Annotated in this window: 62 protein-coding genes, 4 pseudogenes and 1 other annotated feature (1 of these 67 running past the window's edge); of the genes and pseudogenes, 9 read left to right on the top strand and 57 right to left on the bottom strand. The window is 37.3% G+C overall.

Annotated features, from left to right (window positions below):
* Positions 1 to 220 precede the first annotated feature (220 nt).
* The 7 genes from ACPLVF_RS00660 to ACPLVF_RS00690 all read right to left on the bottom strand — a co-directional run bounded on the left by ACPLVF_RS00660 (position 221) and on the right by ACPLVF_RS00690 (position 8656).
* Entirely contained in the window at positions 221 to 796 is a 576-nt protein-coding gene (locus ACPLVF_RS00660; protein WP_424905897.1) for an indolepyruvate oxidoreductase subunit beta, read from the bottom strand.
* On the bottom strand, positions 793 to 2556 hold the full coding sequence (iorA, locus tag ACPLVF_RS00665; protein ID WP_424905898.1) for an indolepyruvate ferredoxin oxidoreductase subunit alpha: 1764 nt from the start codon (positions 2554 to 2556) through the stop codon (positions 793 to 795). The genes ACPLVF_RS00660 and iorA overlap by 4 nt, the downstream gene beginning before the upstream one ends.
* Complete coding sequence (locus ACPLVF_RS00670) at positions 2553 to 3464, bottom strand: bifunctional enoyl-CoA hydratase/phosphate acetyltransferase (RefSeq protein ID WP_424905899.1); 912 nt, start codon at positions 3462 to 3464, stop codon at positions 2553 to 2555. The genes iorA and ACPLVF_RS00670 overlap by 4 nt, the downstream gene beginning before the upstream one ends.
* Positions 3454 to 4533, bottom strand: coding sequence for a butyrate kinase (gene buk, locus ACPLVF_RS00675; protein WP_424905900.1), 1080 nt, complete (start codon positions 4531 to 4533; stop codon positions 3454 to 3456). Before buk ends, ACPLVF_RS00670 begins: the two co-directional genes overlap by 11 nt.
* 65 nt (positions 4534 to 4598) lie before the next feature.
* Positions 4599 to 5693: a Glu/Leu/Phe/Val dehydrogenase dimerization domain-containing protein gene (locus tag ACPLVF_RS00680; protein WP_424905901.1), complete on the bottom strand. Its 1095-nt coding sequence runs from the start codon at positions 5691 to 5693 to the stop codon at positions 4599 to 4601.
* Positions 5694 to 5915: 222 nt separating this feature from the next.
* On the bottom strand, positions 5916 to 7307 hold the full coding sequence (locus tag ACPLVF_RS00685; RefSeq protein ID WP_424905902.1) for a sigma-54 interaction domain-containing protein: 1392 nt from the start codon (positions 7305 to 7307) through the stop codon (positions 5916 to 5918).
* Positions 7308 to 7360: 53 nt separating this feature from the next.
* A complete protein-coding gene (locus ACPLVF_RS00690; protein WP_424905903.1) occupies positions 7361 to 8656 on the bottom strand; it encodes a phenylacetate--CoA ligase family protein in 1296 nt (431 codons plus the stop codon).
* 68 nt (positions 8657 to 8724) lie between these two features.
* Positions 8725 to 8949 (bottom strand) — a binding site (T-box leader).
* Positions 8950 to 9198: 249 nt separating this feature from the next.
* Between ACPLVF_RS00690 and ACPLVF_RS00695 the strand changes: the two genes are divergently transcribed.
* The gene (locus ACPLVF_RS00695) at positions 9199 to 9906 is read left to right on the top strand and encodes a hypothetical protein (protein WP_424905904.1); all 708 of its coding nucleotides are present in this window, start codon (positions 9199 to 9201) and stop codon (positions 9904 to 9906) included.
* 87 nt (positions 9907 to 9993) lie between these two features.
* Here the strand turns inward: ACPLVF_RS00695 and ACPLVF_RS00700 are convergent, their stop codons facing one another.
* The 14 genes from ACPLVF_RS00700 to ACPLVF_RS00765 form a co-directional block, all read right to left on the bottom strand.
* A complete protein-coding gene (locus ACPLVF_RS00700; protein ID WP_424905905.1) occupies positions 9994 to 10716 on the bottom strand; it encodes an amino acid ABC transporter ATP-binding protein in 723 nt (240 codons plus the stop codon).
* Entirely contained in the window at positions 10709 to 11371 is a 663-nt protein-coding gene (locus tag ACPLVF_RS00705; RefSeq protein WP_424905906.1) for an amino acid ABC transporter permease, read from the bottom strand. The genes ACPLVF_RS00700 and ACPLVF_RS00705 overlap by 8 nt, the downstream gene beginning before the upstream one ends.
* A 53-nt stretch (positions 11372 to 11424) precedes the next feature.
* Positions 11425 to 12288 (bottom strand): basic amino acid ABC transporter substrate-binding protein, encoded by an 864-nt coding sequence (locus ACPLVF_RS00710; RefSeq protein ID WP_424905907.1) that lies wholly within the window; start codon positions 12286 to 12288, stop codon positions 11425 to 11427.
* 232 nt (positions 12289 to 12520) lie between these two features.
* Positions 12521 to 12835, bottom strand: a complete 315-nt coding sequence (locus ACPLVF_RS00715) for a zinc-ribbon domain containing protein (protein WP_424905908.1) — start codon at positions 12833 to 12835, stop codon at positions 12521 to 12523.
* Positions 12836 to 12997: 162 nt separating this feature from the next.
* Positions 12998 to 13588 carry a lytic transglycosylase domain-containing protein gene (locus ACPLVF_RS00720; protein ID WP_424905909.1) on the bottom strand — a complete coding sequence of 197 codons (591 nt, stop codon included), beginning with the start codon at positions 13586 to 13588 and terminating at the stop codon, positions 12998 to 13000.
* A gap of 27 nt (positions 13589 to 13615) precedes the next feature.
* Entirely contained in the window at positions 13616 to 14038 is a 423-nt protein-coding gene (locus tag ACPLVF_RS00725; RefSeq protein WP_424905910.1) for a hypothetical protein, read from the bottom strand.
* A gap of 79 nt (positions 14039 to 14117) precedes the next feature.
* Positions 14118 to 14504, bottom strand: a complete 387-nt coding sequence (gene fliS / locus ACPLVF_RS00730; RefSeq protein ID WP_424905911.1) for a flagellar export chaperone FliS — start codon at positions 14502 to 14504, stop codon at positions 14118 to 14120.
* A 14-nt stretch (positions 14505 to 14518) separates the two neighbouring features.
* Positions 14519 to 16408, bottom strand: coding sequence for a flagellar filament capping protein FliD (gene fliD / locus ACPLVF_RS00735; protein WP_424905912.1), 1890 nt, complete (start codon positions 16406 to 16408; stop codon positions 14519 to 14521).
* 21 nt (positions 16409 to 16429) lie between these two features.
* On the bottom strand, positions 16430 to 16822 hold the full coding sequence (locus ACPLVF_RS00740) for a flagellar protein FlaG (RefSeq protein WP_424905913.1): 393 nt from the start codon (positions 16820 to 16822) through the stop codon (positions 16430 to 16432).
* Positions 16823 to 17081: 259 nt separating this feature from the next.
* Positions 17082 to 17351: a MoaD/ThiS family protein gene (locus ACPLVF_RS00745; RefSeq protein WP_424905914.1), complete on the bottom strand. Its 270-nt coding sequence runs from the start codon at positions 17349 to 17351 to the stop codon at positions 17082 to 17084.
* 4 nt (positions 17352 to 17355) lie between these two features.
* A complete protein-coding gene (locus ACPLVF_RS00750) occupies positions 17356 to 19179 on the bottom strand; it encodes an aldehyde ferredoxin oxidoreductase family protein (protein ID WP_424905915.1) in 1824 nt (607 codons plus the stop codon).
* Positions 19180 to 19374: 195 nt separating this feature from the next.
* The gene (locus tag ACPLVF_RS00755; RefSeq protein ID WP_424905916.1) at positions 19375 to 19923 is read right to left on the bottom strand and encodes a DUF2284 domain-containing protein; all 549 of its coding nucleotides are present in this window, start codon (positions 19921 to 19923) and stop codon (positions 19375 to 19377) included.
* A gap of 18 nt (positions 19924 to 19941) precedes the next feature.
* A complete protein-coding gene (locus ACPLVF_RS00760) occupies positions 19942 to 20295 on the bottom strand; it encodes a hypothetical protein (protein WP_424905917.1) in 354 nt (117 codons plus the stop codon).
* Between the two features lie 98 nt (positions 20296 to 20393).
* Complete coding sequence (locus ACPLVF_RS00765) at positions 20394 to 20726, bottom strand: nucleotidyltransferase family protein (protein WP_424906012.1); 333 nt, start codon at positions 20724 to 20726, stop codon at positions 20394 to 20396.
* A 202-nt stretch (positions 20727 to 20928) separates the two neighbouring features.
* On the opposite strand from ACPLVF_RS00765, the gene ACPLVF_RS00770 reads away from it, so the two are divergent.
* Together ACPLVF_RS00770 and ACPLVF_RS00775 are read left to right on the top strand one after the other, a co-directional pair.
* Positions 20929 to 21183, top strand: coding sequence for a CopG family transcriptional regulator (locus ACPLVF_RS00770; RefSeq protein WP_424906013.1), 255 nt, complete (start codon positions 20929 to 20931; stop codon positions 21181 to 21183).
* A 2-nt stretch (positions 21184 to 21185) separates the two neighbouring features.
* Entirely contained in the window at positions 21186 to 21524 is a 339-nt protein-coding gene (locus ACPLVF_RS00775; RefSeq protein WP_424905918.1) for a type II toxin-antitoxin system PemK/MazF family toxin, read from the top strand.
* Between the two features lie 74 nt (positions 21525 to 21598).
* On the opposite strand, the gene ACPLVF_RS00780 is transcribed toward ACPLVF_RS00775, so the two are convergent.
* From ACPLVF_RS00780 to ACPLVF_RS00820, 9 genes and pseudogenes are all read right to left on the bottom strand, one after another.
* Positions 21599 to 22228 carry a DUF1847 domain-containing protein gene (locus tag ACPLVF_RS00780; RefSeq protein ID WP_424905919.1) on the bottom strand — a complete coding sequence of 210 codons (630 nt, stop codon included), beginning with the start codon at positions 22226 to 22228 and terminating at the stop codon, positions 21599 to 21601.
* 42 nt (positions 22229 to 22270) lie between these two features.
* A complete protein-coding gene (locus ACPLVF_RS00785) occupies positions 22271 to 22759 on the bottom strand; it encodes a M48 family metallopeptidase (protein WP_424906014.1) in 489 nt (162 codons plus the stop codon).
* 712 nt (positions 22760 to 23471) lie between these two features.
* Entirely contained in the window at positions 23472 to 23912 is a 441-nt protein-coding gene (locus ACPLVF_RS00790; RefSeq protein WP_424905920.1) for a Uma2 family endonuclease, read from the bottom strand.
* A gap of 119 nt (positions 23913 to 24031) precedes the next feature.
* Positions 24032 to 24241, bottom strand: a pseudogene (locus ACPLVF_RS00795) (hypothetical protein); the annotation flags it as partial.
* A 228-nt stretch (positions 24242 to 24469) separates the two neighbouring features.
* A complete protein-coding gene (locus tag ACPLVF_RS00800) occupies positions 24470 to 24874 on the bottom strand; it encodes a type II toxin-antitoxin system VapC family toxin (RefSeq protein ID WP_424905921.1) in 405 nt (134 codons plus the stop codon).
* Positions 24871 to 25125, bottom strand: a complete 255-nt coding sequence (locus tag ACPLVF_RS00805) for a hypothetical protein (protein WP_424905922.1) — start codon at positions 25123 to 25125, stop codon at positions 24871 to 24873. Before ACPLVF_RS00805 ends, ACPLVF_RS00800 begins: the two co-directional genes overlap by 4 nt.
* Before the next feature lie 97 nt (positions 25126 to 25222).
* Positions 25223 to 25321, bottom strand: a pseudogene (locus tag ACPLVF_RS00810) (4-hydroxythreonine-4-phosphate dehydrogenase PdxA); the annotation flags it as partial.
* A 290-nt stretch (positions 25322 to 25611) separates the two neighbouring features.
* A pseudogene (locus tag ACPLVF_RS00815) lies at positions 25612 to 25812 on the bottom strand (hypothetical protein); the annotation flags it as partial.
* Between the two features lie 131 nt (positions 25813 to 25943).
* Positions 25944 to 26108, bottom strand: a complete 165-nt coding sequence (locus tag ACPLVF_RS00820; RefSeq protein WP_424906021.1) for a hypothetical protein — start codon at positions 26106 to 26108, stop codon at positions 25944 to 25946.
* A 178-nt stretch (positions 26109 to 26286) separates the two neighbouring features.
* Between ACPLVF_RS00820 and ACPLVF_RS00825 the strand changes: the two genes are divergently transcribed.
* The 3 genes from ACPLVF_RS00825 to vapC are packed head-to-tail and all read left to right on the top strand — an operon-like array spanning position 26287 to position 27183.
* Positions 26287 to 26553 (top strand): ribbon-helix-helix protein, CopG family, encoded by a 267-nt coding sequence (locus ACPLVF_RS00825; RefSeq protein ID WP_424905924.1) that lies wholly within the window; start codon positions 26287 to 26289, stop codon positions 26551 to 26553.
* A 23-nt stretch (positions 26554 to 26576) separates the two neighbouring features.
* Entirely contained in the window at positions 26577 to 26783 is a 207-nt protein-coding gene (locus ACPLVF_RS00830; protein WP_424905925.1) for a type II toxin-antitoxin system VapB family antitoxin, read from the top strand.
* A complete protein-coding gene (gene vapC / locus ACPLVF_RS00835) occupies positions 26773 to 27183 on the top strand; it encodes a type II toxin-antitoxin system VapC family toxin (protein WP_424905926.1) in 411 nt (136 codons plus the stop codon). The genes ACPLVF_RS00830 and vapC overlap by 11 nt, the downstream gene beginning before the upstream one ends.
* 127 nt (positions 27184 to 27310) lie before the next feature.
* On the opposite strand, the gene ACPLVF_RS00840 is transcribed toward vapC, so the two are convergent.
* Positions 27311 to 30499: an SNF2-related protein gene (locus ACPLVF_RS00840; RefSeq protein WP_424905927.1), complete on the bottom strand. Its 3189-nt coding sequence runs from the start codon at positions 30497 to 30499 to the stop codon at positions 27311 to 27313.
* Positions 30500 to 30670: 171 nt separating this feature from the next.
* On the opposite strand from ACPLVF_RS00840, the gene ACPLVF_RS00845 reads away from it, so the two are divergent.
* Entirely contained in the window at positions 30671 to 31225 is a 555-nt protein-coding gene (locus ACPLVF_RS00845; protein WP_424905928.1) for a plasmid pRiA4b ORF-3 family protein, read from the top strand.
* Here ACPLVF_RS00845 and pdxA read toward each other — a convergent pair.
* The 26 genes and pseudogenes from pdxA to ACPLVF_RS00975 form a co-directional block, all read right to left on the bottom strand.
* On the bottom strand, positions 31197 to 32225 hold the full coding sequence (gene pdxA / locus ACPLVF_RS00850; protein WP_424906015.1) for a 4-hydroxythreonine-4-phosphate dehydrogenase PdxA: 1029 nt from the start codon (positions 32223 to 32225) through the stop codon (positions 31197 to 31199). The genes ACPLVF_RS00845 and pdxA overlap by 29 nt on opposite strands.
* 9 nt (positions 32226 to 32234) lie before the next feature.
* A complete protein-coding gene (locus ACPLVF_RS00855) occupies positions 32235 to 32822 on the bottom strand; it encodes a class I SAM-dependent methyltransferase (protein WP_424905929.1) in 588 nt (195 codons plus the stop codon).
* Complete coding sequence (locus ACPLVF_RS00860) at positions 32807 to 33709, bottom strand: hypothetical protein (protein WP_424905930.1); 903 nt, start codon at positions 33707 to 33709, stop codon at positions 32807 to 32809. The genes ACPLVF_RS00855 and ACPLVF_RS00860 overlap by 16 nt, the downstream gene beginning before the upstream one ends.
* Positions 33660 to 34229 (bottom strand): phospholipase D-like domain-containing protein, encoded by a 570-nt coding sequence (locus ACPLVF_RS00865; RefSeq protein WP_424905931.1) that lies wholly within the window; start codon positions 34227 to 34229, stop codon positions 33660 to 33662. The genes ACPLVF_RS00860 and ACPLVF_RS00865 overlap by 50 nt, the downstream gene beginning before the upstream one ends.
* A gap of 243 nt (positions 34230 to 34472) precedes the next feature.
* Positions 34473 to 35039: pseudogene (locus tag ACPLVF_RS00870) on the bottom strand (Uma2 family endonuclease).
* A 155-nt stretch (positions 35040 to 35194) separates the two neighbouring features.
* Positions 35195 to 38263: a DEAD/DEAH box helicase family protein gene (locus tag ACPLVF_RS00875; protein ID WP_424905932.1), complete on the bottom strand. Its 3069-nt coding sequence runs from the start codon at positions 38261 to 38263 to the stop codon at positions 35195 to 35197.
* Positions 38264 to 38276: 13 nt separating this feature from the next.
* Complete coding sequence (locus ACPLVF_RS00880) at positions 38277 to 41258, bottom strand: site-specific DNA-methyltransferase (protein WP_424905933.1); 2982 nt, start codon at positions 41256 to 41258, stop codon at positions 38277 to 38279.
* A 440-nt stretch (positions 41259 to 41698) separates the two neighbouring features.
* A complete protein-coding gene (gene hag, locus ACPLVF_RS00885) occupies positions 41699 to 42541 on the bottom strand; it encodes a flagellin Hag (RefSeq protein WP_424905934.1) in 843 nt (280 codons plus the stop codon).
* A gap of 216 nt (positions 42542 to 42757) precedes the next feature.
* Positions 42758 to 42988, bottom strand: coding sequence for a carbon storage regulator CsrA (csrA, locus tag ACPLVF_RS00890; RefSeq protein WP_424905935.1), 231 nt, complete (start codon positions 42986 to 42988; stop codon positions 42758 to 42760).
* Positions 42989 to 43002: 14 nt separating this feature from the next.
* Entirely contained in the window at positions 43003 to 43437 is a 435-nt protein-coding gene (gene fliW, locus ACPLVF_RS00895; protein WP_424905936.1) for a flagellar assembly protein FliW, read from the bottom strand.
* A 16-nt stretch (positions 43438 to 43453) separates the two neighbouring features.
* Positions 43454 to 43849 carry a nucleotidyltransferase substrate binding protein gene (locus ACPLVF_RS00900; protein ID WP_424905937.1) on the bottom strand — a complete coding sequence of 132 codons (396 nt, stop codon included), beginning with the start codon at positions 43847 to 43849 and terminating at the stop codon, positions 43454 to 43456.
* A complete protein-coding gene (locus ACPLVF_RS00905; RefSeq protein WP_424905938.1) occupies positions 43830 to 44171 on the bottom strand; it encodes a nucleotidyltransferase domain-containing protein in 342 nt (113 codons plus the stop codon). The genes ACPLVF_RS00900 and ACPLVF_RS00905 overlap by 20 nt, the downstream gene beginning before the upstream one ends.
* 26 nt (positions 44172 to 44197) lie before the next feature.
* Positions 44198 to 44776: a DUF6470 family protein gene (locus ACPLVF_RS00910; protein WP_424905939.1), complete on the bottom strand. Its 579-nt coding sequence runs from the start codon at positions 44774 to 44776 to the stop codon at positions 44198 to 44200.
* Positions 44777 to 44850: 74 nt separating this feature from the next.
* Complete coding sequence (gene flgL, locus ACPLVF_RS00915) at positions 44851 to 46050, bottom strand: flagellar hook-associated protein FlgL (protein WP_424905940.1); 1200 nt, start codon at positions 46048 to 46050, stop codon at positions 44851 to 44853.
* A 9-nt stretch (positions 46051 to 46059) separates the two neighbouring features.
* Positions 46060 to 47466, bottom strand: a complete 1407-nt coding sequence (gene flgK, locus ACPLVF_RS00920) for a flagellar hook-associated protein FlgK (protein WP_424905941.1) — start codon at positions 47464 to 47466, stop codon at positions 46060 to 46062.
* A 12-nt stretch (positions 47467 to 47478) separates the two neighbouring features.
* A complete protein-coding gene (locus ACPLVF_RS00925) occupies positions 47479 to 47985 on the bottom strand; it encodes a flagellar protein FlgN (RefSeq protein WP_424905942.1) in 507 nt (168 codons plus the stop codon).
* A gap of 15 nt (positions 47986 to 48000) precedes the next feature.
* A complete protein-coding gene (gene flgM, locus ACPLVF_RS00930; RefSeq protein ID WP_424905943.1) occupies positions 48001 to 48297 on the bottom strand; it encodes a flagellar biosynthesis anti-sigma factor FlgM in 297 nt (98 codons plus the stop codon).
* A 135-nt stretch (positions 48298 to 48432) separates the two neighbouring features.
* Entirely contained in the window at positions 48433 to 48840 is a 408-nt protein-coding gene (locus ACPLVF_RS00935; RefSeq protein WP_424905944.1) for a TIGR03826 family flagellar region protein, read from the bottom strand.
* A 13-nt stretch (positions 48841 to 48853) separates the two neighbouring features.
* On the bottom strand, positions 48854 to 49579 hold the full coding sequence (locus ACPLVF_RS00940) for a ComF family protein (protein ID WP_424905945.1): 726 nt from the start codon (positions 49577 to 49579) through the stop codon (positions 48854 to 48856).
* Between the two features lie 150 nt (positions 49580 to 49729).
* Positions 49730 to 50287, bottom strand: coding sequence for a ribosome hibernation-promoting factor, HPF/YfiA family (gene hpf, locus ACPLVF_RS00945; protein ID WP_424905946.1), 558 nt, complete (start codon positions 50285 to 50287; stop codon positions 49730 to 49732).
* Between the two features lie 91 nt (positions 50288 to 50378).
* The gene (locus ACPLVF_RS00950; RefSeq protein WP_424905947.1) at positions 50379 to 52034 is read right to left on the bottom strand and encodes a nucleoside kinase; all 1656 of its coding nucleotides are present in this window, start codon (positions 52032 to 52034) and stop codon (positions 50379 to 50381) included.
* Between the two features lie 102 nt (positions 52035 to 52136).
* On the bottom strand, positions 52137 to 52607 hold the full coding sequence (locus tag ACPLVF_RS00955) for a DsrE/DsrF/DrsH-like family protein (RefSeq protein WP_424905948.1): 471 nt from the start codon (positions 52605 to 52607) through the stop codon (positions 52137 to 52139).
* A 9-nt stretch (positions 52608 to 52616) separates the two neighbouring features.
* A complete protein-coding gene (locus tag ACPLVF_RS00960) occupies positions 52617 to 52841 on the bottom strand; it encodes a sulfurtransferase TusA family protein (protein ID WP_424905949.1) in 225 nt (74 codons plus the stop codon).
* A gap of 23 nt (positions 52842 to 52864) precedes the next feature.
* The gene (locus tag ACPLVF_RS00965; RefSeq protein ID WP_424905950.1) at positions 52865 to 54523 is read right to left on the bottom strand and encodes an FAD-dependent oxidoreductase; all 1659 of its coding nucleotides are present in this window, start codon (positions 54521 to 54523) and stop codon (positions 52865 to 52867) included.
* A gap of 238 nt (positions 54524 to 54761) precedes the next feature.
* Positions 54762 to 55628, bottom strand: a complete 867-nt coding sequence (locus ACPLVF_RS00970) for a TPM domain-containing protein (protein WP_424905951.1) — start codon at positions 55626 to 55628, stop codon at positions 54762 to 54764.
* Between the two features lie 12 nt (positions 55629 to 55640).
* The gene (locus tag ACPLVF_RS00975; protein WP_424906016.1) at positions 55641 to 56186 is read right to left on the bottom strand and encodes a LemA family protein; all 546 of its coding nucleotides are present in this window, start codon (positions 56184 to 56186) and stop codon (positions 55641 to 55643) included.
* Between the two features lie 338 nt (positions 56187 to 56524).
* On the opposite strand from ACPLVF_RS00975, the gene ACPLVF_RS00980 reads away from it, so the two are divergent.
* Together ACPLVF_RS00980 and ACPLVF_RS00985 are read left to right on the top strand one after the other, a co-directional pair.
* Positions 56525 to 57499 (top strand): TAXI family TRAP transporter solute-binding subunit, encoded by a 975-nt coding sequence (locus ACPLVF_RS00980; RefSeq protein ID WP_424905952.1) that lies wholly within the window; start codon positions 56525 to 56527, stop codon positions 57497 to 57499.
* Between the two features lie 64 nt (positions 57500 to 57563).
* Positions 57564 to 57671 carry the 5' end (the start) of a DUF1850 domain-containing protein gene (locus ACPLVF_RS00985; RefSeq protein ID WP_424905953.1) on the top strand. Its footprint extends 378 nt past the window's final position, so only the first 108 of its 486 coding nucleotides appear in the window; it begins with the start codon at positions 57564 to 57566; the stop codon falls past the right edge of the window.

Here is a 57671-nt window from a genome sequence, read left to right on the forward strand (position 1 = left end):
TTTCTCAGAATATATCTACCTATGTTTAGGTGACATTTTCATAGAATATTGACATACTTGATTTATTTTTGTGAAATTTCTCTTCTTGTAATTCTCTCATATAATTTGTTGAACTTTTATCAATTTTATTTAATATACCTAATTTATTAATACTTTTATATCTTTTATTTCATTTTATAATTTTCTGTATTATTAAGCTAAAAAAATTAATCTTAACAAGTTATACCAATTCAAATCCTGTTTCAAAAGCCCTTACATTAATTTCTTTATACTTTTCCGGTACAACCTCTTTTATTACACTTAAAAACTTTTCTTTTTCAAAGGACATCACCTTTGCAAGAGCACCTGTAAGGATTATATTTTGAACCCTGACATCCCCAAGCTCTTTTGCCTTTGAAACGGCATCTATTATTATTGCATTTTTAATATTATTTTTTATATATTCAATAATATTTTGGGGATATTCTTCCTTTCCAGCAAGCACTGTGGAAGGTGGAATCTCTAAATTGTTTACTATTAACGTCCCTTCTTTTGAAAGGTATTCTATATACCTTAAAGCCTCCAACTTTTCAAAGGCAAGGAGCACATCAGCTTTCCCCTTTTCAATGACAGGGGAATAGACCTTTTCTCCGTATCTTATTTGAGTTACAACACTTCCTCCCCTTTGGGCCATACCGTGAATTTCAGACATTTTCACGTCAAAGCCGTGCTCGATTAATGCTCGTGTGATAACCTTACCGGCAAGTATTGTTCCCTGTCCGCCAACACCGGAAATAAATAGGTTTTTTACGATCATTTATCCTCACCTGCCTTTTCTATTGCATCAAAAGGACAGACCTGTGCGCATACAGAACATCCAACACAGCTTAAGGGATTGATAATAACATCTTCCCCTTGAATTTGTATAGCAGGACACCCGAGTTTTAAGCACATCTTGCATTTCCTACATTTTTCCTGATTTACCGTGTAAAGCCCTTTAGGGCCCTTACCCTTTAACAGTGCACAGGCTCTCCTTGCAATAATTACCGTAGGTTCGCCGCTTTTTTCCTTTGCCTTTTTCAATGCATCTTCTATCGCTTTTAAATCATAGGAATCTACCACATATACATTTTTTACCCCAACTGCTTTGCATATTTCTTCCAATGAAACTGCATAAGCAGGCTCTTCCTTGGCATTATACCCTGTACCGGGATGGTGCTGGTGCCCTGTCATAGCAGTAGTGCCGTTATCCACTATTAAAGTTACGGAATTGCTGTTGTTATATACTACGTTAATAAGCCCGGTAATTCCGGAGTGCAGGAACGTAGAGTCACCGATAACACACACTACAAAGGGGCTTTGCTTGCCTTCCTGCTCATAAGCCTTCTTAAAGCCGTGGCCCATTCCTATGCTCGCACCCATGCAGAGGATGCTGTCAATGCTTTCCAATGGCGGCAAAACGCCCAAGCTGTAGCAACCTATATCACTGGTGACAACCGCTTTCATCTTCTTAAGGACGTAAAATACTCCCCTGTGCGGACATCCGGCGCATAACACAGGAGGCCTTGACGGCAAATTCACTTCAGGTTTGTAGTAGACTTCAGCCTTATTTAAGCCGAAAGCCTCCCTTATAATCTCTGGAGAAAGTTCTCCCACTTCGGGTATTATATCCTTCCCAACTATATTCTTATACCCCATCGCCTTTATGCTGTTTTCAATATACGGGTCGAGCTCCTCAACAACATATACCCTTTCAAACCTGCTTATAAACTCTGAAATCATCTTTTCAGGCAATGGATAAGTCATGGTAAGTTTTAAAATACTTACATCGTCACCGAATACTTCTTTAACGTATTGGTAGCTTACCCCGCTTGTAATAATACCAAACTCGCTGTTTTTCCCCCATTCTATTTTATTGTAGGGAAAATTCTCGCTGTATTCCTTTAATGCCTTTAATCTCTCTTTTAAATCCAAACGCCTTTTTTTTGCAAAGGCCGGAATCATAGCGTATTTTTGAGGATTTTTTTGATAGGGTTTCAATTCCCTTTCTATCCGTTCACCGAGCTTAACTATTCCCCTGCTGTGGGCAATCCTTGTTGTCACCCTGAAAAGTACCGGCACATCGAATTTTTCGCTCACTTCTAAGGCTATGCCGATTAGCTCTTTTGCTTCCTGACTGTCTGACGGTTCAAACATGGGTATTTTTGCAAAAGGTGCATAGTTTCTGTTGTCTTGTTCATCCTGAGAACTGTGCATGCCGGGGTCATCGGCACTGACAAGGACAAGCCCCCCATTTACACCGGTATAAGCAAGGGTAAACAAAGGATCGGCAGCAACATTTACCCCTACGTGTTTCATGGAAACTATGCACCTTGCGCCTGCAAGGCTTGCACCTACTGCAGATTCCAGTGCAACCTTTTCATTGGGGGCCCATTCTGCATAAATTTCCTCATATTTTGCTATATTTTCTAAAATTTCGGTGCTGGGAGTTCCAGGGTATGCAGAAGCAAATGTTACGCCGTACTCATAAGCCCCCCTTGCTATAGCCTCATTTCCGGTTAAAAAATCCTTTTTCAAATCTTTCCACCCCTTTTTACTAAACATGCTAAAGCTATTGAAGCAAGTTTTGAAAAACTGCTGTCTGCTCTTGAAGAAAGAACTATAGGCGCTTTTGCACCTAAGACAATTCCGGCCATTGCACCCTTTGCCAAAAAGGAAAGGGATTTGCCGAGTGCATTCCCTGTTTCTATATTGGGCACGAGTAAAAGGTCAGCATTGCCTGCGACCGGGCTTTTTATGCCCTTATGAAAAGCTGCTTCCTCGTTTACCGCGTTATCCAAAGCTAAAGGGCCATCAACCAGGGCACCCTTTATCTGATTCCTTTCTGCCATTTTGCTTATTATTGCTGCATCGACAGTAGCAGGCATTTTTTGGGATACGGTCTCTACCGCGCAGAGAATTGCTGCCTTAGGTTTATCATAACCTAAGGAATGAAGGGCATCAATAGCATTTTGAAGTATAAAGATTTTTTCTTCTAAGGTTGGGGCAATATTTACCCCTCCATCGGTCAAAAATAATAGCTTGGGATAAGAGGGCACCTCAAAAGCGGCAAGATGGCTTAAAAGTGCCCCGGTCCTAAGCCCCATTTCCGGGTCCAGCACCGCTTTCATAAAAGTTGCGGTGTCTATAAGCCCTTTCATTAATACTTCAGCTTTGTTTTGGGCAACAAGTTTTACCCCTTCTTTTGCTGCTTTATCTTCGGGGCAGTCTAAAATTTCTCCTTCTTCCAAGGTTAACCTTACATTTTCAGCCCTTTTTTGGATATCCTCCTTTTTCCCTACAAGGATGGGTTTTATAAGCCCCTTTTCCTTTGCATCCCTAACCGCTTCAAGCACGGGCTCATCGGCCGCCTGGACAACACTCAAAGTAACGGGGGGAAAAGCCTTTAGCCTTTCAAAGATTTCGTTGAAATTTTTAATCAACATAATCACCCCCGTATTCCCGCACCTTTTCCATGCCCTTTATAACCCTTATTACAGCTTCTGCGAGAGCCAGCATTTCTTCTTCCCCGGGGATCCTTTCCACTTGTGCTATGAATCCGACCCTTTCTTTAATTCTTTCCGAAACGTAGTCCGACTTTGCTATGCCTCCCGTCAGGATAATATAGTCTACCTCTCCCTTTAAGACGGTTGCCATTTCTCCAATGGTTTTAGAAATCTGGTAAATCATGGCATTGAGGATAAGCTTTGCCCTTTCGTCGCCTTTTTTAATCCTTTCTTCAACCTCTTTTACATCTTTTGTTCCTAGGTATGAATACATACCGCCTTCCTGTATGAGCTTTCTCTTGAGTTCCTCTTTTGTATACTTGCCTGAAAAGCAAAGATCTACCAAATCCAAAATAGGAAGTCCCCCGGCCCTTTCCGGTGAAAAAGGCCCTTCGCAGTTTGCACTCTCCACATCCACCATCCGCCCTTTTTTAACCGCTGCTACGGATATGCCCCCGCCTAAATGGGCGACTATGAAATTTTTTTCTTCATAGGAAAAACCGTATTTTTCTGCAATGGAGAAAATTACCCTTCTTATATTCAGTGCATGGGAAAGGCTCTTTCTTTCTATCTCAGAAAACCCGGATATCCTTGCAACGTCTTCCATTTCATCAACTGAAACGGGGTCTATTACATAGGCAGGAATATTGTAAGCTTCACTTATCCTTTTTGCAATAAAAGCGGACACATTGGATGCATGTTCTCCAGCCACAGCATTTTTTAAATCGGAAAGCATTAAGTCGTTAATAGCATAAACTCCAGCCCTTACAGGCCTTAAAATACCTCCTCTTGCCGCCACCGCATCCAAATCGGAAAAGCTAAATCCCCTTTCTTCAAGAGCCTTTTTTATAGCATTAAACCTAAATTCCTCCTGCTCTATGATGTTTTTAAAAGCTTTTAAATCTTCGTATTTGTGTACAATGTTTTCTGTGAATATTTCTTTATTTTCATCGAAAAGGGAAATCTTAGTAGAAGTTGAACCCGGATTAATAGCGAGTATCTTGCTCACCCATATCCCCTTTCTGTATTTGAATTTTATTTTATTAAATTATTAAATGAATTACAACGGTTTTTTTATTTAGGAATATAATTAGTCTTTAACCTGCCTATCATATTTATTCTCTCCTCAGCCAGCCTGTCAGCTATTTTGTAAGTAGGAATATTTTCTTCACGACTTATAGTAAAAATTTTTAAGAGTATGTTGTAAATTGCCTCCGTCTTTTTCATTACCCTCTCCTTCCTTTTTTGTTCATTTTTTCCTTCAAGTTCATCAGCAACCTGAATGAGCCCTCCTGCATTAATTACATAGTCGGGTGCGTAAAGGATTCCCCTTTCGTGCAGCATGTCGCCATGCCTCGGTTCTAATAACTGGTTATTTGCTGCCCCCGCTACTATTTTGCACTTTAACCTTTGAATGGTCTCGTCGTTTATTATGCCTCCTCGGGCGCAGGGAGAAAAAATGTCGCATTCCACATCATAGATCTCTTCAGGAGAAACAGTTTTAATAGTAGGATATTTCTCCAATACCTTGGCAATGTTTTCTTCGCTTATATCGGTTATTGTAATATTTTTTACCCCTTCTTTCATCAGATAATCAATCAAAATCGCTCCTACCTTGCCAACACCTTGAACAGCAATTTTTCTTTCTTTTAAGGAATCATCTCCAAAAACTGCTTTTGAAGCTGCTTTCATACCCAAGTAAACCCCGTAAGCCGTAGGCTCAGCAGAATTGCCGCTTCCCCCGTACTCCTCGGGAAGCCCTACCATGTAATCCGATTCCCTGCTGGCATAAACAAAATCCATCCCCGTTGTGCCAAGGTCAGTTCCAGTATAATATCGCCCTTTCAGCATCTGAACAAACCTTCCTAGGGCCCTGAAAAGCCCTTCGGATTTATCCTTTTTGGGATCACCTATTATTACCGTTTTCCCACCGCCAAAATTTGTATCCGCTATGGCGCACTTATAGGTCATTCCCTTAGCGAGCCTCATGGCATCAAAAAGAGCCTCGTCTTCCGATTCATAGGGCCACATACGGCATCCGCCGAGAGCAGGGCCTAAAGTTGTATCGTGTATTGCGATAATAGCCTTTAAACCCGTGGTCTTGTCGTAGTTAAAAATAATCTGTTCAAAGCCGTGTTTTTCCATTTCCTTGAATATATCTGTTTTCATTTTCTATTCCCCCAAATTTAATTTTTTTTGAAAGATTCAAAGCACTGTCAAGTTATATTGAGTGCAAAAATTGTACCATTTGTTTGACTTAGATATAATAGGTAGAATGTTTTGAATATGTATACTTTTGTTTTCTTTTTTTTGATTACTTATATATACATTTTTTAAAAAGCATAAAAAATAAAAAAAGAGAACAAAATAAATGTATAATTTTGTTCCCTTTTATTTATCCCCATTATTAATTTTTAAATATAAAGACCTACGGGTAATACCCAATTCCCTTGCAATATCAACCTTTTTCTTTTTCCTCCTTAAATAGTAATCAAAAACCTTTTTCTCAAACTCTTTTTTAATCTCCTTCCACTTTTTATCCTTAATATTTACCGTTATAACCCCATCCTCAGGTTTCAATTTTTCTTCACTCTTAGCAACATTAAGGGGTGGAAGGTGTTCTTTTTTTATTTCCTTTTCGGAAATATCCATATTGATCATAGCCCTGCTTATTACATTTTCCAGCTCCCGGACGTTTCCGGGCCAATCATATGAATAAAGCATTTTAAGAGCATCATCACTTATTTTACTTACTCCCCTTCCGTATTTTTGATTCAGCCTCTTTAATATATGGCTGCAAAGGAGGGGAATGTCTTCCTTTCTTTCCCTGAGAGGCGGTATCTTAATTGAAAGCACATCTAAACGGTAAAAGAGGTCCTTTCTGAAATTCCCTTCTTTCACTTCCTCTTCCAAGTCCCTGTTAGTCGCTGCTATCACCCTTACGTCCACCTTTCTCGGCACGGTACCTCCAACCCTTACCACTTCCTGCTCCTGCAAAACCCTCAGAAGTTTTGCTTGAGCAGGCAGTGAAAGCTCGCTCACCTCATCGAGAAAAATTGTTCCCCCGTCGGCCTCCTCAAAATAGCCTTTTTTTCCCTTTTTTAGGGAGCCTGTAAAAGCACCACCTTCGTAACCGAATAACTCGCTTTCAATCAAATCTTTGTTAATGGCAGCACAGTTTACCCTGACAAAGGGTCCTTGTGCTCTTTTGCTCAGGTTGTGGATGGCATGGGCAAAAAGCTCCTTTCCTGTGCCGCTTTCTCCCGAAATGAGCACAGTTGCAAAAACCCCTGCGCAGGCTTTGGCCCTCTCCTTTGCTTTCACAATTGCTTCGCTTTCACCAACAATATCATCGAGAGTATACGTAGGCTGAAGGTTTTTAATAAGCTGGTTTTTATGTTCCAGTTCCCTTGAAAGTCTTTTTATTTCCGATATGTCGTGCATAACACCTACGCTTCCCACCAGTTCTCCATCAATAAAAATGGGCGTAGCACTGCAGAGCACTTCCTTTTTTTCGGGCCCTACTCTCCTTAGCTCGTTAAAAAAGGGGCGCTTTTCCTTAAGGGATTTAATCAAAATGCTCTCTTTTTCGGCAATATCTATATTGGCAGGTTTCCCCACAACATCCTTTTCCGAAAGTCCGCTTAATTCCATATAGGCTTGATTCACCATAATGCAGGTACCTTCCCTATCGGTCACCATAACCGCATCAGGGATAACCGATATAATTGTTTTTAAAAGCGCAACAGCATAATCGGAATTTCCATTTAAACTCGGAAACATTTTATCACCCGTATAAAATTTTACACCATTATAATTAAAAATTGTATAATTTTTTATTTATTTCTTAGGTCCTTCACCCTCTTTGCCTTACCTTCAAACCTCGCAAGGCTTTTTGGCTCTACAAGCCTAACGTTTGCATCGATTTGTATAACGGACTTCAGCTTGCTGCGGATAAGATTCCTCAGCTCCTCCAGCTTCTGATATTTGTCCAGCATGTCCGGGTCGGCAAGCTCCACATTTACGGTAAGCTCATCCAAATAGCCTTTTTTAGTGACAACAATTTCGTAATGAGGGCCTATACCCTTTATACTCATAAGCACGCTTTCTATCTGAGAGGGGTAGACATTTACACCTCTTATTATGAGCATATCATCCGTCCTGCCCTCTACCGAGCTCATTCGTGCGAGGGTCCTGCCGCACCTGCAGGGTTCGGGATTAATACTCGTTATATCCCTCGTCCTGTACCTTAAAAGGGGCATGGCTTCCTTGGTAAGGGTTGTTATAACCAATTCTCCCTTTTGGCCGTAGTCCAAGACTTCACCGGTATCAGGGTCTATGATCTCTGCCAAAAAGTGGTCTTCCGCAATGTGAAGCCCGTTTTTCTCTTCACATTCTCCCGAAACCCCGGGGCCGATAATTTCGCTTAAACCGTAGTTTTCGGTAGCTGTTATACCAAAAAGACGCTCTATTTCATTCCTCATCTCCTTTGTCGAGCCTTCCGCACCGAAAAGCCCAAGACGAAGTTTTAAATCCTCTTTTCCTACACCCATCTCGCGCGCGACCTCTGCCATGTAAAGGGCATAGGACGGAGTGCTCACAAGCACCGTTGACCCAAAATCCTTCATAATGGTTATCTGTCTTTCTGTATTTCCGCTGGATATGGGTACAACTGTGGCCCCTATTTTTTCCAAACCGTAGTGAAGCCCGAAAGCCCCTGTAAAAAGCCCGTAGCTGAAGGCAATTTGAGCCACATCGTCCTCCCTCACGCCCGCCATGAAAGCTATCCTTGCCACAAGCTCGGACCAGGTATCAATGTCGTTTTTGGTATACCCTACAACCGTAGGTCTCCCTGTTGTTTCCGATGACGCATGAAGCCTGACTATCCTTTTTAAGGGCACCGCAAACATGCCGTAGGGGTAGTTTTGACGAAGGTCTTCCTTCGTAGTAAAGGGAATTTTACTTATGTCTTCCAGCGAATTTATATCTTCCGGTTTTAACCCTATCTTATCAAAAACTTTCCGGTAAAAGGGAACGTTTTCGTAAGCGTACTTCACAATTCTCTTCAATCTCTCCAACTGAAGTTCCTGCAATTTTTTCCTGGGAAGGGCCTCAACTTCACTAAAAAGCATAATCCTCAGCCTCCTAATGGGAATTTTAGTAGCAAATGCAGCGATTATAAATAAAAAAACCCGCCCCCGATAGGGGCGAGTTTTCCTCGCGGTACCACCCTTTTTGGTTTATCGTGGATAAGAATCCACGACAAACCCACTTTAGCCTTATAACGCAAAGGATACGGCCCGGCCTACTTTTCTTTCAGCCTGCGGTTTTGGGAATGTACTTCACCGTGCGTGCTTACCGATTCGCACCCACCACCGGCTCTCTGAAAAGCCCGTACGGCTACTCTTTCCCTCATCACCTTTAACTTATTAAATTATTACACCGCAAAATCCTCTAAATGTTATTAAATATTTTAATGCTCACCATTCTTTTTTGTCAAGGGGTAAAATTAATTTGAAATGAATTATTTAATTATGGTATAAATTTGTTAAGGCAATAAAAGTGTGCCCAAATACCGCCTGCTGGGAATGGGCGCACTTTAAAAAGGGCGGACTAAAAATAGCCCAGCTGCCCGATTATGATTTTAAAAAAGTTCGGGTACCCGGTGAGACCGTTGGAAAATCTTGAAATTATAGAAATCTTAGATTCACTAAAAGAAAAAACTGAAAAATTAAACCTCGGCAAAAACAAGAAAAATCAGCTTTTAAAAGAGTTATTTAAACAGAAGGAAATATATTTAACCCTGATCGAAGAAGATATTAAAAGCAATGAAAAGAAAAAAGTTTACGAAGGCATCATCAAAAAGGGAAAGGACTTAATTAAAAATATACAATCAAAAAACATGGAGGTAATAGAAAAAGAAAGGCTAATTCTCTCTTATCTACATTATATAAGGGCAGCCTATTTTGATTTCAAAGACCTTCTAAAACCTTTAAACACCGGCATCCGCCTCTTTGCGCTAACCTCGGCGCTGTTCATCGGCCTATCCCCGCAATTTTTGGGCGGTGCATTTTCATTATTTTTTCTCGTTCCCATCTTTCTCGGGTTAAACGGCCTCAAAAAAAGAAGGCTCCTCGGGTTTAAAATGGCTATGATGCTTTTCCCCCTTTCCATTGGAATTTCAGCCCTTTGGCTTCGCTTCGGCTTCAACGCTGCTTTAAATTTTAATAAGGTCGTTGCCGAAACCGCTCAAACCTTGGGAAAATCTTTTAATGTAGCAAAATACTTTGTAATTGTCCCCCCGATTTTTGCGGTGGTGCTTTTGATTTCCTCATGTCTCATGGCCTACTACTTACTAAAAAGCAGGGAAATGCTCTTATAATCTTTATCTCATTAATTTTTATGCCCGGGCGAAAACCCGGGCATTTAAATTATAATACGGGAGGGGTTTATTAAATTACTTGCGCTTTTATAGTATCTTGCTTAGAAACTCCTTGGTCCTCTGATTCTTAGGATTTTCAAAAATCTCTTCGGGAGTGCCTTCCTCCACAATTACCCCTTCGTCCATGAATATCACCCTATCACCTACTTCCCTCGCAAAGGCCATTTCGTGTGTTACAACAACCATTGTCATCCCATCCTGAGCTAAATCCTTCATTACATCAAGCACTTCCTTTATCATCTCAGGGTCTAAAGCGGAAGTAGGTTCATCAAAAAGCATTATCTTAGGGCTCATGGCAAGGGCCCTTGCTATCGCTACCCTCTGCTTTTGTCCTCCGGAAAGGGATGCAGGGTAGCACTCGGCCTTATCCTTTAAACCTACCCTTTCCAAAAGTTTTAAAGCCTTTTCCCTCGCTTCTTCGGGATTTTCCTTTTTTACCTTGACGGGTGCCAGGGTGATGTTTTCAATCACCTTTTTGTGCGGGAAGAGGTTAAAGTGCTGGAAGACCATACCAACTTCCTGACGCAACTTATTTATGTCAACCGATTTATGGTTTAGTGGCTTCCCCTCAATTAAAATTTCACCTTTTGTAGGCTCTTCAAGCATATTGAGGCAGCGAAGGAGGGTGCTTTTACCCGAACCTGAAGGCCCTATAATAACTACCACTTCTCCCCTGTTTATTGTATTGGTTATGCCCTTTAGGACCTCGAGTTTGCCAAAATATTTATGAACATCCCTTATCTCAATCACTCTTTGCAAGCCTCCTTTCCACTACCCCGAGAATCTGTGTAAAACTCAAAGTCATTATGAGATAAAAGAGTGCAGCGGTAATATACGGTTCAAAAGGCCTGTAGGTATTTCCCGCAACCACCTGAGCCGCCCTTGTAAGCTCCGGGAAACCTATGGTAGTTGCAAGGGAAGAATTTTTTAAAAGGGTTATAAACTCGTTTCCTAAGGGAGGTATCATCTTTTTAAAGGCCTGCGGCAAAATAATATACCTCATTGCCTGGGCATAGCTCATACCGAGCGACCTTGCAGCCTCCATCTGACCTTTGTCAACCGCAAGAATCCCGCCACGCACTATCTCTGCAACATAACCCCCGCTGTTTATCCCGAGGGCAATAACGGCAGCGGGAAATTCCGAAAGGGAATAACCGATAATCTGCGGAAGTCCAAAGTAAAATATCAAAAGCTGTACTAAAAGCGGCGTGCCTCTTATAACTTCAACGTAAACGGTGCATATCGCCCTTATTATAAACACCTTCGACATTTTGCCCATACCTACGAAAGTTCCTATAATCACACCCATCAATACCGCAAGTGCAGTTATTTCAATTGCAACAAGTGAACCTCTTATAAATAGCTGCAAGTAAGGTATTACTATAGAAAAATCCAAATTTTTCATCCCTATCTCCTTTCAAAGGCAAAGGGCTCTAAAAGAGCCCTTATTAAATCCTCCTATTTTGCTGGTTTATATTCAACAAACCACTTTTGTACCATTTTATCAAGTTCACCGCTGTTTTTAAGGTCGGTTATAACCTTGTTCACTATTTCTAAAAGCTTTTCATCCTCTTTCCTCAACACAACCGCCTTTGCAGCATCGTCGAGCATATCTCCTACAAGCTCCAATTTATCTGCATTGTTGGAAGCATAGGCTTTTGCAACAGCAAAATCTACGATAACCGCATCCACTTTTTTATTCAGCAAATCCATAACAGCTGCATCTACCTTGTCAAACTGCTTTAATTTTGCACCTTCAATCTTTTTTGCTATTTCTTCACCGGTAGTTCCAAGCTGAACACCAACGGTCTTACCTTTTAAATCATCCTTACCCTTTATTCCACTTCCCTTATAGGTTATGATCTGCTGTCCGCCCTGAATATAGGGTATTGAAAAGTTAACGCTCTTTTTCCTCTCTTCCGTTATAGTAAAGCCCGCAATCCCTATATCCACTTTCTTGCTCAAAACAGCAGGAATAATAGTGTCAAAGGACATATCCTTAATCTCTAATTCCACACCCAGTTCCTTTGCAATAGCATTGGCAAGGTCTATATCGAAACCCGCTATAACGTCTTTACCGCTTGAAATATCGTGGAACTCAAAGGGTGGATAGTCAGCACTGGTACCTACAACCAATTTCCCGGCTTTTTTAATCTCTTCCACTATATCGGCAGGCTGAGAACTGGTGCTATTTTGCTGGTTTGACGTCTGATTGCTCTGCTGGGTATTATTTGCCGTTTCTTTCTTTGCACATCCGAACAAAAGAGCCGCTAATGTAAGAATTATTAGAAATAATGCCAAAAACTTAAAATATTTTTTCATTCATTATCCTCCTAACTTTATTTGTTTAAATCGCCTTATATGGATATTTGATGAACGTATATTTATTTATGCTGTTGTATAAATATTATATTTGCCTGATGAGTATAATTATAATTAATAATGTATAATATTGCAATATCAAAATTAAAATTTCATTTTTCAGAAAATATAATGGTACAATAAAACAAAATAAAAGGGCCCGGATATACCGGACCCCATTATTCTCCCTTAATTAAGCGCGTTGATATACCTTATGCTTCTGGAAGCACTCGCTGCAGTAGACAGGTCTGTCGTTTCTCGGCTTAAAGGGAACCTTAGTTGGTGCGCCGCATTCTGCGCAGACAGCATCATAAAGCACCTTTGAGCCTTCTCTTCTTGAGTATTCGCGTTCATTTCTTGTTCTGCCCTTTCTTGCGTCGCGGCAGGCTTTGCATCTTGAAGGCTCGTTTTCAAAGCCCTTCTCAGCATAGAACTGCTGTTCCCCTGCGGTGAAAACAAACTCCTTCCCGCAGTCTTTACATACTAACACTTTGTCCTGGAATGCCATTAAAAAACCCCTCACTTATTAATTAGATTCTCTGGCATTCCTTAGAGTTACCATTTTCCGGTCCTTTGCATTAGGCAAAGTATCGAAAAAAACAACCCTTTAGAATGCCTTACTTTATTATATACCCTATTATTCCAAAAAGCAAGGAAAAAATAGAATTTCTTAGAAAAAATTTTTATAGAATCTGTAATAATTTAAAACCCTTTGGACATAATTTTTAGTCTCTTCAAAAGGCGGAATCCCTTTATACTTTTCCACATTTGCGGGCCCTGCGTTGTACGCCGCCAAAGCCTTAACCAAATCTCCATCAAAGCGATCCAAAAGGCTTTTTAAATAAAAAGCCCCTCCCAAGATATTGTCTTCTAAATCGTAAGGATTCACACCGAGGCTTTCAGCAGTATAAGGCATAAGCTGCATTACCCCTATTGCCCCTTTTGGTGAAATAGCCTTTTGATTAAAATTGGATTCAGCCTTTGCTACAGCAAGGATCAATGCTTTGTCCACCCCTAATGCCTCCGAGGCTTTTTCTATTACTTCCCTTACTTTTTCATATCCTCTGCCGTTTTCTACTAAATTCACATTTTTATCCTCATATTGTTTTAATTTACTCATTGCATTTTTTAAGATACTTTCAAAGCTTTCAACATTTTTCTCTTGTAAATCCGTTTTAATAGAAATACCGCTATTTATATTGAACCTTGCCTTTATCTCTTCAATCCTTGAAATTACTCTTTCGATATTTGAAAAATCCATAATTTTAGCGCACCGTCCTTAATAATTTTACTCCCTTTTATCAATAAAAAATCCCTCATTAAAATTCACTTTATCGTAAAGGGCAGTATATTTTTGCGATACATTTTTTGCAAAGTTTAAATCCTCAATTTTTTTCTCAATGCTTGAAAGAAGTTTTCGTGCAAGAATGTTAACCTCATCATCGAGTTTTTTAATTTCTGAAAGTTTCCCAAAAACTCCTTCTTTTAATATATTCAAATCCTTCATATTTTTGTCAATATCGACACCGATGCTATTAATCTTTTCATCTATCCTTTTTGAGCTTTCTATTAATTCCCCTCTTTTTTCCAATAATGCCAAAAATTCATCCGTATTCTCGGAAAGCAGTGCTTCCCTCATTTTTAAAGTAATAGACAAAATTTCTTCTAAGTTTTTCCCCTTTTCATCAAATAAATTTTCCAATTCTTTCATAACCTATACTCTCTTCCTTTTTATTTGTTCATTTTTATTATAATGCAAAAAGCCGGTAAATTGCACCGGCTTTAAAAATTTACAAGGCGGCCTTTTTTGCCTTCATAACCTCAAGGTAGGCCTCCTGCCATGCCTCCTTCAAACCCTCTAAAAGCCCTTCTACTTCCTCCAATATTTTCACATCCTTTTTAATGTTTGCATCAATCAATTTTTCATATATGAAATTGTAAAGGCTCCTTAAATTTTTTGAAATCTCGTAATTCATATCAAGGCTCATGTTAAGTTCCATTACTATATCCTCTACCCTTATTATATTGTTGTTCGCTTCTACAAAATCCTTTTCTTCTATGGCTTTTTTTGCAAGCTTTAAAAATTTAAGCGCACCTTCGTAAAGCATAAGTACAAGTTTTTCAGGTGGGCTGGATAAAATAGCGTTTTGTTGGTACTGCTGATAGGCGTTCATCATTTTCTATCTCCCCCTTATTGTGCCTGATACATCCCCATCTGATTTGCAAGCCACATGCTCTGCTGGTTCATCGACTGTATCGCCTTCTCCATTGCTGTAAATTGCTTCCAGTAGCGGTCTTCTATCTTTTTTAAGTCTTCTTCCATCTTCGATATCCTATCGTTTAAATAGCGGATATTCTGGGCAATAAGGCTGTTATCGAAATACTGAGTGGAACTTCCTGCTTTTTTTGTTATGCTATCCATCCCGCTTTTTGCAATGTCGTATATGGACGATGCAACCTTTGTAAAAAGGTTTGCAACCGCTTCCGGATTTTTGGATATGGCTTCTTTTAATTTTGCTTCATCAAGGTATAATTTCCCCTTTTCGTAGTAGCTTCCCGTCTTTATGCCCACATCAAATAATGTATCAAAATCCGAAGGCTGACCTGAAACACTGCTGTAAACCGTCTGCCTCAATTTGTTTACAATACTGCTGAGTATTGTATCTCCCCTTAATAAGCCGCTTCTTGCCTTTTCTTCCCACTTTTTGATTTCGTCTTCTTTCAATTCCTTTTTCTGCTCATCAGTTAAAGGAAGGTAGTCCCGATAGCGTTCTTCATTGAGTTTACTATTTATAGCATCTATGGTGTCGTTGTAGATGTTTATGAAGTTTTTTACTACTTCTACTACAGAGTCTACATCCCTCTCTATTGTAAGTGTAGCAATCTTGCCAGGTGCTTCTTTTTTCAATAAAAACTGTATCCCGCTTATTGTGAAGGTGTTTGTGTGTTGGAAAATGTTAATAAAATTATTTGAAATATCAACATTTCTTATTGAAATTAAAGCATCTTCGCCAACATCCATACTATCTGATATAATCTTTAAAGCACCTAAATTATCGCTTGAATTCCCAAATAAATTACCTGATTCATTTTTTATTTCTACCTTTGCACTTGTTCCAGTTTCCTTTGACTTTATCACTATTTTATCAGTTATTGCATCGTAATAGGCTGTCACCTTCGCATTAGCGTTTGTATTTATGTCATTCAATATATCATTTAATGTGTAATTTTTATATTTATCACTAGTAAAATCATATTCAAAGAGTTGGCCATTTATAGTAAACTTCAATATATAGTTCTCATCCTTAAATGGATCATATTCAAATTTCGTGCGTTCATCTACTAATTTCGCATATATATTTATTTTATTAAATGTGCTTCTCGTTGCTATTTTAAGAACATTCAAAGCTTCACCATCATCTATTACAACCGATTTAACATTACCTAACGCATATATATTGAGCCTGTTATCTATTGCCTCTACTTTTACTACCTCAGCTCCAAAAGCTTCCCCTATCTTAATTTGTATATCATTAGCAAGATCTCTTAAGGTTTTACCTTCCCAACCATCATAAGTTTTTGGTGTTAACTCCACTGTTTTTGTTACACCATCTATCGAAATCGTAAACTTATTATTACTACTATTTATTTCTATTGGTGTTGTTTCAGTTATACTTAAAACATCGCTCTTTATTGACTTTGAAAGAGGGCCTTGACCTTCTATCTTAGCTTCTTTTGCAATCTGCTCTACTTTAACCTCGTAAGTCCCCGGTATAGCGGTAGCACCCGGTGTAGCGGTAAAAATGCTGTCTGGAGCTGTGCCATCGCTGTAAGATATGGTTGCTTTATACTTCAAATAAGTGCTTTGAAGCTTCATATTAAACGCCGAATCGTAAAGGGCTTTAATCTTTAAGTTTATATTCCTGTAGTCTTCTCTCTGCCACTCGAGGATCTGCTTTTGCTGGTAGAGCTTATCTACCTTTTGCCTTTCTATCTTCATAAGGTTGGAAACAATCTGGTCTATGTCCATACCCGAAGCAAGCCCGCCTATCCTCAAAGTCCTAGAAATGCCGTCTACCATTTTATACACCTCTTTTCCCTGTTAAACCTTTTTATCTACAATAAGCCCTACCTGCTTCCATATATTGGCAATAAGGTCGAGAAATTTTTCTGGCGGTATCTCGCTTATAAGTTTACCTGTATTTTTATCGTAAACCCTAACGATGACCCTTTTTGTCTCCTCGTGGATGGAAAACTCAAAACGGGTATTTTTTATCTCCACCGAAACCCTGTCGAGTCCTTCTATCAAGTTTTTAAAATCTTCCCCAGATAGTCCATCTTGCTTTTGTTTTAAATCTTCGCCAAAATCTGATACAGAAAAATTATCTGCCTTTAAACTCTCTCCAGCCTTTAACTGGCTGCTATTATTGATTTCGGGCCTCATCGATATTAAATTAATACTATTATTTATACCTTCAACCTGCACCAAAACCACCCTTTTCGTTGACCTCTTCTGTAAATGTTATCGAAAACCCGCAAATTTTTATTAAACCGGTACTTCACCCTTTTTTGCGTAAAAATGCATAAATTTACTGAATTTGCACTGTATATTTTAAAATTCCACGTGATTTCTTAATAAAACTCCCTCCGGTGTTTTAAATATTTTCCCGGAGTGTTGGACTGTTGTCCTTATTCCATCATTAGCATTTACTAATAATGTAAAAAAGATAAAGCGTTATGCCTAAACAACTGATTTAACCACCCATAATCGGAGTAATTATAAATATCTTGTCCTCATTTCTTAATTTATCTTCGGCTTTAAGCAAAACACCATCCCTTACTATTGACAGCCTCCAGTAAACGGCATCTTCTATTTTCATGTTTCCTATAAAGTTTTTAATTTGTGGATAATTTAAACACAAAAAATTTATTAGATCTTTAACCGTAAATTGTTCTTTAGTAGTAATTACAATATTCTTTTCCCCTGCAAGTTTGTCAAAGGGTGAAAATAGCTTAATTTCCATTTGATTATAACCCCAACTCCTTTAACTTTTCTTCAGTTGGAATACCTTGTTCATTCCAACCCCGAATTTTATAGTATTCTTCCAGCATTTCTTCAAGGTTTGGAAGGTTATCTTTGGTACCTCCCCCTCTCTTTAGAGTTAAAATCCGTTTAGGTATCGTGTCATGTTCCCGCCTAATACCTAATCTCGTATTGTACAGGCGTTTTAAGTTAAATATCCTTTCTCCAATTTTCATAAATTCATCCAGAGTTATATCCCATCCGGTTACCAAATTCAGCCATTCCACTATTACATTAGGAGTCATTCCTCCATACAAAATAAATTTGCACAATTTCAAAGAATCTAAAAGGCTCATTAAATTTTGAGCCTTTACATTAAGCTCCGCTTTTCTCTCTTTATCCAGTCTGTCCTGGACTTCAGCAAATCCCAATTCGGGTGCTATCACGCTTTTTTCAAAAAAATAGGTTGCTCCCTGCAAATGGCAAGCTCCGCGATTTGACGTGGCATATCCCAATGCCAGGCTGTTGTATGCTCTAGGGTCATGCGCAGGAAATTCAAGCCCTTTTGAGTGGATAGCAAATTCTTCCGCACCTTTCCCAAAAATTTTTGCAGCTTCTTTTACTCCTTTACCTAAAATTTCTCCTATCCCTTCTTTTTTTGCTATTTTGTGAATAAGACTGATCAAGGTGCCAGGATTACCCCATTTTATCGGAATCTCTTCCTCTTTTATTATACCTTTTTCTGCAGCTTCCATGGCAAATGCTATTACTCCTCCTGTTGATATTGTGTCTAATCCGTAACGGTTACACAATTCGTTAGCGTAAGCAATCGCGTCTAAGTCATCTATTAAACAACAACCTCCCAACATCCCCAGGGTTTCGTATTCAGGACCCGCTCCTTCCACTCCTGCGTATTTCCCCTCTTTTACTGCAACTTCTCGGCCACATCCTATTATGCATCCTTTGCAGAAATAACGGCCTGTCAATATAGTTTCTGCCATTCTCTGCCCCGATATTTTTTGAGCTCCTTCGGGCCATGAACCTTCAGCCCAGTTTTTCAGCGGTAAGTCACCTATCATTTCGCTTCCTACTACCCCGCCGGCAGTTCCAAATTGTGCTAAAGATTTTGTTTTTTCTATGATGATCCGGGAATTTCTTTTTATTGAATCCAGAAGACCTTTTGAATCATACACATCTACAGTTGAATTTCCTTTAATTATTGCTATAGCTTTTAGTTTTTTTGATCCCATTACCGCTCCTAAGCCGCCTCTACCTCCAGCCCTTGCATGTTTCCCGTCAAAAATTATATTAGCAATGGGGACAAGATTTTCCCCTGCAAGACCAATGCATCCTACTGCTACGTTTTTGCCATATTTGGACTTAAAATATTTTTCTGTTTCATAAGTATCCTTACCCCATATTTCCCCAGCATCTTTTATATGTATTTCTCCCTGGGTTATAAGTATATATACGGGTTTTTCTGAACAGCCTTTTATTACTATCCCGTCATATCCGCATGTTTTAAGTGTTGCTCCAAAGCTTCCTCCTACATCTCCTTCTCCATAAATTCCTGTTAAGGGTGATTTTGTTATTATTTGGTGTCTTCCTGATGTAGGTATCCTGGTGCCTACAAAAGGACCAGTCATTAATATCAGAGGATTATCTCCACTCAGGGGATCGGTATCAGGTCCAGTTTCGTCATATAAAATTCTTGCTCCAACACCACTACCGCCTATATATTTCTTTTGTAATTCTTCAGGAAAATCCTGTATTTCTATTTTTTTTATTGAAAGATTTACATTAATTATTTTGCCATAATATCCAAACATATTTTGAAGCCCTCCTATCCATAAAATAAAAAATATTTAGGCCTTTATATACAATATAATTAGAACATTGCCGGGCCAATCATAATTTAAAAGCAGTTTTATTACTTCCGAATCTAATGTCTTATTAAAACCATATTTTTCGTTAAACTTTCGTAGAAAGTAATAGGTGTTTTGATATTTATGCTTTCTATTCAATCAATCTATAAGTACAAGTCCCGTCCACGTTATCTCACCATTTTTAAATTCTAAATTCATACCGGCATTTTTGCATGTTTTTAAAACATCTATGCCCATTGCCTCCATTGAAGGCCTTGCCTTTTCCCTGTTTATACAGCGTGCATTTTCCCCCTCGGGGCATTTTTCGCACAAATTGCAGGGACCTCCTATTAATCCCGCTGCAAAGGGAAAACCCAGGGAAAAAGCCTTTTTTTCGGTTTTGTACACCGCATTATGCAAAAGCTTTGAAAGCTTTAACACATCCTCAGCGGGGCCTTTTATCTGAATTAAAAGCGCCATTATGTAATGAGCGAGCACCTTTTTAAACTCCTCCACATCCGGCACCTTAGGCGGGCACATGAACCTCTTACCGTATTCCCTGCATCCAGAATGGGAGCACTGAAACCTTACCCTATCATCCACCACAATATCCCGAGCATCAATAAGTCTTACATCCGTTACCCCTTCACAGCTTTTGGCAAATTCTAAAACTTTTTTTGCGTTTTCAAATTTTTGAATAAGGTCCATAAAGATACCCCCGATTTTTTATATATTTTCCAAGAAATCGCAAAATCTTTCTAAGTTTTCTTTAACTTTATTAAATACTTCGTCAATATTTTTTACTAATGGTTCCATTTTCTCCGGCAAAAAATTATGCGCATAAACATTTCTTACAATATGTCTAAACGCCCTGTAATTATCCAGTTCATTCTTTAATTGAATATCGATAACGGCAGGTCTTATTTTAGGTATATCGACTGTCATCTGCCTTAGTAATTCTTGAGGCCAGTTTGATCCTTGAGGTTTAATTCCATCAAGGTTTTCCGCTATAAGCTCAAATATCCTTTCAAGCCCTCCGTAAAAATCATGTATATTCAATGCTACACTATCAAGATACAAAGTATCTTTTTGAATATAAGCCTTTTCCCATGCCCTTTTAGAACGCTCAACTGCTTTTTCAATTTCTATTAACTCCTGTCTTATCCTTGCAGAAAGGGTTAAAAAAGAATATTTTCTATTAGTTCAGGACTGCAATCCGAGATATCCACTATATCAACTTTACAATCGGATGAAATAGATGTTGCCTCTCCTACAGCTTTATAGAAAATCTCATGGGGTATTCCTTCTACAGCCATATCAATATCCGACCATTGATTGAACATTTCCTTTTTAGTAAGCGACCCAAAAACCCATACCCTTTTTGCACCGTATTTTTCTTTAAGTATAGAAGCTATTTTCCTTGCAATTTCCCAAAATTCATTATACCTATTTTCTAATTCACGTTTTTCTTCTTCAATTATCTTTTTTAAATTTTCTCTATAAGGTTCTATTTCCCCAGTTTATTTTTCCCCCTTAAAGCTTGAAAAAGTAATTCTTTTATGAGGTATTTCTAATAAGATTGTATTACAAAAAAATTATAATAACAATAAACAAATTAAAACTAATTATATAATATTGAATCTTCTATATCACTTGAACTATAATAAAAATATGTTATACTATAATGTAGATTTAATAGTCTACAATAGGAAGGTGTTAAAATTGAATAAAACAACAACGGTAAGAATTGACAAAAGTACTTATGAAGCAATTAAAAAATTATCAACCGAACTTAAAGAATCTATGCAAAGTATAATTGAAAAAGCGGTGAAAGAATATAATAAAAAAATTCTATTAGAAAATACTGCAAAAGCGTTTGCTAACTTAAAATCTAATACAAAGCTTTGGCAGGAAGAAAAAGAAGAAAGAAATCTTTGGGATAATACTTTGGAAGACTTGGAGGAATAAAAGTGGTTCCTAAAAGAGGTGAAATATGGCTTGTAGACTTAAACCCGACACGCGGCCACGAGCAACACGGTATAAGACCGGCTATTATAATTTCCGTTGATGAATTCAATTCCTGCCCCGCAGACTTAATTATTGTTGTTCCTATTACATCAAAAAACAAAAATATTCCATTGCATGTAGAAATACTTCCCAAAGAAAGCGGGCTTGATACATCATCCTATGCAAAAACTGAAGATATAAGATCAATTTCAAAAGAAAGGTTAATAAAAAGAATTGGCATAATAACAAAAGATAAATTAAATGAACTAGAGGAAAAAATAAGAATACTTTTGGGATTATAATTTAGGATTATAATTAAGGCCCCGGCTTTGATTTTTTCCGGGGCTAAACTTACGTAATAGAGAAAAGATTTGATTTAAGTGTTTTCAGGGAATAGTTTATTTTTATAATATCCCTTTGAAAGGTAAATGGCAGCAAGCGGATTATGACCTAATACTCTATCCTTGACCGCCAGCACGGTCACCGGCGCCTTGGAGTATTTGATGAAAAGCGAATCATGGCCGACGCAAAGTCCCAAAATTATGTTCAAATCCGTCCCGGCCTTGTTTAAGAAAAAGGCCTGCCCGATGGGGTTGCACATGGGCTCGTAAGTTCCAGGCCTCACTTTCTCGCTTTCTTTTATGTTTATAACCTCTTTGGGGATGCTGCAGTTTTTGCACACCACCGAATTCACTGCAAAGCCGTTGGCAGTAAAGATTTCGACCACCATTTTCGCTTCCTGCCTCAGGCCTATGCAGAAAGCCAATCCCAAATTCTTAAACCCGCATTTTCGAGAAAACTCCATTATCTCTTCTATTCTCGTCCACCTGCAGTAACCTTCGCTTTCGACCAATGCTGAAAAGTAAGCCAACTTTTGGTTTTCTTCCAAAAAATATTTCTCCAATATTTCATCCCTGCCTTCCTCAAGGCAGGGACAGTTTTTGGGAGCTCTTGACATATCCCCTGTCCTGCATGAATGAATGGTGCATTGAGCACAGGAATACACTTTATCCACTCCTTTGTAAAATACTGATAATTTATTCAATTTTCATCTGTTTATTAAAAACGGCAATCTTCCAGGACTATTATAACATATATATGACAATTTTCTTTTTAACACATACTTTTTCATAATGCTTCCATATCCTCCGCTTTCCACCCATTTAAAAAGTTCGGAGGTTCTCATCACCGTCCAGGGATGGTCCTGCCACATAATGCTCAAATACTTTGCCACCTTGTCCAAGGTATCGTAGTCGTAATCCTCGAACTCCTTTGCCTGATTTATAAATTCATCTATTCTTATTCGGTCAAAATATTTTTGTGGCACTCCCGCAAGCTTCATTAAAGCAGTCGCTGCAACTTTAGGATCCTGACAGGTGAGAAGCCCCGCCCGGTCTGCGGTAAACTCCGACATCCTCACCCAGTTTAAAAGGGCTATCTGTAGCCCTGTTGAAAGAAGCTTTCCTGCACCAAGGGTAATCGAGCCAACTATTTCCCCGAATTTCTTCCATTCACCTTTACATTGCTTCCCGTATATTGGATCCTAAGAAGCCTTTCTATCCCCTGGGCATTAAAAGCCCTGACCGTTGTTTCAAGAAATTTATAGGATTTTAACGTGTCCAGCGCTTTTTAAGTTTTTTCTTTTGCATAAATTAGCTCTTCCTCCATTCCTATGAATTAAAAATTTTGTTAATTGATATATATTTAATTGATATATATAATAAAATACGTTTTGTTTCTTGTCATTAAATCTAACATATTGCTGTAAAATACTACAAGACTTTCTCTTCATTTTCATCGGAAAATCTTACATCAAAGATGCCATATACCTTAAACTATATTCACATTATAATTAAAAAACTGTTATGATATAATATATGTCAAGAGGTGATGGTTAATGAAAATTACATTGTATGTCAACAGAAAACTTTTAGAAGAAGCTATGCGTTTGACGGGGACTAATAAGTTGTTATAGCACCAATAATCAAAGTCGAAATTTTATCCGGTGCTATAAGCGAAAAACAATTTTTCGAATTAAAAGAGGAACTTAATTCGCTAACGGTTTTAGATAATCAGCCGGAGTTATGGGAAAAAACTGCCTATTTGAACTTTACCCTTCGACGAAAGGGGTTCAATGTACCAGTGACCGATGTTTTAAGAGGATTTTAGTTAAACATGATTATGCATATTTATGAGATGATCGGGATACTATCTTTAAAATTCAGTCTTGGCGATATGATTAAAAATTATTAAAAAATATCTTTTAAATCACTCATCAAATCTTCGAAAATAGAAACTTTTACTTTGTCATCTTGCGTATATATTTCAGGCCGTCCGTATCTTTTGTTCTCCTGTAAAATAAACACATTTAAGATTTTGTTTTCTGGTTCTACTATCCAGTACTCTTTTACCCCATGTTTTTCGTACAAGTTAAACTTATGTAGCTTATCTTCGTCCTCTTCATTTTCATCAGGGAATCTTACATCAAAAGGAGCCATATATACCTCACACGATTTATCTTTTAGATAATTAGCGAATTGATAAAAAATTTTCCCTAAGGTTTTTTGGTGGATTCTTGAAGGAGAAGTCATCAAGTAAACCCGGCCATTAATCAGTTCTATTCTTTCATTTTCCGGCCATTCTATATAATCCGCATAAGTATATATTTTATCTTCTTTTGGCAAAGGCATTTTAACACCTTCTTTCAAAAACTACTTCTTTTTATATGCTTGCTTTAATATTATCAATTTTCGCACCTTTTGTAAACATGGTCGTTTTCATTAACGCTATGCGCTTAATGGTGTTTCCCCTAAATCCTAAATAATTCCATTACTTCCTCCTTGGTTAAGGAATTTATGAAAAGCTCACCTTCGGTTACCACTGAATTTATAAGGCCTTTCTTTTTCGATTGCAGTTCATTTATCTTTTCTTCTATAGTCCCTTTAGTTATAAGCCTGAAAACCTGCACATTGTTTTTCTGCCCAATTCTATGAGCCCAGTCGGAGGCTTGATTTTCAACGGGCTGAATACCTCAAAATTCAAAAAATTTACCAAAACTAAAAGGTATATTATTTATTTTTTAAAACATACAAGCGTTTATCCCCAACGTGCATATGCATGCTGCAGATAATACCGTGTACATCATACTTAATTTGTTTTTAAGCAGTTTCCCTAAAACAAAGTTCAAACTTAAGCAATATGAATTTTGAACCAAAGATTGTGAGGTAAAAAAAGATAGGGCAGTTGTTTAATCGATCGTTGCCACAGGAATATCTAATTTCTTAGCAGCATCTACTAATTTTGAATCTAATGTTACCAAAGTAGCATTTTTTCTGCGGCTTACAATTAAATACATAATATCATAGGTAGGATGTTTAATTTTACATGCTAATGGAATTGCCTCTTCATATAGATCCTCAGCATTTACAAACAGATCAACCATTTCTATCAAATGCCTGACTTTATGAAGCAAATCATCAACAGGATAATTCAGAAGTCTATTATATTTCCACATTACGTTAGATGCCTCATATATGTAAAGAGATGGGGCTATAATCAATTCAGATTTTTCAAGAATATCTATTATTTTTTTCTGCTTTGGCCGCCCCATCACAACTTCAATCGCAGCACTAACATCAATTGTAACAATCATCTTTCACGATCCTCTCGTATTAATTTTACAGGATCTATATCAAAAGTATTTTTATAACTTTCATTATTGGTCTCCTGGATTATGTGGTCAAAAAGTAGTCTACGACGTTTTTTATTGGATTTTTCCAATTTTAATGCTTTTTCCAACAAAATTATTGTTTCCTGTGCGATACTTCGCCTCTCGGCTTCTGCCAATTGTTTGATTTGTTGGTAGATAAATTCAGGTAAATCACGCACCTGTAAAAAAGGCATTACTAATCCCTCCTTTTTGTCCTTATTAATATTAGTATATCAAAAAGTCATAATGCATGCAATTTGCATTAAATTTTTCTTTGTAGATTTGCATATTAAACGGCAACCCTGTAGTAACGCTAACGGTTCTTTCAAAATCCAGCGTTTTTGCAGCAATATGCCCCTGATCGTGATAAAGGGACAATACGGCATCATAATTTTTTTAAAACCACATTCAACCATTTTTCATTTTCTCTGCCTTTTCTAACATCATAGGTAATCTTCATTTCAAGGGCAGAAAAGTACGGGTGATTTTTTAAAAGCTCATTGAAGAACTTTTCATCATAGTTGTTGAAAAATCTACCGTTTCTAATTTCTTCTTTGTCACCGTATTTAAAGGAAGAATCGAGTAGGAGGTAGGTGATTATTTCACCTACCGTCCTCTCTCACCACCGTACGTACCGTTCGGTATACGGCGGTTCATCAGAAATTATTATGCCATCGAAAGACATTATAATTTTTAAATATTGAATCTTTAATTCCATTGCCCTTTAGCCTGCCGTAATCGTAGAGTATTATCTCAATATCCTCATTGGCAAAACATTCTTTTAAAAGATCTTTAATTTTTTTTGCAGTGCCAATACCGGTAATGCAGGCAGTAAGAATCGCGTTTTTTCTGCTTTTCTTATTTCTTATAAATTTATAGCTTATAAATTATCAGTGCTTCTCGTTTTAAGGCGCCCTCTCCTATATTTGTTTTCTCATAAGTTTTTCATGCAGCGGCCTTTCGTGAAGGGAAGGAATATTTACTATAAGAGGAATTCTTCTTAAAAAAGTCTTTATAAGGCTGCAGATTTGCAAAGTTTCACCTGAGTTTTTAAACTGCCGTTATATCCTATGAGTTTTGTAAATGGATCGTCCGCAGAAATTTTCATGTTTAATTCGCTGCTTTTTGTGATTTCCTTTAATTCCTTAGATTTCTCTTCAAAAGCCTCTTTATCCAATCGTTTTTCCCCCAGGCATTGATCTTTTTTTATAACTATATTAACTAACATAGTTTTAAAAATTTTGTTATTAAAAATAATAAATATCCCAAAAAAAGATAGAAATAACCTGTATCACTTGAACTATTATAAAAATATGTTATACTAAAAAGTAGATTTTACAGTCTACAAAAGGAAGGTGTTAAAATTGAATAAAACAACAACTGTTAGAATTGACAAAAGTACTTATGAAGCAATTAAAAAATTATCTACAGAACTCAAAGAATCTATGCAGAGCATAATTGAAAAAGCTATCAAAGAATATCATAGAAAAATTCTATTAGAAAATACTGCAAAAGCTTTTGCTAACTTAAAATCTAATAAAAAGCTTTGGCAGGAAGAAATTGAAGAAAGAAATCTCTGGAACCATACTTTGTATTTTAAGTTACAAATTATTATGATATAATATATGCCAAGAGGTGATGGCAAATGAAAACTACATTATATGTCAATAGAAAACTTTTAGAAGAAGCTATGCGTTTGATGGGAACTAATAAGATGACTGAAGCTGTAAATAAAGCTCTTGAGGATTTCATACGGAGGTATAAACTAGAAAAGCTTGCAAACCGCATCGGAAATACAGAACTTACTATAGACAAATCAGATTTGGAGGAAATGCGTAAAAATGACAGATAAATATCTTGTTGACACATCTATATGGATAGAAAGCTTGAAAAGAAATGGTGACATAAATATACAACAATGGATGAAAAAAGCATTGTTAGAAGAAAGGGTTGTAATAACACCAATAATAAAAATTGAAATTTTATCCGGTGCTATAAGCGAAAAACAATTTTTCGAATTAAAAGAAGAGCTTGATTCGTTAACAATTTTAGATAATAAACCGGAGTTATGGGAAAAAACTGCCTATTTGAACTTTATCCTTCGACGAAAGGGGTTCAATGTACCGCTGACCGATGTTTTAATTAGCACATGGGCTTTAATTTATGATTGTGTTTTGGTACATCAGGACAGGCACTATGAGATGATAAAAGAAATTGAACGTAATTTGAAAACACTAAATTTTCTCACTTGACAGTAATGGTTTTTTCCATTAATGTGAGCGAACTTGACCAGCCTTTTTACACCTTCTTTCAAAACTACTTATAATGTTTCTTTAATATTATCAATTTTCATATCTTTTGTAAATGCGTTCTGCTCTCCTAAATTCTGAACAATTCCATCAACTCTTCCTTGGTTAAGGAGTTTATGAAAAGCTCGCCTTCGATTACCACCGAATTGATAAGGTCCTTCTTTTTCATCTGCAATTCATTTATCTTCTCTTCTATGGTCCCTTTAGTTATAAGCCTGAAAACCTGCACCTTGTTTTTCTGCCCAATTCTGTGAGCCCGGTCGGAGGCTTGATTTTCTACGGCAGGGTTCCACCAGGGGTCAAAGTGTATAACCATATCCGCTGATGTGAGGTTTAATCCCACTCCTCCTGCTTTCAGCGAAAGCAAAAATACCCGTCCGCAGCCGTTATTGAAATCATCTACTATCCTTTTTCTTTCATTAACACATGTACTCCCGTCAAGATAAGCGTATTTAATGTTCATTTCTTCCAACATTTTTCTTATTAAGGAAAGCATAGATGTAAATTGAGAAAATATTAAGACCCTCCTGCCGCTATCCATCAATTCCTGCAACAATTCCTCCAATAACTCCATTTTCCCGCTGGTTCCTTTATAATTTTCAATAAATAATGCTGGATGGCAGCATATCTGCCTTAATCTTAAAAGCCCTGAAAAAATATGCATTTTGCTTTTTTCAAAACCTTCCCGCTCTATCCTTTCTTCCAGCTCCCCTTTTATATTTTTTAAATATGAAAGGTAGATTTTTTTCTGCTGGGGAGTCATTTCAACCAAAAGGGTGGTCTCTGTTTTTTCCGGCAGTTCCTTTAAAACATCATTCTTAGTTCTTCTTAAAATAAAGGGGGATATTAACTTTTTAAGTTCCTCTAAGGCTTTATTATTTCCTTCTATTATAGGCTTTTGGTAGTATTCATTGAATTTTTTATAAGAATAAAGGTAGCCCGGCATTATAAAATCAAAAATTGACCATAATTCCGCCAGGGAATTTTCTATAGGAGTCCCTGTAAGAGCAAACCTCACATTAGATTTTAATTTTTTAACCGATTTTGCATTAAGGGAATCAAAATTTTTGATATGCTGGGCTTCGTCCAATATAACACAGTAAAAGTTATGACGGATATAAAATTCGAGGTCATTTCTTAAAAGCGGATACGATGTAATTATTACATCATATTCATTAAGTTCTTTTATTAGTTTTTTCCTTTCAAAAATTGACCCGGATACTACCGCCGTTTTTAATTGAGGCGCAAATCTTGCAATTTCGTTTTCCCAGTTAAACATTAAGGTTGAAGGGGCAACTATAAGGGAAGTGTGCGGTGAAATTTTTGACTCTTTTACCGAAAGCAAAAAACTTATCGCCTGAAGGGTTTTACCAAGCCCCATATCATCTGCCAGAATACCTCCAAGCCCGTTTTCGGCAAGTATCTTCAGCCATTTAAACCCGATAACCTGGTATTCCCTTAATATCCCTTTTAAACTTTCAGGAGGTTCTACCTTTTGATACTTTGAATTTACTATATTCTCGATTATCCTTTCAAACTCTCCTGCTTGTTCAATAGACAGATTTGATTTATCCTTTACATTGTTTAAAAACCCTAAAAATCGGTATTTTGATAGGTTTACCTTGTTTTGTTCTATATCTTCTTTTGATACATCCTCCAAAAGCTCAGCCAATTTATTAATACGGTTTTCTTCTAAAGAAATAAAAGAACCGTCTTTCAATCTAAAATACTTCTTTTTCTCCTTAATAGAATGCAGTATCTCCTCTGCCGTCCTCACATCAATGTCTTCAAAATCGGTTTTTATTTCAAGAAGATTTCCGCTTAAATAACTTATAGATGACCTTATTTTCGGGGTTTTTATGGAAAAAAGGTGTTTAATATCGGACGAATAATAAACTTCCCCCATTTGAGTAAGATTTGGCAGCACTTCTTTTATAAAAATATAAAGTTTTTCCTCATCTTGGAGCACTGCCCTTCCTCTTTCTATTGAAAAACCCGTATCTCCTAAAAGTTTTATAATATACATTTCTTTTTCATAATCCCTTACAATAAGATGCTGTAAACTTTCCTTTGTAAAGGGATTAAACTCTTCTTCGCCGTAAATAAACTTAACATCAACAGCAATTCCTTTTTTATATCCCTCAATATGCATTTTAAATTTAAGGGGTTTCCTTTCTACCGCATATTTCAGGTCTTCGGAAAGTTTTATATTTTTACATTTCTGCAGGTGCGGTAATACAGAAAACAGCTTATGTTGATTTTCTCCGGTAAATTTTAACTCATTCCAGTCTTTCAAATAAAGCCCTTTAACGATTGGAAATACTTGTTCATTATTATTTAACAAATATACCTTATCGTCCTTTAAAATAATTCTTTCTTCCCCATCTAAAGGTAATCCCATTTCCCCCTCAGGTTTAACATATATACCGTCATTATTTTTTTCTATTTTAATATTGAAAGGCAAATCGTTAACTTCAAAGCTTATTACCTTTTCGAAGGGGCTTATCATATTAACAGGTTTATTCCCCAATGCTTTAGCAACTTTCATTAAAAAATTGTAATTTAAATTAACGTATTTTCCGTCTAAGAAAACATTAGGAGTACTATAAATCGTTATACTTTGTTCTATCTCATACAATTCTTTTATAATTTTTAACACTTCGGCGTCTTCTTTTGAAAACACGTGAAGAAGTGGATTAAATTCAAATAATTTACCGAAACTAAAGGGCAGATTATTTTCTATTTTTTTAATAAACTCTTTGATGTCCTTTAAAATATATAAACGTTTATCCCCAATGCGCATGTGCATGCTGCATACAAAATCATGTACATTATACTTTTTGAACTCAAAATAGTATTCCACCTTTACTTCTTGCTTTTTAATTTCGCTATTACTATTTTTAAATAGTTCCAATAAAACATAATCTTCTATGTAATAATCTTCTTTCATATCTTTGTGTTTGTTATCATTCTTTCTCGGCAGCCCTTTTTCAAAAATATGACACAAAACGGCAATCACATGCTTGCAGGCACCATCAAATTGAAAATAAGCCGGGCATGAGCACCTGTAATCCTTGATAAAATTATTTTCTATTTCGAAAAAAACATCATAATCCTCACTGCCTTTAACAACGGCATGAAGTATTTCGCCCTCAAACTTAATGTTTTTCACAGCACCTGATTCATAATAGGCAATGCCTCTTTTTACTACTTCCGGTGAAGCTATCATCCTCAAATAATCCTGATTATAAACTCCCATTTGTTTTTTCCTCCGATTTTATCTGCTTTAACAGTATATTTTCTTCTTTAATTTATAAAAATCCTTTTTTCTGACTTTAAAATTTTTAAAAAAGGAATTTGAGCAATTTTATAGAACTCATAATAATATTATAATTTTATTATTGAATAGATGGAAGGAGCGGCAAACATTATGAAAATCCTTCAGATGAAAATAACCCTTAAAGATATAAAACCTCCTGTTTGGAGGAGGATTTTGGTAAAAGATGATATAACATTTTATAAGCTAAATACGATTATACAGTATGTAATGGGATGGTCTGGATACCACCTTTATGAATTCAGGATTGGCGATATGGTAATAGGTGAAAAGGATGATGGTTGGGACCTTTACGATGATTATGAATTCAAAAATGCTAAAAGGTTCAAATTAAGCAACATGAATTTTGAACCAAAAGATAAATTCCTCTATATTTACGATTTTGGCGATAATTGGGAACACAGCATATTGGTTGAAAAAGTACTTGAACCCCAAGAAGGTATAAGATATCCGTTATGCATAGCAGGAAAAAGAAACTGTCCTCCCGAAGACGTAGGAGGCCCCTGGGGATATCAAAACTTCCTTGAAGCAATAAAAAACCCTCGTCATCCGGAACATAAATTAATGCTACAATGGATAGGAGGTTCATTTGACCCTGAAGAATTTAATATAGATAAAATTAATCAAATCTTGAAGACGGTGAGGTAAAAAACTTTGCATATTCCCCCGCAACTTTTATAGCTTCTTCCATACTAATAGAGCTTGCAATACCTTTTCCTGCAATATCAAAAGCGGTTCCGTGATCCACCGATGTTCTTATAAACGGCAGCCCAGTGGTAACGCTTACGGTTCTTTCAAAATCCAGCGTTTTTGCAGCAATATGTCCCTGATCGTGATAAAGGGACAATACCGCATCATATCGGCCAAGCCTTGCCCAATAAAAAACGGAATCGGCAGGTACCGGCCCTTCCACCCTTATCCCTTCTTCCCGTGCTTTCTTTATTGCAGGTATTATCTCCCTCTCCTCTTCCGAGCCAAAAAGCCCGCCGTCTCCTCCGTGAGGATTCAGGGCAGCTACCGCTATCGTCGCATTTAAAAGCCCTAAATTTTTCAACGCTTTATTGCAGGCAATTAAAGTTTTATAAATATTATCCATCTTTACTTTAAAACAAGCATCGAGTAAGGATATATGCCTTGTAAGGAAAAATATGCGAAGTTTATCCACCTGAAACATCGTCAAAACATCTTCGCTTTTTGTAAGCTCTGCAAATATTTCGGTATGGCCGATAAAGTTTATTCCCGCAGCGCGAATAGCTTCTTTATTTATCGGAGCGGTGGCAACCCCGTCTATTAACCCCTCCATAGCAAGTTCAATAGATTTTTTTATATACTCAAAAGCGGCCTTTCCCGCCTCGGCTGAAATTTTCCCAAAAGGTATATTTTCTCTTATATTGTTTAGATCTAATATATAGGCTTTACCAAAGGAAAAATCCTTTCCCCTCAAGGCTTTTATCTCATCCTCTTTTATTGCAACAACATCCATGTTTATATGGGTAATTCTCATAGCTTTTTCTATTATATTTTTTGACCCTATCACCAAAGGATTTACCTTTTCATATATTTCCTTTTTCGATAAAGCTTTTGCCACAATTTCCGGACCAATCCCTACAGGGTCTCCCATAGTTATTCCGATAATAGGCTTATTTATCAAGCTTTTTCACTCCTTTTTTAAAACTACATTCAGCCATTTTTCATCTTCTCTGCCTTTTCTCACATCACGGGTAATTTTTATTTCTAAAATCGAAAAATACTGATGGTTTTTTAAAAGCTCGCATAAAGAACTTTCATCATAATTATTAAAAAATCTCCCGTTTCTTATTTCTTCTCCATTGCCGTATTTAAAGGAAGAATAAAAAATTCCGCCCTTTTTTAGAGCTTTATAAATCTTATTAAATATAGAATCAATTTTGCTCCTTGTCACATGTAAAAGCGAGGCACATGCCCATATCCCATCAAATTCTTCATTAAAATTAATTTCGTCAAAGGTAAGATGAAGGGTTTGTCTTCCCGTAAACTGCGTTGAAAGCTTTACCATTTCCATAGAACCGTCTGCCGCCACCACATCATAACCTTTTTGCAAAAAATATTTTGTGTCCCTCCCCGAGCCGCAGCCAAGGTCAAGGATTTTAGCCCCCATGGGTAAATATTTCAAAAAAAGCTCATAAACTCCCTTCATATCCGCATCTTTCGTATTTTCAAAAAACGTATTTGCATTTTCATCATAATATCTTATTGTTGAGTCCATTTTTCATATCTCTCCTTGTAGTAATTCTTTATTCGATAATCTATTGAATCCTTAAAATGCATTAAAAAATATTCATTTTTTATAAACTGCGTTAGTTTCTCGTTTAGACAAAAATAATCTCCATCCCTGTAGAAAAATTCAGGATTGGTTTTAATTAAATATTTTTCGGGATTTTCTCTCGATAACTTTATGTACTCTTCAATGCCCCAGGATTTATAATCGCTTCTTGTTTTGTGTATCTCCAAATCAACAGCATTTGAAGGGGTTGAAAAAAATTCCTTGAAAACTATATAAATATCATCGGGAGTCAATTTCAACCTCATGTTTCCGTTATTGTAAAATGCAAGCAAAAGCGGCATTTTGTAGACCTTTGTCATCTTTGTATTTTCAATAAATTTTATAAACTCGTGAGCAACTGTGTTACATAAAATATCTTCATCAGGCTTTAATTCATTGTTGCTTTTTAAAAAGGATACATAATGTTTAAGAACATTTATTGAGGGATCAGAAAATCTTTTTATGCCTTTATATACACTTTCATCAATATATTTGAAAAATTCAACTCTATTCGGCCGTTTACCCAGCATTTCTTTTATTCTCAAATACTCTTCAAAGACCAGGGTTTTTATGTCTTTAAGTTTCTCAGCCTGTTTCCTGAAAATATCTATCAACCTTAAATCAAAGTCGATGACACAATCATCTGGAAAATCAAAATCATCTACGGTATACTTTCCTCTTTTAACGGATTCCACATCAAAATCTTTACCGCTTAAAAGAAAGGGAATTATAAATGCTTTTTTATAGTTTCCAATAAAGTCTAAAACGGTTAAATAATCTTTATTTTTTGCCTTTCTTAAACCTCTGCCCAATTGCTGTGGTTTTTTCAATCCTGTAATTCCACTCAATTCCATAAGTCAATGCAGACTCTGAAATGTTTGAAGAGCCAATGAAAATATCTCCTCTACCATCGCCGTATTCAATTATATATGCTTTTGGATGAAACGGAATATTATCATTTTTAAAAAATCTTAAATCTACATAATCTCCTAACCTATCTTTTATCAAATAAAGGGCAGAAGGCTGAGTAATGTTTAAATACCTTCCAGTGATAATACTGATAGGACAATTCCGCTTTCTTGCTTCAACTAAATCCTCAATTATTAATCTTACACCGGATTCCAGCAAAAATGACACTATTAAATTTATTTCTATAGCTTTTGAAAAGGATTTCTTTAACTCTATAAGAAAGTTTTCATTGCCCCCGCAAAAACACTTCTTAAATTCAATGTATTGCTTTAACAATAATTGATTATAGATATTTTCTAATTTTTTGTATATTTTATCCACATCTTCAAGCGTAATATCATTCAAATTATCCTGGATTATTTTTAATCCTCTTTCTTCCATTTTTTTCACCTTGCAAAAGGTAATAAAAATTAAATTTAAATTTCTGAATATATTTTAACATAATAACTCCGGATATCGAGTATTTTTTAAAAAGGTTTCTACAATAATTTAAAAAGCGGGCATAGTTTATATTTGTAAGCCCGCTTTAAGTCTTTATATTATCAGTAAATGTTCAATAAAAATAGAAATTGAAAAATGGTAGAAGGTTTTCAATTCAAGTCTTATTTTCGCTGGGAAAGTTATTTAAAATATATTTTCTAAATCGATTATGAGATCTTTAAAAATAGAAACTTTTACTTTGTCATCTTGCGTATATATTTCAGGCTGTCCGTATCTTTTGTTCTCCTGTAAAATAAACACATTCAAGATTTTGTTTCCGGGCTCTACTATCCAGTTCTCCTTTATCCCGTGTTTTCGTACAAGTTAAATTTATATAGTTTATCTTGCTGGGCTGTCGAAGACGAAGTAATTTCTACTATCTATCACGAGCTCCCGTACATCCTTTCTCATCAAGTTTGGCTTCATCGCACACGGCGATTATGTAGGGCTGAACTACAGTGTTTATTTCCTTCTCGTCCTTTTCATTTCCGTCAATAAATTTTACATCAAAAGGTGCCATATACACTTCACACGATTTATCTTTGAGATAATTGAAGAATTGGTAGAAAAGCTGTACTAAGTTTCTTTGATGGGTTCTTGAATGGGATGTCATCAAGTAAATCTGGCCATAATCGGTTCTACTCTTTCATTTTCCGGCCATGCTATATAATCCGCATAAGTATATATTTTATTTTCTTTTGGCAAAGGCATTTTTACACCTTCTTTCAAAAAACTACCCTCTCTTAAGATGCTCGCTTACATATATCAATTTTCGGGCTTTTTGTAAATATAAAGGAATCCAATCGTGGCAACCTTTGCCTTTTGCAACTAATTGAGCTGCTATAGCTTTTCTAAACTCTATACTGTTATACAGTTATACTATTGAACAATTTTTCACACCAATCATTATCGTCAATAAACAATACATGATTTTTTTCATAATCACTTTTACTCGGTTTTTTCGCAAGGTTTTCAACTAGATCTTTATACGAAGTAGCAGACAAAATAAAAGATTCTAGTCTTATATTAGGATTATTTAGCCTTCTTTCGATAGTCTTTATAGTTACAACATCTTCACCTGCATCTCTTGTCCCAGCAAATACAATTTTTTCACAGTCAAGACTTTTGTCGTGTTCAAGCCCTTTGGGATCTATAAAAACTATTATTTGGTAATTCCCTTTCTTGAGCCACATTACAAAGTCAGGATAAAATCCAGCCCATGTAAGTTGAAAACCTACCCCAATTTTTGGAAAATTTCTCAATAAATATGTCTCAATGTCTTTAAATTTCTCTTTGTTTTCTTCTATAAACTTTCTTAAGTCTTTTAGGAATTTTATTTCACTTTCTACCAGGCCTTCTGGGGTAAATTTTATTTTATCTTCTTTTTTTATTTTTTTCTTTAACAAAACCGGCACAAACAAATGAGATTCAAAAACTATCCTGGGCAGTACATCGGATTCATATTTTTCGTCTAACAGTTTTTCAAAATCTTTTATCAGTTTTTTTACTTTCTTAATTAATTCTTTTTCTCTCTTGTCTATCTGTACTAAATAACCAACAGAATTTTCTTTACATATAAAAGGCAACATCAATTGTCCAGTTTTTTCATCTAACACGTAATTATTAATTTGTTCCGTCTCAAACCTTTTTGCCTTTTTCCTGTAATAAGCATCAATATATCTTTTTAAAACCGATACAGCTATATCTTCCAACTTTGATATATCACCATGTTCCAGCTTATCAAAAACTCCTTTATAGACTACAACTTTGTAATTGTTTTCCGCAGATATAATCTCCCGGAGTTTATTCTTATCAAATACTAAATTCCAGTATTTCTTTAACTTCTTATGTTCTGTAATCTCAAAAAAGATGCGTTCCCAATTTAAAAACGTGGTATAACGCTTTAAATCTAATGTATCATGCTCGATTTTTGCATCAAGATCGATTTCGGTATTATTTGTTTTTGAATACACTTTTATTATAGGCGTCAAATCAATGCTTACGTGAACCGTTTCATCAGGCTCGAGCATTATAACTTTACTTTCTTCAAATTTTTTATCTTCTCTTTTACCGATCACATATAAATTCTTCCATTTTTCTTTATGCTGGTATTTAACAGGTATTAAAACGTTTTCATATTCGACTTCTTCTTTTCTAATTGCTTCTAAAAACCTACTCAAATAATCCGCCTTGATGCCAAATATGTTTAGAGTTTCTAATACTGCAACTCTTGGATCCCCACTCCTTTTCAGTGACATATCTTTCCCCTTTAGCCTTACACCTCTGCCAAAGAGTTGAATAATCTGTGGTCCCTGGCCACTCCCTATGTTCAAAAGACCCATGGAAGAAACTCTCCACGTATCCCATCCTTCAATAAATTTTTTGGCTCCTATCAATATGTTCAAATTAGAAGCCTTGTGCTTTATGTAATCGAAGAGCGAATCGGTAATAAAATCTGATTGGATTTCAAATCCTTTTTCTTCTAACCTTTTTTTAAAATCATTACCGCCTACATTTATAACGCCGAAGTAATCATTATCACCAACTCTCAGCCCAAATTCTCCTTCTGCATTTTTGATTTCCGATATATTTAATTTGCCTTTTCCGTTAAAAACCCTATTATACAAATCATTTAAATCAACACCTTTTTCCTTCAACAGCTTAAATTTTTCTTTAAAAACATCTTCGCCATCATCATTTTTAAGTCCCGCTTTTCCTTCTAAGATTGTGTTTACCTTTTCTTTAAGCCAGTTCTCTTCCTTTATAACTTTATTTAAAAAGCCAACAATCTGAAGTATGTCCGATTCCTCTTTATTAACTGTCGTTCCCACAAAGATCCATAAAGGTTTTTCTAAATTGTACTCTTCGGCCAATCTTTTATTTTCCTGATAAAACATAACTTGCTCGTAAAAAGACAATAAATTGGCCACAAACATAATTTCCGAAAAGTGGTCTTCCGAAATCTGTTCAGAATTTTTAACATTAATCACAAAAAAGTCCTTACCATATCCATCGAGGTAAAAGTATTTGTATGAATAATCAAATATGATTGATTTGGAATATTCCTCAAGGATTTCTTTGTTCCTTTCGCTCAAAATCTGTCCGAATGTAGCACTATATTCAAACACAAAACCATTCTCAGCTAATTTAGCCCTCCGCGCGACCCATACCCGATCTTCAGAAGCCTTCCCTTTATGTCCTTCATCCACGAAAATAAGACTTCTTCCCTCAAAAGCACTTATTGGAAGGGTTATTCCTCCATCTTTTTTCTCATCAACCAGTTTGGTTATTTCTATAATTAGCACCTCATTTTTAAAGTGAAACCCACTGTTTAAATTACCATCGTATATCCTGCATGGAATATCACTTTTTTGCAGTTCATCAAAGTGCTGCTTAGAAAGGCCTTCGTTAGGAGTAATCAAAAGTATGTTGTCAGGTTCGAAAGGCCTGTATTTCAAAAATTGAATATAATTTATGTGCATAATTAGAGTTTTCCCGGAACCGGTGGCCATCCAGAAGGCCAGTTTGTTTAAATCCTTCAATTCAAAATCAGGTATGTCAATTTCGTTTTCATTTCTGTATTGATTTAAAAATTCATTCAGCTGATTTAAAAACTCCACTTTATTGTTTTTCAACTGGTCCAAGAAAATTTCCGTAAAAAGAACAGGCAGGTATTGAAAATATTTGAGAACCACGTTGCCACGGCACCGGTTTATATTTCTAACGTATTCCTGAATGTTCTGGTCATACCGAAGTAGATCATCTTTGCAAAACTTTATACCTTTCAATGACATCAAGGTTTTCATAAAGGGTGTAGTTTCATCACCATCGTCTATTCGTTCTTCTATATTTTTCAAAGGTAACTGCCTGAAATCTTCTACTCCAAAAAGAGAAAGAAAGTATTTGCTTAATACCAGATATTTTTCCATATCCATATTATCTCGCCTCTCATCTGACCTCAGAGTTCATCAGTTTTTTAAAATCGGGTTCGATATAATTAATCTCAGCCACAAAATCGCCAAAATCTGGAGTTAAAGTGCTTTGAGCGTTTACATACACAATATGGGGCTTCCACTCAGACAATTCTTTCTTAATAAATTCCTTATCTTTCATGAAATCCTCTTCTGTCCAATTACTGCCGCAAGTCCGCCATACCACGGCATACGTCTTATTCTCCTTTTCTCCCAATAAAAACATATATCTTTTTCTATCGTTATTTCTAAATTTGACCTTTTTTATTTTTAGCCCCAGAAGATAATTGAACGTTTCGGGTATATCTACAACCATTTCTTCCGGCTCTCCAACTTCCGAAAGGTTAACTTTTAGCCTATATGCAAAGGGGTCTTTTAGATTCTCGATATTCAAAAAATACGGGCTTTCACTTGTCTCATAATCCAAAAAGTATTTCAACAGATATTCATCCTCTAAGACTTTTAAAACCTCCTGATTCTCTTTCAATTCAATATTGTCTAGTGTATCTTCATATTGCTCTAAAATTTGGTATTTGAAAAAGCCACCACAGCTTTTTTTATTATATTTTTCCTTAACGTCATTTTCCTTTGAAATGCCTGATTTATCATAAGCTAATACCTTTTTCATCCTCGGCAAAATTACAGTCCAGAAATGCTCACCCATCTCAACCCCAATCCACCTTCTGCCGAGTTTGTGGGCTACTGATGTGGTTGTGCCAGAGCCAAGGAAGAAATCCATAACAAGATCGCCTTCGTTGGAGGTAGATTCTATGACACGCTTGAGAAGGATTTCGGAGTTTTCGGTAGGAAAACCTTGTGTTTGGGAATACCCTGGTATATCTGTCCAATTTGAATCTATAACTTCAAACTCGCTCATCAAATATTGAGGCATTTTATAATGCTTATTTCCAAAAACATCTATATACTCTTTTTCCACTATTCTAATACGTTGTTCTTTTAATAATTGATCAACTTTTTCTTGAGAAAAAGTCCAATGCCTACCTTTTGGAGCTATAAATTTTTTTCCATTTATATAAATCTCATTCATTCTTGGATTTTCTTTTGGAGAGTGCATATCAAGCCATTGTACTTCTTTCTCCCGCTTCTTATACTGCGGTATTATTTGAGTTTTTTCTGACTTTGCATATAAAAATAAACTCTCTAACGCAGGATTAAACCTTGTATAAATAGGGCCTTGAATATTTGTTTTTCTTATATTCACTTCATTCCTAAAATTCTCCTCTCCAAAAACCTCATTCATCAAAAGTCTAACATACATATTCCCATTATAATCACATCTAATAAAAATACTTCCTTTTTCCGACAGCAAATCCCTTGCCAGCTTTAACCTATTTTCCAATATGCTTACCCATGTAGAATCTTTATATTTCACATTATAAAGATAATCCGCATCCTGTTCCTTGTTAAAAGGCGGGTCTATGTAGATGGTCTGCACCTTCTCTTTATATTTAGCCAAAATCGTATTCAACGCCTGCCAGTTTTCGCTTTTTATAAGAAGTCCGTCCAATGCTTCATCTAAGTCTATATTGCGGGTTATGTTTTCCAAAAGCTTTTCTTTAAACTCTTTATCAAAATATTTTGTGTCAATAGGAAGCTTCTTATATTCATTACCTACAATATCCTCTTTTTCGATCAAATCTTCTCTACTCTTTATCTCACTAAATCCTAATTCTTCCCATTCTTTTAGCTGTCTTTCATTGCTTAAAATTTCGTCTATGATTTCCTCTAAGAATTCTTCACCAGCCCATTTTGCTATTCTGTCAAGGGTTATTACGTATTCCGTAGATAAAACAAACTTTTTCTTCTCCCATAGCCTCTTTTGGAAGTTTTCAATCTGGGCAAGAAAATCTATAATAGCTTCGCCAATTTGCCTTACCACTTTCGCCCGTATGATATGCTTGTTCGAATACTTTTCTCTTTCCAATGTGTCAAGGTCCAACACTTCTGATTTTATATAGTAATCCAGTTGGCCGGATAAGAATCCCTTTAAATCTTTGTGAATAAAATAGTCCTTCGTATTCTTTCCGGTAAACCGGTCCAAATGATACTTAAGTAGAGGGGTTTCGTTTTTATCTTTTTGTAAATATAAAGAAACTTCCTTATTTACTTTTGCAACCTCATTCACTATTGAGCTAAAAGAAAATTCATTGACCTTCTGCTGCTTGGAGGTGTTGCTCCCTCCTGCCACATTATATTTTTTGACTTCATCCTCTGTAAGCTCTCTATATTGAAATCTAATAACCAATTCTTTCCCCTGAAATTCGGTAGGTTTATCATCATCTAATACGAAAAATCTTTCCTTAGTCGCTTTATTTGAACCCAACTCTTCCTTTGCTTCAACTACCCTGAAAATAACCTTGTAATCATCAACTTTAAAGGTGTAATCTCTGAATAAAAGACCCGTTTTTGTATAATACTGATCCTTATTTGCCCAATATAAGGCTACTTCTTCGCCATTATAGGGGATAGCATATTTGTGCCCTTTGATAGAATAGCGGTATTGGGGGACAAAATCTCCTTCTTCATAATACCGGGAAAAGAAGTTGTAAAGGTCGTTAAAAACTTGTAGCTTTATCTCATCAGCCTTTTCAGCTTCGTCTTTTTGCCGCTTTAACTCTGCATATTTATGCCCCGCAGGGGTATTTTTAAACCTTTCCTTTACTTCCCCTGAAGGCGAAAATACTTCTTCTCCTAGTGCTTTTCCTATCTCTTCTAATTGGACCTTCGCTCTCTGTAATTCCATCTCTAAATCTTTAGTAAGACCAGCCTTGTGTTCTTTAAAGGCTTCCTCTACTATTTGAAAAAGCCTGTTTTCGATAAAATCCTCTATTTGCTCCTTTTTGTAATTTAATATCCTGTAAATGCCAAAATCCAAATCAGATGCATCGAATTGGAAAATCTCCCTCAATAAATTTCTGAATTTGTAGAAACTATCCATTGGTAAGTAATCCTCCTATACACTTACGTATTATTAAATGCTTATTAAATTTGAAATTCAATATCTCCATCCCAACAAGCCACTCCTTCACTATCAAATTTATAATTCTATATTTCTTGAGGCTTTCCTTCCTTCTGAAAGCAGATTTAAAACAAAAAAGCCGAAAGAATAATTCTCCGGCAATGATAAGAACAATTCTTCGGATATTTCCTTTTAAAACGCGGATTTCATTCCTCAATGTATCGAGCAAAATTGCATCATTTTCCATCCACCTTTTTATATACTCTCTTAACCTTTGCAAGTTATAGGTATCAAGCATTATTATGTTAATTTACTTTTGTTAATTTAGATGCACCGCCATCCACGCCATTGTCAGAAAATTATAAGCCCCGGTATTACCCGAGGCTTTTATAAATTGCTCTTGAAATATTAACTTTAAATTAACCCAACAGCTTAAGTACTGACTGCGGCAGCATATTTGCCTGTGCAAGCATTGCAGTTGCAGCTTGATTGAGTATGTTCATCTTGGTGAACTCCATCATTTCTTTTGCCATATCTACATCGCGGATACGGGATTCAGCTGCAGTGAGGTTTTCAGATGCAACGGAAAGATTATTAATAGTATGCTCGAGACGATTTTGTGTAGCACCTAAAGCAGATCGTTGGGCAGAAACTGTATTTATGGCATCATCAATAGCTTGGAGAGCAGTATCAACATCGCTACCATCCGTAAATGAAGTTACATCTATTTTAGTTGAATCAACGCCTAATGTAGTTGCATCCATAGCATCAATATTTAATTTTAATTGCTGTGTAGCATTTGCACCAATTTGAAATACTAAATCGGCAGTACCGTTAGCAAAACTACCATCTAACAAGGTCTTACCATTAAACTGAGTCCGTTCACTAATTTTAGTGATTTCATCAGCTAACTGGACAATTTCATCTTGAATTGCTTGTAGATCTTCACTCTGATTAGTTCCTAGGTTCCCTGCTTGCACTACAAATTCACGCATACGTTGTAATATTGAATGGGTTTCATTTAATCCCCCTTCTGCCGTTTGTATAAGTGAAATGCCATCTTGAGCATTTCTGATAGCTTGCTCTAAGCCTTTAATCTGCCCTCTCATCTTCTCGCTTATAGCGAGACCTGCTGCATCATCGCCTGCGCGGTTAATTCTAAAGCCAGAAGAGAGTTTTTCCAAAGATTTCTGAAGTGAAGTGTTGTTTACTGTTAACTGCCTGTACGCGTTAAGTGCACTGATGTTGTGGTTAATTCTCATAAAATCATCCTCCCTGATTTTTATTTCCCCGCGTCCCTGCGGGGAATTTTATTTGCCGGCCGGCAAATTGTTTTCACTTAATATATCGGATTTTAAGGTGTATAATTTAATCCTTTTTACCACCTTTTTTTGACGGTTTTTGCCTTTTTTGTCTATTATTCTTTTTATTTCTCGTTATTCTGCCTAATATTTTCCTCTTTTAAAATTTATCCTCTTTCATCTTCCCTTCATTTTCTTTTCAATTTCTTCAAAGGCTTTTACGGATAAATCAAAGGCTTCTTTGTTTTCGCCTTTTATTTCCTCTATAAGTTCCGCCCGTAAAATTTTTACTCCTTTCGGGACGTTTATCCCCAGTTTTACCCTGTCCCCTTCGATTTCGACAACGGTTATTTCCACCTCATCGCCTATCAAAAGTTTTTCTCCCTTTTTCCTTGAAAGGACGAGCATATTCCAGACTCCTTTTAATTTTCAGCAAAAATTTTTATGGGCTGTTTTATTTTATATTCCGGATTTTCGGCGATGAGCTGGTCTCCGATGCGGTTTAACGGATTTAATACTATTGGGGCTTTCAGGTTAACTGTTGTACTTTCGAGGTCTTTGGGGACGGTGAGGATGCACAATATCACAGCATCCTCAATTGATGAAAGCTCGAGGTTTTTTAAATCGCTTTCGTTTATAATAGGTTCATATTCGGGGAAAAAACTTAAAGGGTCTATTATAGGCAGTGCAAAATCCTTTTCCTCCACCGACTGAAGCCATTTTATGATATCGCTTCCTGGATGGTCGATGAGGACGAATCTTTTTAAGTCTTCAAAGCCTATTATGCCGTTCGGGAAGTTTATAATTTTTTCTTCCTCTATTTCAATTTCACCGAAAAATTTTGTTTCTATTTTCATGAAAAGTACCTCCGATTTATTCTCTTATATATTCTTCTGTACTCTCTTTTAACTCTCTTAATAAACCAATATAAAAAGACTTTATTTTATTATAAATCGCTTTAGCTTCCTTTTCATCGTAAACATGAGATGTTTTATTCCTGTCAATCATCATATCTATCCACGCCTCTCCATCGGATACTAATCCTGCTTTGTAACCTTCCTTAATTGCGCTTCTCGGGCTTTTAACTTCAATTCCTTCATATTCAAGAATATCCTTAAGGAGTTTCCATGCAAGTTCAAAGGTAAACTCAAACCTCTGGATAACTCCATCTATAATTATCTCATTCGAAGGTTCAAAATTTATGCCTTCTTCCAGCCTTTGCAAAGCATTTTTAAAGTCATTAAACCTTTCAATTATCCTTTCTCTCATATATTAAAACCCCATACTTAATTATATTTTCTTTCAAGGAATCCTTTTTTAACTTCTCAAAATGGACCACATCAAAGGAAAGGGCTGTATCCATCTCGTTTATTTCATCTACGAGCAGGTTAAACTCCCTATCCGAAATATTTTCTGAAAAAATGGCTAAATCCACATCCGATGTTTTTTTAAAATCTCCCCTCGCTCGCGAGCCAAATAGCAAAACTTTTTGAACACTGTGGTAGTTATTAAATATTTTTGACAATTCCTTTAATATTTTATCATCAATATGAACTTCTCTGCCCTTATCCTTTAGGTTTTCAAAAACCATAAAATTCTACCAACCTTTTTAAATTATCATATTTTTACATCTACATTTTTCCCTACTTTTACTGCTGTAATCTTTATATAAGGCGGTTTTTGCAAATAAGGTTTTACCTCGCCGTATTCGTAAGATATGTCGATAGGAAAGGGATTTATCTTTACCTTTACAAAGCCCTCTTTCAGCGATGCGTTTATTTTCCCTTCTTTGAAGAAAATCTCAGGAGGAGAATCGGGTATTAAGTCCACATTGTAGTCCTTTTCGGGAAAGGCGTTTAATTCGGCTATATCGGAAATGGATACCCCTTTTTCTATGGCACCAAGTTCATCGCCTTCTCTTACTATTTTTTCCACTGCCTGCCATGTCAAATACTGGTTTTCGTAAAACCACTGTTTTGAAAGGGTGGGCATATCGGCAAGGCCTATTTCTGAAAAAGGAGCTTTAAGGTCTATTTTTTCTATCTTCGGAAGCTCAAGGTTTATATCAAGCTCGGGCGGATTTTTTTCTAAATCAAAGCCGCCGGTGATGTCCTTTTTTATTTCTAAATTTCCTTTTTTATAGTTTATGCCGAGCTCACCGAAGGAAAATTTAATATCGAGGTTATATATTAACATCAAGATGCACCTTCCGAAAATTCATATAAAAAGCGGTCTTTGGCTTTAAAGCTTAGGCCGAATTCTTACAAACTTTATCTCAAAAAGTCAACAAGGCTTGGCTGGATTACCCTTGCTCCTACGGCTAAGGATGCCCTGTAAACGTTTTCTTCCATTTTTAAGTCCATTATTACCTGTGCAATATCCACATCTTCGGTTTTTGAAAGAAGCGCAGTATAGTCTATCCTGTTACTTTCTATCCTCGTTTTTGTCGCTTCCAAGCGGTTTATCTTTGCTCCCACCTGTGAGCGGAATTTTAATAGGGTGTTGATAGCGTCGTCTATTTCGGAAAGCCTTTTTGATAATGAAGCGGGATCGTTGTTTAAAAGGTCGTTTTCTATGTTTTCAACAGCAGCAAAAATATCCTTAAATACTTCATCGCCGTAAAGGCTCACGTCCATGGTGTTTAACCTGCCGAGGTTGTACCTCGCAGTATCGTTAGTAAGTTTTACTACGACGGTTCCGTTTCCCAATATGGGGAAATTTTTTAAATCGAGGACAAAATCCTTTGAAGAATCAGGGACGCCGTCTATTCTTTGATCATCCGCATCTACGGTAATACCCGTTTTTTGGGCTACTATGTTATTGTCTTTATCTCTGATAACAATATCTGCCGTTTTTGCAACAGAATCAAAATTGGAAACTTCTAAGCTATATTCTCCCGTAGTTATTCCGCTTCCTATTTTGCTTAAATTAATCGAAGAGGCGTTAAGTCCCGTTCCAGTATCTGATATAATATCCGCTCTTGTAGGTTTAATAAAAGAAGGATTTGCTACAATCTTCCCGTTTACATCATAAGCAAAAGGCGGGGTATCGGTGAAAAATCCTCCAAAAAGGTACCTATTGTTATAGGAGGAGTTGGCCTCCTGAAAAATCTGCTCTTTTAACTGGGTTATTTCGTCTAAAATGGCTTTTCTGTCGCTTTCCGTTAGGGTGCCGTTTGAGCCGTATACCACAAGCTCCCTTATCCTTTGAAGGATTTCGCCTGTGTTTTGAAGTGCCGTTTCGGTGTTTTGAAGCCATGTTACCGCATCGTCCACGTTTTTCGCATACTGGTCTATGGAAAGAAGGGTGTTCCTCAGCCTCATGGCAAAAACAGCAGAAACAGGGTCATCGGATGGAAGCCTGACCCTTTTGCCTGAAGAAAGCTGGTCCTCCTTCTCCCCGAGCCTTTTTAAGTTGTAGGAGAGGTTTCTCATAAAGGCTTCAGTGAGCATTCCCTGGGTTACACGCATTTTTTATCCCTACCTTCCCACAAGCCCCATACGGCTTACTATGGTTTCTATCATCTCATCCATTGCAGTTATCATCCTTGCAGCTGCATTGTAAGTATGCTGGTACATTATCATCTTTGCCATTTCCTCATCTATAGAGACAGATGAAATCTCCTTTCTCCTTTCATCAAGCTGGCTTACCATGTATTCCTGCGATTCTGTCATCCTTGCAGCTTCCTGCGAATCTATGCCAATCCTTGATATAAGGGCGCCGTAGTAATCGTCAATGGTCCCTTTAAGAGCATCGATATACTGATACCTCAAGTCCGCAAGCTTTAGAGCATTGCGGTTATCTCCGGGAATACCGGTGGAGGTTTCAGCAGCGGCTATCTTTTTTACATCGCTTATAATATTACTATTTACGAATAAAAGGTCACCAGAATCGAGGAGGTTGTAAACGAAAAATTTTTCTCCCGGATTTCCATAAAGGTCATAGCCGCTTTTATGTATTTCGTTGAATTTTTCAGCAAATTTTTCGGTAAAGGTTTGTAAAGCATAAAGGTAGTTTTTCACCTTTTTGTCGCGAAGCTCAAGAAGTCCGGTAAGTTCCCCTTTTTTGGAATTTAAGTTTATATTATTAAAATCCTGCCATTTAACTTTTAAATCTTTCTCATCAAAGGTCAATGTGTTAAATTCCGTCCCTTTTACGAGGATAGCCCCACCTACGTTTACCGAAAAGAGCCCGTTTTGGTCTTCGTAGGTTTCTATGTCGACAATTTTTGAAAGCTGGTCCAAAAGAAGATCCCTTTTATCGCGAAGGTCCGCAGCAGTTGTGCCGGTAAGCTCCATATGCCTGATCTCGCCGTTTAAAGCGGCTATCTGTCTTGCAAGGGTGTTTACCTCATCTACCTTTACCGAAATTCTGAAGTTTATGTCTCCAAGGATTTCATTCAACTGCCTTGCGGTGTGGTTTATGGTGTCCGCAAGGGTCACAGCCCTTTCCTTTACAGTCTCTCTTATTTCAATAGCCTCAGGGTTTTTAGAAAGTTCTTCCAGAGACTGCCAAAATTTTGTCAGAACCGATGAGATGCCTATATCGGAAGGCTCACTGAATATTGCTTCCACCTGTTTTAGTATATCTGTCTGAACGCTCCACTGTCCGAGGGAGGAGTTCTCGTCCCTGTACTGCATATCGGTGAAGCTGTCCCTTATCCTTGTAATATCGCCTATCCTCACACCTGTACCTACTTGTACCTCGCCGGTGCCTGTGTAGAGTCCCGAAAAGGGCTTTGTATAGGTAGATTCAAGCACCACCCTCTGCCTTGAAAATCCTGGAGTATTGGCATTGGCAACGTTGTGAGCCACATTTTCCTGCGCCTTCTGGCTTGCAAAAAGGGCTTTCTTTGCTATTTCTATTCCAAAAAATCCCGAATACATTGGACCCTCTCCTTAAAGCTTTTTATCGAAAAATTTCAGGGTTTCCTTTTCCGATATCTTCCCATCTGCGCCGTAGCCTGTTGCTTGCCTTCCCGCGTCAACTAAAAGTTCAATAGAAGTGTTTATAAATTCAAGGGCACTTTTAATGAGCCTTTCGTTTAGACGGTTTCTTTCGTCCAGATTTTTAAGGACATCTTTTAATTTATTTGTTATTTCGTCCATTTCCTTTTTCACTTTTTCGGGCAGGATTTCTAAAATGTAGGAAGAATTTATTTCTTTTTGGTCAATCCCTAAATTAGAAGAAAGCTCTTCAATGAACTTGCACCTTTCTTCCTCTAATTTCCCAAGTTTTACTATCATTTCCTGTTCCACATTAGTTATTTCTTCCAGGTGTTTTACCTCGTTTTTTACGAGGATATCCGTCTTTTTTTCGGCTAGATTTAAAAGCTCGCTGTATAATATAAGCTGTTCCTCGAGATTTTTTAAGAGAACCCTGAAATCAAAATCTATTTTTTGCATAAAAAAGCGCCCCCGTTATATCCTTTCGTTTAATATATCATCGATTACCTTCTCTGCAATCTTTTCGGCATCAACGGTGTAAAGACCATTTTCTATCCTTTCTTTTATCTCCCTCACCTTGTCTTCTCTTACGTCGCTCACCCTTTTTGCAATCTCAAGGGCTTTTAAAAATTCCATACCCTCAGGTGAAAGGGTAAGTTCGTCCTTTCTTGCCTTTACATCTCTTTTCTCATCAGCCTTTGCTACTTCCTTTTTTGCAAAGGCCTCGTATATCTTAAAAATACCCGGAAAACCGCTTTTTTGTATATTCATAGTAATTCCGCTCCTTATACTTTTCTACTTTATTTATCGGATAATCATCCCTTCAAGGTGAGGGTAAAAAAAGCTAACTTAGGGGGCAAAATCGCTATTTTCTGCCTTTTTTCTTTTAAATTCTCCTTAACCTTCCTAATTTTCATCCTTTCTGTACCTTGAAATATGTATTTTACCCTTCATATCGCTTTTTTGCTCAAAGGGGTTACTTTCCCGGATTCCAAAACCCTTTTTCATCTCTTCAACACACTTTTCGCAGTACCTTCCGGTGAGAATGGGCGCTCCGCACCTTTCGCATTTTAAAAGGATATTAATGTTGTTCTTTTTCAAAATAAGTCTCCCCTCTTTTAAAAATTCAATAATCTTTTTTACAGGAACCCCCGTTTTTTCAGAAATCTCCTCCGCAGTGGCTCCAGGGACTTCATAAAGGTAGTCCCTTACTTTTTTAAATTCCTCCTCTTCCTTTGCTGCACACTCGGGGCAAAGATTCCTCGTGGTGTATAAAAACACCTTTCCGCACACAGGGCAATTTCTGAGTTCCATCAAAATACCTCCTTCATCCTCTCGCCAAAGTTATCACATAAACCATGTCCGCCCCTCCCGAAAGGAGGGTTTTGGAACATTCATCAGCGGTACTTCCCGTTGTGTAGACATCATCCACCAGCAATATGTTTTTTCCCTTAATATCGGCATTTTTTCTAACCTCAAAAGCGTCTTTTACGTTTTTCTCTCTTTTGCTTTTTGGCAAAGAAGTCTGGTGTTCTGTTGATTTTACCCTTGCCAATACCTCTTCAACTCTTATTTTGGTATTTTTCTCAAGCTCTTTTGCCAAAAGCAGGGACTGGTTGAAACCCCTCTGTTCTTGCCTTTTCCAGTATAGGGGAACAGGAACTATTAGGTCAATACCAGAAAATCCTGACCTTTCGTAAGCCTCGCTCAATTTTTCCCCTAATACTTTTATCAGCCTCTTTTCTTTATTGTATTTAAATTCGTGAATGAGTTTTTTCAAAATGCCCTCATAAACCCCGTAGGACCTTGCTTTTTCAAAAAAATGCCTTTTTGCCCTGCAGTCGGGGCAAAGGTTAAAGTGCTCTCCTTCGAAAAAGGGCTTGCCGCATTTTATGCAAAAAGGCGGATTTATAGCATCTATTTTGGAAAGGCAGTCAGGGCAGACCGGCAAGCCTTTATCTTTAAGTTGATTTTTGCATACGGGGCAGTTTTCGCTTTCGGGATAGAGGGCTTTTAAAAAGGCTTCCCTGATTTTTATTAAAATATTTTCCATAAATACGCCCTTTCGTGGACTATATGCATAATAATTCATATTTTAATACTAACAAATAAATTCTCAAAGAGGTATTTTTATGGATTTCGAAAATAAGCCAAAAGTTTTCCTTTTCAATTACATGGACTTTTTGCTGAAAACCCCGGAGTTTTAATACTCCGGGGCTATAAGACCGTAGTTGCCGTCCTTTCTCTTGTAAACCACATTTATCTCTTCCGTCTCGGCATTGTTGAATACGAAAAAGCTGTGCCCTAAAAGGTTCATCTGCAAGATGGCCTCATCAATGCTCATGGGCTTTACGGGAAATCTCTTTGTCTTGACTACCTTAAAATTTTCTTCATCCTGTTTTTCAACATCCTTGTTTAAATCTTCAAGAACAACCGCTTCCTTCGGCACGTTTTTCCTCAATGACCTTACGAGCTTCGTCTTATATTTTTCTATCTGTTTATCCAATTTATCGGCTACCAAATCTATAGCCGCATACATGTCTTTGTTTTCTTCTTCTCCCCTTAAAAGAAGGTCACCTGCGGAAAGGGTTACCTCCACTATGTGCCTGCCGTTTTCCACGTGCATCTTTACCTTTGCTTCTATGTTGTCGTTGTTCAGATAGTTAAAATGCCGCGAAAGCCTCCCAATCTTTTTTTCCGCATAATCCCTCAATGCAGGAGTAACTTCAAAGTTGCTTACCCCACTTACTGAAACTCTCATAAATTTCACCCTTTCTGGGAGTTATTGTAGTTTTTTGTAAAATTTTCTGTAATTTTATTATAACACATCTTTTTGCGGTTTAACAAGCCTTTTATTCTACTAAAAAACAGCTGCCTCCTATAAATTCTCTTAGTATTGAAGTGAGAGGTATGTCCCTTTCGTCTTCTATGGGCAGGAAGTAGTCGAGAAATTTTAGAAGATAGGAGGCTACGATGTATTCCGGGTCATCTTTTGTAATTTGTAATAAAAGCGGCTCAGCGTATTTTTTAAGCACCGCAAGTTCGTATACAAGGGCAGAGTTGAACATCACATCGGCTTCTTCCTGATAGGCGAATATGTGCTTTTGTGCACCCCTCTGAACCGAAGGCCACATGGCTATGGTCTTTTTCGCATCGGCTCCACGGCAGCGGCTGTCCCTTACCAAACGGCGGATGAGGCGGGTATCCGTGGTGGAAATCCGGTTGTGGTTGTCTATGGAAATCTGTGTAAGGGCGCTTACATATATTTTGAACTTGTTTTCCTTCGGTATCAGCGCGGTTAAGGTTTCGTTTAATCCGTGAATGCCTTCTATTACAATGGGCTGGTCCTTTTCGATTTGTGTGGGTATTTTCGAAAATTCACGGGTCCCCTTGATAAAGTTGTACTTTGGTAGATACACCTCTCTTCCTTGTATTAGCGCCGCAAGCTGCTGGTTGAAAAGTTTCAGGTCGATGGCTTCTAAGGCTTCAAAATCGGGTTTTCCCTCTTCATCAAGGGGTGTTTTGTCCCTGTCCACAAAGTAATTGTCGAGGGAAATGGCTATGGGCCTTAAGCCGTTTACGCGAAGCTGCACCATGAGCCTTTGTGCAAAGGTGGTCTTCCCTGAAGATGAAGGGCCTGCTATAAGGATAACCCTCAGCCTTTCTTTGTTTTCAGCGATTATATCTGCTATTTGAGCAATCTTTTTTTCATGCAATGCCTCCGCTATTCTTATTATTTCCCCCGCCATTCCCTTTGATATGTATTCGTTGAGCGCCCCTACATCTGCTATCTCAAGGATATGAGCCCATCTTTCCGCTTCTCTAAAAATCCTTGAAAGTTTGGGCTGTTCCTTAAAAGGAGAAACTTCCAGCGGATTTTTGGGATTTGGAAATTGAAGGATTATTCCCGGAAGATGGAATTTGAGCTTAAACCATTTCAGAAAACCGGTAGACGGCACCATGTAGCCGTAAAAAAAGTCTTTAAAGCCATCCATTTCGTAAATATGGATGTGGTCTTTTTTGCGGTATTTTAATACCCTGACCTTATCCTCGTATCCCAAGGTTTTAAAGTAGACCAATGCCTCTTCTACAGGAACCCTCAACCTTTTTATGGGAAGGTCCTTTTCCACAATCTCTTTCATCCTTTTTTCTATCGTCTCCACTTCTTCCTGGCCTATGGGCTGCTTCCAATAAACTTCAGTATAAAGGGCATCTCCCAAGGAATGCTCTATATGCACCTTACAGTCTAAAAGCACATCGTGACAGGCTTTGATAAATAAAAAGGTGAGGCTCCTTACGTATACCTGCATCCCTATGTCATCGGACATGTCGAAGAATCTTATTTTTGCATCCCTTTCCACTTTAAAATTTAAATCTCTAAGCTCGTTGTCTACCGAAGCAGCGGTGACAATGTAGGGAAATTTTTCCTTATACTTTTGATAGATTTCTAAAAGGGTCATGGGCTTATCAAGTTCCACTTCGCCAATCTTTTCAATGGACAGTTTCACCCTGCGTCACCCCTTATTTTACCAAAATTATAATACCATTATAACATAACTTTTAATGCATTATAAAAAAATAAAGGGCGAGACTCGCCCTTATATAAACCCTTATATAAATAGGTTGAGGTTTGCTTCATCCGCTTCGGCAAGGTAAGTGGCAACACCGGCAAAATCTATGCCGTCAATGAGTTCTTCCTTTCTTATGCCCATGACATCCATAGACATGGTGCAGGCTATAAGCCTTACCCCCAGCGCTTTTGCGTTTTCTATAAGTTCTCCTAAGGTGTTTACGTTTTTCTTTTTCATTATATATTTCATCATCTTTGCCCCGAGGCCCCCAAAATTCATCTTGGAAAGGCCAAGTCTTTCCGCTCCCCGGGGCATCATCTTGCCGAACATGTTTTCTAAAAAGCTTTTTTTGACCTTTACCCCCTCGGGCTTTCTCAAAATGTTAAGCCCCCAGAAGGTGAAAAACATTGTAACCTCATCGCCCATGGCAGCGGCACCGTTGGCTATTATGAAAGCCGCCATGGCTTTATCCAAATCACCGGAAAAGACTATTATAGTCTTTTTTGCCATAATAACCTCCTACACCTTTTTAACCTTTGCGATTATTACATCGCCCTTGTCTTCAAGGCTTAAAAGCTCATTTTTCGTCTTTTTACACCATGCCTGGACATCATTGTAAAACCCTTTATCCGTTGCCTCAACTACAATTACATCTCCGGGGTCCGCATTTTTTATCGCATTGAAAAGCTGCACTATAGGCCCCGGACACTGAAGGCATTTCGCATCAACTTTTATCTCCTTCATATTCCTCTTCCTCCATATTTTTATTATTCAAGTTCAAAAGGCCATGCGGTCACTCCGCCGTCTAAAATCTTAATGTTTTCAAAACCGAGGTGTTTTAAGGTCCTGTAGGCAAGGTATGCCCTGAGGCCAACCTTACATATTAGAATTGTTTCTTTGTCTTTGTTTATTTCATTGGCCCTCTTTCTAATCTCATTCAGCGGGATATTCTTTGCTCCGGGAATTGCCCCTGTTAAGAATTCTGCTTCTGTCCTCACATCTATTAACTGTAAGTCAGGGCTACCAAGCTTTTCTTTTAATGCAAGGGGCGATATGCCTTCTACTCTGCCCGTGAGCTTATTTATCGCCACATTTGCAGCAACTATGGTGGACGAAAGTGCCATGGAGAAGGGCGGCGCATAGGCAAGGTCTATCTTGGCAAGGTCTTCAACAGTGCCCTTTAAGGTGATTAATGTAGCAAGGATATCGATGGGTTTATCTACAACCCCTTCGCCTATTACCTGTCCTCCAAGGACCCTGTGGGTCTTTTTGTCCACTATCAATTTTGTTAATATGGTTTTATGCCCGGGGTAGTAGTGGGCCCTGTCGTTGGCAGGTACAAGTACGGTGATGTAGTCGTATCCGAGCGCTTTGGCGTCCCTTTCGGAAAGTCCGGTCCTTGCGGCATTGAGTTCAAAAAGCTTTACAACGGTGGTGCCGAGGACTCCTTTTAAGGCATCCTTTTCGCCCTTCGGGAAAAGGTTAAGCGCCGCTACCCTGCCCATCTTGTTTGCCGTTGAGCCCATAGGATACCAGGCGGGCCGATTTGTGATGAGGTTAATATTTTCGGCGCAGTCGCCCACCGCGTAAATATCGGGGATATTGGTTTCCATGTATTCGTTTACCCTTATTGCGCCCTTTACACCAAGCTCGATTCCCGCTTCCTTTGCAATCTCCGTATTTGGCATTACTCCAATTGAAAGGAGTACAAGTTCCGCGTCAATCTTTCTTTTATCGGTTACCAAGGCTGCAGCTTTGCCGTCAACACCTTCTATGGCAACTGCTTTTTCCCCTGTATAAATGGTAATTCCCTTTTTCTCTAAATAGCTTTGTGCAAGAAGGGCTATTTCCCTGTCAAAATTTGGGAGGATTTGGTCCAAAAGCTCTACTAAAGTAACCTTTACACCCTGCTGTGCAAGGTTTTCTGCTACTTCAAGTCCGATAAAGCCTCCGCCTACCACAGCAGCCTTTTTTACGCCGTTTTTCTCCATTTCTTCCCTTATGCTTACAGCATCGTTTACAGTCCTTAATTTAAATACATTTTTTAGATCAACGCCGGGAATGGGCGGAATAATTGGTTTTGCCCCTGTTGCAATGACGAGCTTGTCGTAGAAAAAGTCCTTTGTCTCACCCGTTGTAAGGTCTTTTACAATGACCCTTTTTTCTGATGGGATTATCCTTTCCGCCTTATGCTTTATTAATATTTCCACATCCCTTTCCTTGAACTTTTCAGGGTTCATTACTGTAAGGTGGCCCTTTTCTTTTATGACATTGCCGATGTAATAGGGAAGTCCGCACCCTGCGTAAGAAACGTATTCCTCTTCGGTGATCACCTTTACCTCCACATCAGGATATTCCCTTACCGCCTTTGCTGCGGTTTTGGTACCCGCTGCCACACCGCCGATAATTAAAACCTTTTTTTTCATAATTTCCCCTCTTTCTTTAAATTTGTGAAAATATTCTCTTTATTGGCAAAAATAATTTATTTATTTTTAACACCTTTGAGAAAAATATTTCATTCAATTATCATTATATTTTGATTATACGATAAAGATAAACCACTGAAAAACTCGAAATTAACAAAAAAGAGGGGAGAAAAGAAGGTCTCCCCCTGTTTTCCTCCCTATTTCTTTTTATTACTTATTATTTTTTCTATTTTCTACTCTATCTGCTCGCTCCACCGCCTCCGCTGGAGCCACCTCCAAAACCACCAAAGCCTCCTCCGGAGCCTCCCGAAAAACCGCCGAAACCGCCAAAGCCTCCGCCACCAAAGGGGTCAAAGGGGCCTCTTATAATAGGGCCTCCACCACCTCCAAAGGGAGGCCTTCTTCTAAAAATCCTTCTAGGCATGATAAAGAAAAAGTAAAGAATAATAAAGAAAAGCATTATATCTATAACAATTTTAAAGATACTATCTTTCTCCTCCGATTTATACCCTTCCAACTTTGAAAGGCCGCTTTTTTCAAGATCTACGCCATACTCCTTTGCAACCTCAGATGTTACCGCCAAAAAGGTATCGTAAATCCCCTTTGAATAATTTTTTTCCTTGAAGGCAGGGAGGGCATAGATGTCAAGGATATATCCCGCTTTACCATCGTTTACAGCGCCTTCAAGTCCGTAGCCCACCTCTATCCTTATCCTTCCTTTTTTGTCAAGTAAAAGGTTTTCTTTGTTTACAAGGATTAAAATACCGTTATTCTTTTCTTTATCACCGATACCCCAGCTCCTGAAAAGCTCTAAAGCATAATCTTCAATGGTCTTGCCGTCAAGGCTTCCCACAGTTACTACTACAATTTCAGCACCGGTTAGATCGTCAATTTTTTTTGCGATTTCCCTCATTTCCTCTTCTTGATTTTCGTCTATTAAATCTGCAAAGTCAAAAATGTATTCATTGTAAGCGGGTTTGGGCGGCACAGGCTCGGCATGCAATAAATTATTTGGTAAAAATTTAAAATTTGATGTTAAAACAATTATTAAAAAAATTAACAAAACAAAATATTTTCCTTTAAGAAGGTATTTAAAAAAGCGCATAATTATTCCCCTTTACTGCCCAAAATTCACCTTGGGGACTTCCTTAGCACCTTCCTCCGATTTGAAATACTCCTTTTTCTGAAAACCAAACATTTTTGCAATTATAGATGTCGGAAAGGACCTTATTTTAGTATTGTATATTTGCACCGCATTGTTGTAATCCATGCGGGCAACAGCAATCCTGTTTTCGGTGCCTGCAAGTTCATCGGCCAGCTGCCTGAAGTTGGCATCGGCTTTCAAGTTTGGATAGTTTTCCACTATAGCGAGAAGCCTTGACAATGCGCTTGAAAGCTCTGCATCAGCTTGAGCTTTTTCAGCAACGCTGCCAGCCGCTATGAGTTTCTCTCTTGCTTTTGTCACCTGCTCGAAGATTTCTTTTTCGTGAGATGCATAACCTTTTACGGTTTCCACAAGATTTGGTATAAGGTCAGCCCTTCTTTGAAGCTGGTTTTCCACCTGACTCCACTTGGCGTTTATGTTTTCTTCGCTCTTTACAAGGCTGTTATAAGTGCCCCAAATATTTACAAAAATTAGTAATAATATTATTACAACTGCCATTGTTATTTTGGATATCCTAAAAGCCAATTTATAGACCCCCTTTAAATTTTTTCTATAGACTTTATGTCAATCCACTGTCTGATTATGATTATACCAGCAAATAAATAAAATGTAATGGGCTTTTTTTAAGATAAAAACGTATAATGTCACTCAAAAAACAAAAGATAATAAAAACAGGAATAATTTATAATAATACTGTATACATGTCCAACTTTTTTGTAGTTAAAAATTATTTTTTTGTTAATTTTAGTTACCCCTATTTTAAAATTGTAATTAAGCAAAATATTAAATTAAATTCTACGAGTTTACAATTTATTAAAAATTAAGGAGGTTGGGTTATGTTTAAAAAGACTATAGCCCTAATCACCATCGCCCTTCTCTTAACTGCCGCCCTTGCAGGATGTGCAGGAAAAGGCGGTGGCCAACAGGCCGGTGGGCAAAAGTTCATCACCATCGCAACCGGCGGTACAGCTGGAACCTACTTCCCTCTTGGCGGTGCTTTGGCTGATATCTGGAATAAAAACATTAAAGGCGTAAACGCAACTGCACAGAGCACCGGCGCTTCGGTTGCAAATGTTAACCTCTTAAAGGATGGAAAAGCTGATGTTATTTTCGTTCAAAACGATATAGCTTACTACGCTGCAAACGGGATGGAAATGTTCAAAGACAATAAATATGAAGACATAAAAGGGCTTACAACTCTTTACCCGGAAACGATTCAAATCGTAACCTTGGCAGATAAAAACATCAAAAGTGTAGCAGATCTTAAAGGCAAAAAGGTTGCTGTAGGAGCTGCTGGAAGCGGTGCTGAAGCCAACGCAAGACAGATCTTAGAAGCTGCAGGAATCACCTACAACGATATCAGCGTTCAGTATTTGAGCTTTGCTGAAGCTGCCAACAACTTAAAGGATGGAAACATCGACGCGGCATTCTTAACAGCAGGTTTCCCGACAGCTGCGGTCCAGGATATCGCAGCTTCAAAGAAAATAGAACTTGTTTCCCTTGACGATGCCTTAGTATCAAAATTGATGGAAAAATATCCTTACTATACAAAGATAGTAATACCTGCCAACACCTATTCGGGTGTTGACCATGATGTAAACACCGTAGCGGTAAAAGCAATGCTTGCTGTAAGCTCCAAGATGGATGAAGACACTGCTTACAACCTCGTAAAAACCATGTATGCTAACCTTGATAGGTTAAAGGCAGCTCACAAAGCAGGCGAGCAGATCAAACCTGAGACCGGTAAGGAAGGTATGTCAATACCTCTACACCCCGGAGCAGAAAAATACTTTAAAGAAATTGGAAAATAATTTTTGTTAATTTAATATAAAAGGAGGGCAAATTGAGCATTGGACTCTGTCCAATGCTCAATTTATGAAAAATAGGGCTGATGTGTTTTTCTTTTTTGTAGTTCTTATAGCAGCATTATTTTTATCTTTCTACAGGATTGAAAAAGAAGTTGACCTTGTTATTTTCAATGTA

Source organism: Thermovenabulum sp. (assembly GCF_049701175.1).
Classification (GTDB): domain Bacteria; phylum Bacillota; class Thermosediminibacteria; order Thermosediminibacterales; family Thermosediminibacteraceae; genus Thermovenabulum.

Coding starts and splice junctions, on each gene's coding strand:
- ACPLVF_RS00660 (WP_424905897.1), bottom strand. CDS start 796: ATGATCGTAAAAAACCTATTTATTTCCGGTGTTGGCGGACAGGGAACA.
- ACPLVF_RS00670 (WP_424905899.1), bottom strand. CDS start 3,464: ATGTTGATTAAAAATTTCAACGAAATCTTTGAAAGGCTAAAGGCTTTT.
- ACPLVF_RS00680 (WP_424905901.1), bottom strand. CDS start 5,693: ATGAAAACAGATATATTCAAGGAAATGGAAAAACACGGCTTTGAACAG.
- ACPLVF_RS00685 (WP_424905902.1), bottom strand. CDS start 7,307: ATGTTTCCGAGTTTAAATGGAAATTCCGATTATGCTGTTGCGCTTTTA.
- ACPLVF_RS00690 (WP_424905903.1), bottom strand. CDS start 8,656: ATGCTTTTTAGTGAAGTTGAGGCCCTTCCCAGGAAAAAATTGCAGGAA.
- ACPLVF_RS00705 (WP_424905906.1), bottom strand. CDS start 11,371: ATGAAAAATTTGGATTTTTCTATAGTAATACCTTACTTGCAGCTATTT.
- ACPLVF_RS00710 (WP_424905907.1), bottom strand. CDS start 12,288: ATGAAAAAATATTTTAAGTTTTTGGCATTATTTCTAATAATTCTTACA.
- ACPLVF_RS00715 (WP_424905908.1), bottom strand. CDS start 12,835: ATGGCATTCCAGGACAAAGTGTTAGTATGTAAAGACTGCGGGAAGGAG.
- ACPLVF_RS00720 (WP_424905909.1), bottom strand. CDS start 13,588: ATGGATTTTTCAAATATCGAAAGAGTAATTTCAAGGATTGAAGAGATA.
- ACPLVF_RS00725 (WP_424905910.1), bottom strand. CDS start 14,038: ATGAAAGAATTGGAAAATTTATTTGATGAAAAGGGGAAAAACTTAGAA.
- fliS (WP_424905911.1), bottom strand. CDS start 14,504: ATGATGAACGCCTATCAGCAGTACCAACAAAACGCTATTTTATCCAGC.
- fliD (WP_424905912.1), bottom strand. CDS start 16,408: ATGGTAGACGGCATTTCTAGGACTTTGAGGATAGGCGGGCTTGCTTCG.
- ACPLVF_RS00745 (WP_424905914.1), bottom strand. CDS start 17,351: ATGGAAATTAAGCTATTTTCACCCTTTGACAAACTTGCAGGGGAAAAG.
- ACPLVF_RS00750 (WP_424905915.1), bottom strand. CDS start 19,179: ATGTTTGGATATTATGGCAAAATAATTAATGTAAATCTTTCAATAAAA.
- ACPLVF_RS00755 (WP_424905916.1), bottom strand. CDS start 19,923: ATGGACCTTATTCAAAAATTTGAAAACGCAAAAAAAGTTTTAGAATTT.
- ACPLVF_RS00790 (WP_424905920.1), bottom strand. CDS start 23,912: ATGCCTTTGCCAAAAGAAGATAAAATATATACTTATGCGGATTATATA.
- ACPLVF_RS00800 (WP_424905921.1), bottom strand. CDS start 24,874: ATGATTGTTACAATTGATGTTAGTGCTGCGATTGAAGTTGTGATGGGG.
- ACPLVF_RS00805 (WP_424905922.1), bottom strand. CDS start 25,125: ATGCCTTTTTTACAGGTGCGTGATTTACCTGAATTTATCTACCAACAA.
- ACPLVF_RS00830 (WP_424905925.1), top strand. CDS start 26,577: ATGAAAACTACATTATATGTCAATAGAAAACTTTTAGAAGAAGCTATG.
- vapC (WP_424905926.1), top strand. CDS start 26,773: ATGACAGATAAATATCTTGTTGACACATCTATATGGATAGAAAGCTTG.
- ACPLVF_RS00840 (WP_424905927.1), bottom strand. CDS start 30,499: ATGGGAGTTTATAATCAGGATTATTTGAGGATGATAGCTTCACCGGAA.
- ACPLVF_RS00845 (WP_424905928.1), top strand. CDS start 30,671: ATGAAAATCCTTCAGATGAAAATAACCCTTAAAGATATAAAACCTCCT.
- ACPLVF_RS00855 (WP_424905929.1), bottom strand. CDS start 32,822: ATGGACTCAACAATAAGATATTATGATGAAAATGCAAATACGTTTTTT.
- ACPLVF_RS00865 (WP_424905931.1), bottom strand. CDS start 34,229: ATGGAAGAAAGAGGATTAAAAATAATCCAGGATAATTTGAATGATATT.
- ACPLVF_RS00875 (WP_424905932.1), bottom strand. CDS start 38,263: ATGGATATGGAAAAATATCTGGTATTAAGCAAATACTTTCTTTCTCTT.
- ACPLVF_RS00880 (WP_424905933.1), bottom strand. CDS start 41,258: ATGGATAGTTTCTACAAATTCAGAAATTTATTGAGGGAGATTTTCCAA.
- hag (WP_424905934.1), bottom strand. CDS start 42,541: ATGAGAATTAACCACAACATCAGTGCACTTAACGCGTACAGGCAGTTA.
- csrA (WP_424905935.1), bottom strand. CDS start 42,988: ATGCTCGTCCTTTCAAGGAAAAAGGGAGAAAAACTTTTGATAGGCGAT.
- fliW (WP_424905936.1), bottom strand. CDS start 43,437: ATGAAAATAGAAACAAAATTTTTCGGTGAAATTGAAATAGAGGAAGAA.
- ACPLVF_RS00900 (WP_424905937.1), bottom strand. CDS start 43,849: ATGAGAGAAAGGATAATTGAAAGGTTTAATGACTTTAAAAATGCTTTG.
- ACPLVF_RS00905 (WP_424905938.1), bottom strand. CDS start 44,171: ATGGTTTTTGAAAACCTAAAGGATAAGGGCAGAGAAGTTCATATTGAT.
- ACPLVF_RS00910 (WP_424905939.1), bottom strand. CDS start 44,776: ATGTTAATATATAACCTCGATATTAAATTTTCCTTCGGTGAGCTCGGC.
- flgL (WP_424905940.1), bottom strand. CDS start 46,050: ATGCGTGTAACCCAGGGAATGCTCACTGAAGCCTTTATGAGAAACCTC.
- flgK (WP_424905941.1), bottom strand. CDS start 47,466: ATGTATTCGGGATTTTTTGGAATAGAAATAGCAAAGAAAGCCCTTTTT.
- ACPLVF_RS00925 (WP_424905942.1), bottom strand. CDS start 47,985: ATGCAAAAAATAGATTTTGATTTCAGGGTTCTCTTAAAAAATCTCGAG.
- flgM (WP_424905943.1), bottom strand. CDS start 48,297: ATGAATATACAAAAAAGCGGTTTTCCGGGTATTTTTAAGATATACGAG.
- ACPLVF_RS00935 (WP_424905944.1), bottom strand. CDS start 48,840: ATGGAACTCAGAAATTGCCCTGTGTGCGGAAAGGTGTTTTTATACACC.
- ACPLVF_RS00940 (WP_424905945.1), bottom strand. CDS start 49,579: ATGGAAAATATTTTAATAAAAATCAGGGAAGCCTTTTTAAAAGCCCTC.
- hpf (WP_424905946.1), bottom strand. CDS start 50,287: ATGAGAGTTTCAGTAAGTGGGGTAAGCAACTTTGAAGTTACTCCTGCA.
- ACPLVF_RS00955 (WP_424905948.1), bottom strand. CDS start 52,607: ATGGCAAAAAAGACTATAATAGTCTTTTCCGGTGATTTGGATAAAGCC.
- ACPLVF_RS00960 (WP_424905949.1), bottom strand. CDS start 52,841: ATGAAGGAGATAAAAGTTGATGCGAAATGCCTTCAGTGTCCGGGGCCT.
- ACPLVF_RS00965 (WP_424905950.1), bottom strand. CDS start 54,523: ATGAAAAAAAAGGTTTTAATTATCGGCGGTGTGGCAGCGGGTACCAAA.
- ACPLVF_RS00970 (WP_424905951.1), bottom strand. CDS start 55,628: ATGCGCTTTTTTAAATACCTTCTTAAAGGAAAATATTTTGTTTTGTTA.
- ACPLVF_RS00975 (WP_424906016.1), bottom strand. CDS start 56,186: ATGGCAGTTGTAATAATATTATTACTAATTTTTGTAAATATTTGGGGC.
- ACPLVF_RS00980 (WP_424905952.1), top strand. CDS start 56,525: ATGTTTAAAAAGACTATAGCCCTAATCACCATCGCCCTTCTCTTAACT.